51 protein-coding genes, 4 tRNA genes and 1 pseudogene (2 of these 56 only partly in view) are annotated in these 57,272 nt (G+C 60.6%); 28 read left to right on the top strand and 28 right to left on the bottom strand.

Going from position 1 to position 57,272, the window contains the following annotated elements:
- The 7 genes from nudC to AC56DI_RS03905 all read right to left on the bottom strand — a co-directional run.
- On the bottom strand, positions 1–719 hold the 5' portion of the coding sequence (gene nudC, locus AC56DI_RS03935; RefSeq protein WP_496345023.1) for an NAD(+) diphosphatase. Its footprint begins 112 nt before the window's first position; 719 of the gene's 831 nt are visible here — the first part of the coding sequence; it begins with the start codon at positions 717–719; its stop codon lies off the left edge, out of view.
- Positions 716–2,413 (bottom strand): FimL-related protein, encoded by a 1,698-nt coding sequence (locus tag AC56DI_RS03930; protein WP_496345022.1) that lies wholly within the window; start codon positions 2,411–2,413, stop codon positions 716–718. The genes nudC and AC56DI_RS03930 overlap by 4 nt, the downstream gene beginning before the upstream one ends.
- A gap of 370 nt (positions 2,414–2,783) precedes the next feature.
- The gene (locus tag AC56DI_RS03925) at positions 2,784–4,148 is read right to left on the bottom strand and encodes an amino acid permease (RefSeq protein ID WP_496345021.1); all 1,365 of its coding nucleotides are present in this window, start codon (positions 4,146–4,148) and stop codon (positions 2,784–2,786) included.
- A gap of 18 nt (positions 4,149–4,166) precedes the next feature.
- Positions 4,167–6,422 carry an Orn/Lys/Arg family decarboxylase gene (locus AC56DI_RS03920; protein ID WP_496345020.1) on the bottom strand — a complete coding sequence of 752 codons (2,256 nt, stop codon included), beginning with the start codon at positions 6,420–6,422 and terminating at the stop codon, positions 4,167–4,169.
- A 127-nt stretch (positions 6,423–6,549) separates the two neighbouring features.
- Entirely contained in the window at positions 6,550–7,296 is a 747-nt protein-coding gene (gene dnaQ / locus AC56DI_RS03915; protein WP_496345019.1) for a DNA polymerase III subunit epsilon, read from the bottom strand.
- 8 nt (positions 7,297–7,304) lie between these two features.
- On the bottom strand, positions 7,305–7,748 hold the full coding sequence (rnhA, locus tag AC56DI_RS03910) for a ribonuclease HI (protein WP_324520082.1): 444 nt from the start codon (positions 7,746–7,748) through the stop codon (positions 7,305–7,307).
- A gap of 12 nt (positions 7,749–7,760) precedes the next feature.
- Entirely contained in the window at positions 7,761–8,516 is a 756-nt protein-coding gene (locus AC56DI_RS03905) for a class I SAM-dependent methyltransferase (protein WP_496345018.1), read from the bottom strand.
- 65 nt (positions 8,517–8,581) lie between these two features.
- Between AC56DI_RS03905 and gloB the strand changes: the two genes are divergently transcribed.
- Both gloB and AC56DI_RS03895 read left to right on the top strand, forming a co-directional pair.
- Positions 8,582–9,358, top strand: coding sequence for a hydroxyacylglutathione hydrolase (gene gloB / locus AC56DI_RS03900; protein ID WP_496345017.1), 777 nt, complete (start codon positions 8,582–8,584; stop codon positions 9,356–9,358).
- 98 nt (positions 9,359–9,456) lie between these two features.
- Positions 9,457–11,064 (top strand): LysM peptidoglycan-binding domain-containing protein, encoded by a 1,608-nt coding sequence (locus AC56DI_RS03895; RefSeq protein ID WP_496345016.1) that lies wholly within the window; start codon positions 9,457–9,459, stop codon positions 11,062–11,064.
- Here AC56DI_RS03895 and AC56DI_RS03890 read toward each other — a convergent pair whose 3' ends face one another.
- A complete protein-coding gene (locus AC56DI_RS03890) occupies positions 11,065–12,510 on the bottom strand; it encodes an HDOD domain-containing protein (RefSeq protein WP_496345015.1) in 1,446 nt (481 codons plus the stop codon).
- Between the two features lie 145 nt (positions 12,511–12,655).
- On the opposite strand from AC56DI_RS03890, the gene AC56DI_RS03885 reads away from it, so the two are divergent.
- From AC56DI_RS03885 to fabI, 6 genes are read left to right on the top strand one after another with little or no spacing between them, the layout of a single operon-like run.
- The gene (locus tag AC56DI_RS03885) at positions 12,656–14,482 is read left to right on the top strand and encodes an extracellular solute-binding protein (RefSeq protein ID WP_496345256.1); all 1,827 of its coding nucleotides are present in this window, start codon (positions 12,656–12,658) and stop codon (positions 14,480–14,482) included.
- The gene (locus AC56DI_RS03880) at positions 14,479–16,320 is read left to right on the top strand and encodes an extracellular solute-binding protein (RefSeq protein ID WP_496345014.1); all 1,842 of its coding nucleotides are present in this window, start codon (positions 14,479–14,481) and stop codon (positions 16,318–16,320) included. The genes AC56DI_RS03885 and AC56DI_RS03880 overlap by 4 nt, the downstream gene beginning before the upstream one ends.
- 1 nt (position 16,321) lies before the next feature.
- On the top strand, positions 16,322–17,395 hold the full coding sequence (locus AC56DI_RS03875) for a microcin C ABC transporter permease YejB (RefSeq protein WP_496345013.1): 1,074 nt from the start codon (positions 16,322–16,324) through the stop codon (positions 17,393–17,395).
- A 13-nt stretch (positions 17,396–17,408) separates the two neighbouring features.
- Entirely contained in the window at positions 17,409–18,428 is a 1,020-nt protein-coding gene (locus AC56DI_RS03870) for an ABC transporter permease (RefSeq protein ID WP_496345255.1), read from the top strand.
- Position 18,429: 1 nt separating this feature from the next.
- A complete protein-coding gene (locus AC56DI_RS03865) occupies positions 18,430–20,052 on the top strand; it encodes an ABC transporter ATP-binding protein (RefSeq protein WP_496345012.1) in 1,623 nt (540 codons plus the stop codon).
- A gap of 18 nt (positions 20,053–20,070) precedes the next feature.
- Entirely contained in the window at positions 20,071–20,865 is a 795-nt protein-coding gene (fabI, locus tag AC56DI_RS03860) for an enoyl-ACP reductase FabI (protein ID WP_324520073.1), read from the top strand.
- Positions 20,866–20,930: 65 nt separating this feature from the next.
- Here fabI and AC56DI_RS03855 read toward each other — a convergent pair whose 3' ends face one another.
- The 10 genes from AC56DI_RS03855 to AC56DI_RS03810 form a co-directional block, all read right to left on the bottom strand.
- The gene (locus tag AC56DI_RS03855; protein WP_496345011.1) at positions 20,931–22,805 is read right to left on the bottom strand and encodes a SurA N-terminal domain-containing protein; all 1,875 of its coding nucleotides are present in this window, start codon (positions 22,803–22,805) and stop codon (positions 20,931–20,933) included.
- 98 nt (positions 22,806–22,903) lie between these two features.
- A tRNA-Asp gene (locus tag AC56DI_RS03850) sits at positions 22,904–22,980 on the bottom strand.
- A gap of 53 nt (positions 22,981–23,033) precedes the next feature.
- Positions 23,034–23,306: a nucleoid-associated protein HU-beta gene (hupB, locus tag AC56DI_RS03845; protein WP_010490206.1), complete on the bottom strand. Its 273-nt coding sequence runs from the start codon at positions 23,304–23,306 to the stop codon at positions 23,034–23,036.
- A gap of 134 nt (positions 23,307–23,440) precedes the next feature.
- Positions 23,441–25,837, bottom strand: coding sequence for an endopeptidase La (gene lon / locus AC56DI_RS03840; RefSeq protein ID WP_496345010.1), 2,397 nt, complete (start codon positions 25,835–25,837; stop codon positions 23,441–23,443).
- Between the two features lie 150 nt (positions 25,838–25,987).
- Positions 25,988–27,268, bottom strand: coding sequence for an ATP-dependent Clp protease ATP-binding subunit ClpX (gene clpX / locus AC56DI_RS03835; protein WP_324520067.1), 1,281 nt, complete (start codon positions 27,266–27,268; stop codon positions 25,988–25,990).
- A gap of 109 nt (positions 27,269–27,377) precedes the next feature.
- Entirely contained in the window at positions 27,378–28,016 is a 639-nt protein-coding gene (gene clpP / locus AC56DI_RS03830; RefSeq protein WP_496345009.1) for an ATP-dependent Clp endopeptidase proteolytic subunit ClpP, read from the bottom strand.
- 90 nt (positions 28,017–28,106) lie between these two features.
- The gene (tig, locus tag AC56DI_RS03825; protein ID WP_496345008.1) at positions 28,107–29,417 is read right to left on the bottom strand and encodes a trigger factor; all 1,311 of its coding nucleotides are present in this window, start codon (positions 29,415–29,417) and stop codon (positions 28,107–28,109) included.
- Between the two features lie 132 nt (positions 29,418–29,549).
- Positions 29,550–29,634 (bottom strand) — tRNA-Leu (locus tag AC56DI_RS03820).
- Between the two features lie 53 nt (positions 29,635–29,687).
- A tRNA-His gene (locus AC56DI_RS03815) sits at positions 29,688–29,763 on the bottom strand.
- A 31-nt stretch (positions 29,764–29,794) separates the two neighbouring features.
- Positions 29,795–29,871 (bottom strand) — tRNA-Arg (locus tag AC56DI_RS03810).
- Positions 29,872–30,149: 278 nt separating this feature from the next.
- Here AC56DI_RS03810 and folD point away from each other — a divergent pair.
- Positions 30,150–31,013 (top strand): bifunctional methylenetetrahydrofolate dehydrogenase/methenyltetrahydrofolate cyclohydrolase FolD, encoded by an 864-nt coding sequence (folD, locus tag AC56DI_RS03805; protein ID WP_496345007.1) that lies wholly within the window; start codon positions 30,150–30,152, stop codon positions 31,011–31,013.
- Positions 31,014–31,098: 85 nt separating this feature from the next.
- Here the strand turns inward: folD and AC56DI_RS03800 are convergent, their stop codons facing one another.
- The 3 genes from AC56DI_RS03800 to AC56DI_RS03790 all read right to left on the bottom strand — a co-directional run bounded on the left by AC56DI_RS03800 (position 31,099) and on the right by AC56DI_RS03790 (position 33,064).
- Positions 31,099–31,704 (bottom strand): START domain-containing protein, encoded by a 606-nt coding sequence (locus AC56DI_RS03800; protein ID WP_496345006.1) that lies wholly within the window; start codon positions 31,702–31,704, stop codon positions 31,099–31,101.
- A 46-nt stretch (positions 31,705–31,750) separates the two neighbouring features.
- Complete coding sequence (locus tag AC56DI_RS03795; RefSeq protein ID WP_496345005.1) at positions 31,751–32,017, bottom strand: YkgJ family cysteine cluster protein; 267 nt, start codon at positions 32,015–32,017, stop codon at positions 31,751–31,753.
- Between the two features lie 147 nt (positions 32,018–32,164).
- Positions 32,165–33,064, bottom strand: a complete 900-nt coding sequence (locus tag AC56DI_RS03790) for an NAD(P)-dependent oxidoreductase (protein WP_496345254.1) — start codon at positions 33,062–33,064, stop codon at positions 32,165–32,167.
- A gap of 67 nt (positions 33,065–33,131) precedes the next feature.
- Here AC56DI_RS03790 and AC56DI_RS03785 point away from each other — a divergent pair, with 67 nt between their 5' ends.
- Both AC56DI_RS03785 and ppnP read left to right on the top strand, forming a co-directional pair.
- The gene (locus AC56DI_RS03785) at positions 33,132–33,674 is read left to right on the top strand and encodes a 3'-5' exonuclease (protein WP_496345004.1); all 543 of its coding nucleotides are present in this window, start codon (positions 33,132–33,134) and stop codon (positions 33,672–33,674) included.
- A gap of 79 nt (positions 33,675–33,753) precedes the next feature.
- On the top strand, positions 33,754–34,035 hold the full coding sequence (ppnP, locus tag AC56DI_RS03780) for a pyrimidine/purine nucleoside phosphorylase (protein ID WP_496345003.1): 282 nt from the start codon (positions 33,754–33,756) through the stop codon (positions 34,033–34,035).
- 56 nt (positions 34,036–34,091) lie between these two features.
- Here the strand turns inward: ppnP and AC56DI_RS03775 are convergent, their stop codons facing one another.
- Both AC56DI_RS03775 and AC56DI_RS03770 read right to left on the bottom strand, forming a co-directional pair.
- Complete coding sequence (locus tag AC56DI_RS03775) at positions 34,092–35,867, bottom strand: ABC transporter transmembrane domain-containing protein (protein ID WP_496345002.1); 1,776 nt, start codon at positions 35,865–35,867, stop codon at positions 34,092–34,094.
- Positions 35,868–35,952: 85 nt separating this feature from the next.
- Positions 35,953–37,125, bottom strand: coding sequence for an ATP-NAD kinase family protein (locus tag AC56DI_RS03770; protein WP_496345001.1), 1,173 nt, complete (start codon positions 37,123–37,125; stop codon positions 35,953–35,955).
- A gap of 174 nt (positions 37,126–37,299) precedes the next feature.
- Between AC56DI_RS03770 and AC56DI_RS03765 the strand changes: the two genes are divergently transcribed.
- The gene (locus AC56DI_RS03765) at positions 37,300–37,476 is read left to right on the top strand and encodes a PA1571 family protein (RefSeq protein WP_496345000.1); all 177 of its coding nucleotides are present in this window, start codon (positions 37,300–37,302) and stop codon (positions 37,474–37,476) included.
- A 45-nt stretch (positions 37,477–37,521) separates the two neighbouring features.
- Here AC56DI_RS03765 and pdxB read toward each other — a convergent pair whose 3' ends face one another.
- Positions 37,522–38,676 carry a 4-phosphoerythronate dehydrogenase PdxB gene (gene pdxB / locus AC56DI_RS03760; protein WP_496344999.1) on the bottom strand — a complete coding sequence of 385 codons (1,155 nt, stop codon included), beginning with the start codon at positions 38,674–38,676 and terminating at the stop codon, positions 37,522–37,524.
- 182 nt (positions 38,677–38,858) lie between these two features.
- Here pdxB and AC56DI_RS03755 point away from each other — a divergent pair, with 182 nt between their 5' ends.
- A complete protein-coding gene (locus AC56DI_RS03755) occupies positions 38,859–40,256 on the top strand; it encodes an MATE family efflux transporter (RefSeq protein ID WP_496344998.1) in 1,398 nt (465 codons plus the stop codon).
- A gap of 26 nt (positions 40,257–40,282) precedes the next feature.
- On the opposite strand, the gene tusA is transcribed toward AC56DI_RS03755, so the two are convergent.
- The 3 genes from tusA to rlmM all read right to left on the bottom strand — a co-directional run bounded on the left by tusA (position 40,283) and on the right by rlmM (position 42,576).
- Entirely contained in the window at positions 40,283–40,522 is a 240-nt protein-coding gene (gene tusA / locus AC56DI_RS03750) for a sulfurtransferase TusA (RefSeq protein ID WP_324520977.1), read from the bottom strand.
- Between the two features lie 75 nt (positions 40,523–40,597).
- A complete protein-coding gene (locus AC56DI_RS03745; protein WP_496344997.1) occupies positions 40,598–41,467 on the bottom strand; it encodes a MaoC family dehydratase in 870 nt (289 codons plus the stop codon).
- Positions 41,468–41,520: 53 nt separating this feature from the next.
- Positions 41,521–42,576, bottom strand: a complete 1,056-nt coding sequence (gene rlmM, locus AC56DI_RS03740) for a 23S rRNA (cytidine(2498)-2'-O)-methyltransferase RlmM (RefSeq protein WP_496344996.1) — start codon at positions 42,574–42,576, stop codon at positions 41,521–41,523.
- A 218-nt stretch (positions 42,577–42,794) separates the two neighbouring features.
- Here rlmM and AC56DI_RS03735 point away from each other — a divergent pair.
- A pseudogene (locus AC56DI_RS03735) lies at positions 42,795–43,076 on the top strand (PAS domain-containing protein); the annotation flags it as partial.
- A gap of 210 nt (positions 43,077–43,286) precedes the next feature.
- The gene (locus AC56DI_RS03730) at positions 43,287–44,360 is read left to right on the top strand and encodes a methyl-accepting chemotaxis protein (RefSeq protein WP_496345253.1); all 1,074 of its coding nucleotides are present in this window, start codon (positions 43,287–43,289) and stop codon (positions 44,358–44,360) included.
- Position 44,361: 1 nt separating this feature from the next.
- Here AC56DI_RS03730 and AC56DI_RS03725 read toward each other — a convergent pair whose 3' ends face one another.
- On the bottom strand, positions 44,362–45,081 hold the full coding sequence (locus AC56DI_RS03725) for an alpha/beta family hydrolase (RefSeq protein ID WP_496344995.1): 720 nt from the start codon (positions 45,079–45,081) through the stop codon (positions 44,362–44,364).
- A 54-nt stretch (positions 45,082–45,135) separates the two neighbouring features.
- Here AC56DI_RS03725 and ccoN (AC56DI_RS03720) point away from each other — a divergent pair, with 54 nt between their 5' ends.
- The 13 genes from ccoN (AC56DI_RS03720) to AC56DI_RS03660 all read left to right on the top strand — a co-directional run.
- Positions 45,136–46,560: a cytochrome-c oxidase, cbb3-type subunit I gene (ccoN, locus tag AC56DI_RS03720; protein WP_422586692.1), complete on the top strand. Its 1,425-nt coding sequence runs from the start codon at positions 45,136–45,138 to the stop codon at positions 46,558–46,560.
- Positions 46,561–46,571: 11 nt separating this feature from the next.
- Positions 46,572–47,180, top strand: a complete 609-nt coding sequence (ccoO, locus tag AC56DI_RS03715; RefSeq protein WP_324520966.1) for a cytochrome-c oxidase, cbb3-type subunit II — start codon at positions 46,572–46,574, stop codon at positions 47,178–47,180.
- A gap of 5 nt (positions 47,181–47,185) precedes the next feature.
- On the top strand, positions 47,186–47,371 hold the full coding sequence (locus tag AC56DI_RS03710; protein ID WP_324520964.1) for a cbb3-type cytochrome oxidase subunit 3: 186 nt from the start codon (positions 47,186–47,188) through the stop codon (positions 47,369–47,371).
- Complete coding sequence (ccoP, locus tag AC56DI_RS03705; RefSeq protein WP_496344994.1) at positions 47,368–48,306, top strand: cytochrome-c oxidase, cbb3-type subunit III; 939 nt, start codon at positions 47,368–47,370, stop codon at positions 48,304–48,306. Before AC56DI_RS03710 ends, ccoP (AC56DI_RS03705) begins: the two co-directional genes overlap by 4 nt.
- A gap of 401 nt (positions 48,307–48,707) precedes the next feature.
- Positions 48,708–50,135, top strand: a complete 1,428-nt coding sequence (ccoN, locus tag AC56DI_RS03700; protein WP_496344993.1) for a cytochrome-c oxidase, cbb3-type subunit I — start codon at positions 48,708–48,710, stop codon at positions 50,133–50,135.
- A gap of 11 nt (positions 50,136–50,146) precedes the next feature.
- The gene (ccoO, locus tag AC56DI_RS03695; RefSeq protein ID WP_496344992.1) at positions 50,147–50,755 is read left to right on the top strand and encodes a cytochrome-c oxidase, cbb3-type subunit II; all 609 of its coding nucleotides are present in this window, start codon (positions 50,147–50,149) and stop codon (positions 50,753–50,755) included.
- Positions 50,756–50,760: 5 nt separating this feature from the next.
- A complete protein-coding gene (locus AC56DI_RS03690) occupies positions 50,761–50,946 on the top strand; it encodes a cbb3-type cytochrome oxidase subunit 3 (RefSeq protein WP_496344991.1) in 186 nt (61 codons plus the stop codon).
- The gene (gene ccoP, locus AC56DI_RS03685; protein ID WP_496344990.1) at positions 50,943–51,872 is read left to right on the top strand and encodes a cytochrome-c oxidase, cbb3-type subunit III; all 930 of its coding nucleotides are present in this window, start codon (positions 50,943–50,945) and stop codon (positions 51,870–51,872) included. The genes AC56DI_RS03690 and ccoP (AC56DI_RS03685) overlap by 4 nt, the downstream gene beginning before the upstream one ends.
- Before the next feature lie 211 nt (positions 51,873–52,083).
- Entirely contained in the window at positions 52,084–53,496 is a 1,413-nt protein-coding gene (gene ccoG / locus AC56DI_RS03680) for a cytochrome c oxidase accessory protein CcoG (protein ID WP_496344989.1), read from the top strand.
- Positions 53,497–53,510: 14 nt separating this feature from the next.
- The gene (locus tag AC56DI_RS03675; protein WP_496344988.1) at positions 53,511–54,011 is read left to right on the top strand and encodes a FixH family protein; all 501 of its coding nucleotides are present in this window, start codon (positions 53,511–53,513) and stop codon (positions 54,009–54,011) included.
- Positions 54,012–54,022: 11 nt separating this feature from the next.
- Positions 54,023–56,461, top strand: coding sequence for a heavy metal translocating P-type ATPase (locus tag AC56DI_RS03670; protein ID WP_496344987.1), 2,439 nt, complete (start codon positions 54,023–54,025; stop codon positions 56,459–56,461).
- 22 nt (positions 56,462–56,483) lie between these two features.
- Complete coding sequence (gene ccoS, locus AC56DI_RS03665; protein ID WP_496344986.1) at positions 56,484–56,693, top strand: cbb3-type cytochrome oxidase assembly protein CcoS; 210 nt, start codon at positions 56,484–56,486, stop codon at positions 56,691–56,693.
- On the top strand, positions 56,686–57,272 hold the 5' portion of the coding sequence (locus AC56DI_RS03660) for a sulfite exporter TauE/SafE family protein (protein WP_496344985.1). Its footprint extends 97 nt past the window's final position; only the first 587 of its 684 coding nucleotides appear in the window; it begins with the start codon at positions 56,686–56,688; its stop codon lies off the right edge, out of view. The genes ccoS and AC56DI_RS03660 overlap by 8 nt, the downstream gene beginning before the upstream one ends.

The raw sequence follows: 57,272 nt of genomic DNA, 5'->3' as shown, positions 1-57,272 counted from the left end.
AACCAGCGGGCGTCTTCGATTTCCTCTTCTTGCAGGACAATATCGCCACCGGCGTATTCGGCATGGAAACCGAGCATCAGCGAGTGCGGGAACGGCCAGCCCTGGCTGGTCAGATATTGCAGGTTGCACACCTGCACGCCCACTTCTTCGTGCACCTCACGGCGCACGCAGTCCTCGACCGACTCACCTGCTTCGACAAAGCCGGCCAGGGTGCTGTAGACGCCACTGGCAAAGCGCGTCGAACGAGCCAGCAGGACTTCATCACCACGGGTCACCAACACAATCATGCTCGGCGACAGGCGCGGATAATGTTGCAGCGCGCAGGCCGGGCAATGCATCGCGCGCTCGCCGGCAATGTGCTGCATGGGCGCACCGCAACTTCCGCAAAAGCGGTGCTGCCGCGCCCAGGTGCCGATCTGGCTGGCATAGCCGAGCATCTTGAAGGTGTCGCTGTCGCCGTGCAGCATGAACTGTCGCAGGCCCTGCCATGCACAGCCGTCGAGGGCGACGGGCTGGTGCAGTTCCAGCAGGTAGACCGCATCGGCACCGAAATGGCCAAGGCCATGTTCAGCCAGAATCGGCAGGTCTTGGCGCTTCAGCCACTCACGGGGAAACAGCACGCCGTTGGTGTCACCAAGAAACTGCTGCTGGCAGTGCACCAACGCCCACCCACCGGGTTGGCGCGCATCCAGCCAGGCCGGCTGCCAGCGACTGCTCATGCCGGATTGAGCGCCACAGGTGGCAGCACAACACCCAGCGCTCGCACGCTCTCGGCCGCCAGATCGAGCACGCTCGGCTGGGTTTCCGGACGCAGCACGGCGCCGCCTTCCAGGTAGTATTCAAGACTGGTCAGGGCATCAGCCAGGGTTTCCAGCATCTGCTCAGAGGGCATCTGCTGGCTTTCCAGCATTTGTTTGTCGATGTAGTCCGCGCAGGCACCTACCAACTGCGCCGCCCGTGGCTGATCGAGGAACCACAAACCACCCCGAACGGCCTGCAAAGTAAACGGCACATTGGCCAGGTGCAGCTTGTCGCCGCTGGATTCGAGGTAGGCCGTGATCGCCCGCTTGGCCATGGCCAAGCCACCCAGCGCCTCATCGATAACCACAATGCGTGCTTCATTAAGCTGGTGATTGGCAAACGACATGGCCTCGTCACCCGGCTGGGCCACCGGCGGACGGCTGTCGTAACGCGCGCCGCGGTCCAGGCTGGCGACCATGCTTTCCACATACAACACGGCGTCCGCCAGCTTGAGCAATTGCTCAGGCTGCACCGGCGCCTGGTCAATCCAGCCAGTTACCACGGGCAACTGCGCCTGCAGCGCATTGCCGGCCGAGGTCAGGCCAACCATGCTGAGAGTTTTTGCCAACTTGCCCAACAGGGCATGCAAATTGGCCAAGCCATCCGCACTGACGGTGCCACGCTCAATCAGGTCCAGTTGGTCCTTGAGGCTACTGAGCTCCTCACGGATCGCCGAGGACAGCGAGCGCATAACCGCCTGGCCTGGGCCGGCCAAACGCTGATAGGACTCTTCCAGCAAGTGATCGGTAAACGGCAGCGGCGTAAGACTGAACAGCTCGCGCACCTGGGACGCACGCGGACCGCGCGTATCAGCCAGGGCCACCAGATACAGCAACTCCTTGAGCAAGTGGCGTGGTGCTTCATAGTTAGCATTCAGCAACAGTTGCTTGAGTTCCCGATCCAGGCGCCCAAATAGCGCCTTGCGGGCCTTGCGCGGCAACAGCTGACCGTCGGCCTGGGCCTCCAGCGCAGCGGCAGCCACCCAGCACAGGCGCGCACGCGGGTCGTTGCCCAACAGGCCGTCAAGACGGCTGATGGCGCGCGACATCAGCTTCAGGCTGGCGGCAATATTCTGTTCGCGGATAAAACCAAGCAAACCGACCTGGTACATCTGCCGCAGGCGCTTGACCTCGGCGTTCCAGGCTTCGCCGCTGAGGCTCGACGCCGCAGTGGCAGGACGTGCCTGATCAATGCGCACGCTGAAGAAGAAGCTTTCCGGGAGAACCGGCTGGGAGCCCGCCTGGCGCAGGTCATTGATGGCCGGCAGCAGCAATTCCGGCACTTCCTGACGGTGAGCGTCGACAATTTCCAGGTAGCGGCGCAGCACATGCAAGGCATTGCTGACGGCCGACAACTGGCCATCGCGCTCACTGCCAGCGCCGGTGGGGATATCGGTGGCCTGTTGCAGCACCTCTTGAGCCAGCAACTCGGCACCTGCCAGCTCGATCAGCTTGAGGGTTCCGCGCACTTGCTGAAGGTTTTCGACTGCCTGCTGCAGCAAGCTGCCGTTCTCGCGCTCGGCAATAAAATGCTCAAGGCTCAGCTCGGCTTCATCCATGGTGGCGAACAACTCATCGCGCACCAAACTGAGGGATGTGGCTCCAGTAACCATTGGCCTAGTACGCCTCCCGCGCGGGGTCGTGCAGCAGTTGGCAGAGGTCAATTGCGAGCGCCTTAAGGCCGCGGGCAAACAGCTGAGCACGGCTCACACATACGCCAAGAGGGCGAAACAGTGAAGCCCATGGGGAGCAATCCCGGAAGACGTTGGTGGCGGACACAGCAGGCTTCCTCAGCAGAACTCTCTGCAGAAAATAGCGCCAAAGCGCATAGATCTTGTTATCTACAAAACCGCTCAACTATAACAAGCGTGAGGTAAATGTCGATGCTGGCCACTGTGATGCAGGGCACGGGTTCACGCTTCGAGCAGTTATTTCAATACTAGCTTTAACTGCTTGATCTGCTTGAAGTCGCCGCGGCTTGCTTTACTCACCCAACGCCCCTGCCTGCAAGGCTCTCGCCTCCCCCTGCACACGGTTGCGCCACTGCCGCCAGGTGTAGAGGGGGATGCCTGCCATCAGCACCAGAAAGCCCCAGAAAATCGCCTGCTCGCCTGTGCCATACAACGCCCACATTGAGTAGATAAAGCCCAGCAACGCAATCGCCACCAAGGGTTTGCGCTCGCGCGGTTTGAAAGCATTCGGCTTGACCGCCAGCAGCTGCAGCAAGGCAGCCGTACAGAAGGCATAGGGCACCACCCCGGCCATGGTGCCGAGCAAAATGATCACCTGAAACACATCAACCAGCTCACCGCGGCCATCGATCAGCACCAGCAACGACACCAGCACCGCCGAGACCCACAAGCCATTAGCGGGCACATTGTGCTTGTTACAGGTAGCCAGTGCCTCCGGCAGCAAACCGTCACGGGCCGCCGCCATGGGAATCTGCCCTTGCAGCAGCACCCAGCCGTTCAAGGCACCCAGGCAGGCGACCACCGCGCCACCGGCCACCAAGTAGTAGCCCCAATCGCCCAGCAGCACCTGGGCCGCATCGGCAAAAGGGGCTGACGAACGCATCAGCACCTCAGGTGGCAAAACGCCCTGCACCGCCGTGATCGACAGGATGTACACCGCTGCCGCCACCAAGGTGCCAAAAATCGTGGCGCGCGGAATGGTGCGCTTGGGGTCGCGCACATGCTCGGCCGGCACCGTGGCAGATTCCAGGCCGATAAAGGCCCAGAGGGTCAGTGCCGCCGTGGTGGCAATCGCCTGGGCGTAGCCGCCGCCGGGCAAATCCTGGGGTTCAGGAATGCGCAGGTATTCGGGATGAAACGACCACCAGCCGAGGACGCCGATCAGCACCAACGGGATCAACTTGAGCAGGGTCAGCAGATTTTGCACCACACCAAAGGCGCCAATGCCGCGCAGATTGATCAGGGTGCACAGCCAGATCGCGCCGATGGCCGTGGCCACCATCAGCAGTGGGTCCTTGAGGGCCGGAATAAACACCTGCAAGTAGCCCACCAGCGTCACGGCAATGGCCGCATTGCCGATCCAGGCGGCCTTCCAGTAGGTCCAGGCACACAGGTAGCCGGCAAAGCTGCCAAAACCGTCACGGGTGTAAGCGTAGGGTCCACCAGCAGCGGGATTGAGGCGCGCCAGGCGGGCAAAAGTCAGGGCCAGCAGCACCGCACCGACACTGGAAATCAGCCAGCCCACCAGACTCAGGCCGCCGAAAGCCGCCAGGCTGGCCGGCAACAGAAATACCCCGGAGCCGACCATATTGCCGACCACCAGGGCCGAGCAGGTCCAGAAACCCATACTTCCTTTCTGCCCTGCTGCCTGGGTCATGCGCTCACTCCGACTGAATTACTCCTTGATACAGTCGACTGTATAGCAGCGTCCATCCGGGCTGTCTTGATGCTGTAGCCCGTGAACGTCGGAATCGAAGCCAGGGAAGCTGCGATCAAAGGTGCGAGCGAACTCCAGGTAATCGATGATTGAGCGCGTTGCCGGGGTAAAACGTTCGCCCGGCATGATCAACGGAATGCCCGGTGGATAAGGCACCAGCATTACCGCGGCAATACGCCCTTGCAGCTCGGCCACCGGCACCGCCTCAATTTCACGACGCACCAGCTTGTCGTAAGCATCGGCCGGCTTCATGGCGATTTCCGGCAGCACCGTGTACATGCGCATCATCGCCTTGGCCGTGGCGTTGTCGCGGTAGCAGCTGTGCAGCTGGTCGCACAAATCACGCAGGCCCATGCCGGCGTAGCGACTACCGCCCGCAGCAGCAATCGACGGCAAGGATTGGCTCAGGGCCACGTTGCCATCGTAGGAACGTTTGAACTCCAGCAACTCGGTCAGCAGAGTGCTCCACTTGCCTTTGGTAATGCCCATGGAGAACAGCACCAGGAAGGAATACAGGCCGGTTTTCTCCACCACCAGGCCGCGCTCCCAGAGGAACTTGCTGACCACCGCAGCGGGAATCCCGGTCGCGCCGAGCACGCCATCGGCGGTCAAACCCGGCGTCGCCAGGGTGACCTTGATCGGGTCGAGCAACACATAGTCATCGGCCACATCGCCGAAACCATGCCAGTCGGCATTCGGCTGCAACTGCCAGTCACTGCTGGCCACCTGCTCAACGCCTTCGGCACCCGGCGGCTGCCAGATGCTAAACCACCAATCGCTGGCCGGCAGGTTCTGACGCAGGTTAGCCAGGGCCCGGCGGAAGCTCAGGGCTTCGTCGAAGGTTTCCTGAATCAGCGAACGCCCGGCCGGGCCTTCCATCATCGCAGAGGCCACATCCAGCGAAGCGATGATGCCGTACTGGGGTGAAGTGGAGATGTGCATCATGAACGCATCGTTGAAGCGGTCGCGATCCAGCTGGCGCTCGCCGCCGTCCTGCACATGGATCATCGACGCCTGGCTGAATGCCGCCAGCATCTTGTGCGTCGAGTGCGTGCTGAACACCAGCGGCGCACCCTCCTCGCGGGTGGTGCCCATGCCAAAACGGCCGGTATAGAACTCGTGAAACGCCGCATAGGCGAACCAGGCCTCATCGAAGTGCATGACCTCGACGCTGCCCGCCAGGGTTTGCTTGATCAGCTCGGCGTTGTAGCACAGGCCGTCGTAGGTAGAGTTGGTCACCACGGCCAGCTTGACCTTGGGCTCACGGCCACGGGCCAGGGGGCTGGCGTCGATCTTGGCCTGGATCGACTCGCGGCTGAATTCCGACAGCGGAATCGGCCCGATGATGCCCAGCTCGTTACGTGTCGGGCACAGGTACAGCGGAATCGCGCCGGTCATGATGATCGAATGCAGAATCGACTTGTGGCAGTTGCGGTCCACCAGCACCAGGTCGTCACGGGCCACCATTGAGTGCCAGACGATCTTGTTCGCGGTCGAGGTGCCGTTGATCACGAAGAAGGTGTGGTCGGCGCCAAAGTTGCGCGCGGCACGCTCTTCGGCTGCGGCCAAGGGCCCGGTGTGATCGAGCAGTGAACCCAGCTCCGGCACCGACACCGACAGGTCGGAGCGCAGGGTGTTCTCGCCGAAAAACTGGTGAAACGCCTGACCTACCGGGCTCTTGCGATAGGCCACGCCACCGCCATGACCAGGCGTGTGCCAGGAATAGTTGGATTCGGCAGTGTGCTGTACCAGCGCCTTGAAAAACGGTGGCAGCAAGCCATCCAGGTAATTGCGCGCGGCGCGCGCCACCTGCCGGGCGAGAAAGGCCACGGTGTCTTCGTACAAATAAAGAATGCCGCGCAGGTGGTTGAGGTCATGCATGGCCTCCACCGGCGCATTCTCGATGGTCACCTGCTCACCCAAGGCGAAGATCGGCAGATCGGGAGCGCGAACCCGCGCCACCCGGATCAGTTCGACCATGTCTTGCATCAGGTGGCGGTTTTCTCCCGCCCCTTCGGCGGCAACCAGAATGCAGGAGAGGCCGTGGTGGGTGGAGGCGACGATGCGCCCCTCGGCGGAGCTGGCACTGGACAGAATGGTGAAGCCATCCAGTTCCAGTTCGCGGGCAATGGCCCGCACGCGATCACCGGCGACCGTGTCGGCCTTGATGTCACGGTGCACGATAAGGACGGGGAATTTTAGGTCTTTATACATTGTGGCGTCCTGAGGCGGGCAGCTAGGCGCTGCTTGTCGCCTCAGGTTAGAGACTCACCGGAAGCGGCGAAACCCCTCAAGCGTCAGACTGTACGAAAAGGTCGCGCACGAATAAATCGTCAGACGCTCACTCCTGCGGCGCAGACTGCTCCAACTGAGTCCACAGCGCCGCACCACCGGCGGCCTTGCCAATCACGCCGAGGCGCACAGCGTGCTCGGCCAACTCACTTTCGCTGGCGCGTACCACCCGAGTTGGCGCCCGCTCAGCGGGCAAACGGCGAATCTCACTGGCCTGGCTGCCACCCGTGGCGCCCTCACCGTCTGAAGCATTACCGGCCAGCGACAGACTGGTCTGGCCGCCGGTCATGTTCAGGTAAACGTCGGCGAGAATCTCGGCATCGAGCAAGGCGCCGTGCAGCTCACGGCCGGAGTTGTCGACGCCATAACGCTTGCACAGGGCATCCAGGTTGTTGCGCTGCCCAGGGTGACGCTCACGCGCCATCATCAGGGTGTCGAGTACCGAACAGTGCTCGGTGAGATCGGCGCGATCCTGCTGACCGAGCAAGGCGAACTCGTTGTTGAGAAAGCCGATATCAAACGCCGCGTTATGGATGATCAGTTGGGCGTCTTTGACGAACTCAAAGAACTCATCGGCGATCTCGCGAAAACGCGGCTTGCCTTCCAGGGCCTCATTGGTGATGCCGTGAACAGCGATGGCGCCTTCATCGATATCGCGATCCGGCTGCAGATAGACGTGAAAATGCCGGCCAGTGAGGCGCCGGCCCATCAGCTCGACGCAACCGATCTCAATGATGCGGTGGCCGTCGGTGACCGGCATGCCGGTGGTTTCGGTATCGAGTACTACGCTGCGCATAAAAAGTCCTACCGCGTTTTCAATTCATCAACGCCACGATTGGCCAACTGGTCGGCGCGCTCGTTGCCTGGGTGACCGGTATGGCCGCGCACCCACTGCCAGGTGATCTGATGCCGATTAACCTGCTCATCCAGCTGCTGCCAAAGGTCGACATTCTTTACCGGCTGCTTGGCGGCGGTTTTCCAGCCGCGCTTTTTCCAGTTGGGCATCCATTCCTGAATGCCCTGCATCACGTACTGGGAGTCGGTCACCAGGCGCACCTGGCATTCGCGCTTGAGTTCGGCCAGGGCACGGATCGCCGCGGTCAACTCCATACGGTTATTGGTGGTCTCGCGCTCGCCACCCCAGAGTTCTTTCTCTACGCCCTTGAAAATCATCAAGGCGCCCCAGCCCCCGGGGCCAGGATTACCTTTACAGGCGCCGTCGGTGTAAATCTCAACCTGTTCGCTCATGACTGCTCTTAATTAGGGTTCCGCGTCGCGTCGACTGACTTTGGCCACCGGCATGGGCAGCAATTTGCCCATGCTGGCGCGCGGCGCCTGACGCAAGGGCCGCAAACCCACCACGAGTTTGCGCGCCACTAATAAATAGAAGCCGCCGCCAGGCATTTGCCAAGCATTGCCCAGGGGTTCCAGGCCGGCCAAACGGGATTGCCAGCGGTTCGCGGCAAGCGGCGGACGATAGCACCCGAAGCGGCGTTTCTCCAGCGCGAAGCCCAGCAGGTGCAGCCAGTCGCTGACCCGCGCCGGGGCAATGCAGCGGGCCTGACGCAAGGCATCGCGGGCCAGCAGGTGACGCAATCCCCAGGCGCTCCAGGGGTTGATGCCCACAATCAGCAAATGGCCGCCCGGACGCACGCTGCGTGCGGCTTCACGCAGCAAGCCGTGGGGCGACAGGCTGAAGTCGAGGCCGTGCTGCAGCACCACCACGTCGGCGGCATGCTCACCCAAAGGCCAGGCCTGCTCTTCGCAGGCAATTTCCACCCCGCTAAAGGGGGCGCCCACGCGCACGGTGCGCTGGATCTGCGCCGCCACCGGTACATCAACACCCGGCCCGTAATGGACCAGATAACCGCCAAAAAAACGCGCCAGCTCGGCCTCCAGCAGCGGTCGCTGCTGCGCCAAGAGCAGCTCGCCCAATGGGCCGCCCAGCCACTGGCGGGCCTGGCCCTGCAAATCCAGCCAATCGGGGTCAGCCTGGGCAAACGCCTGTTCAATCATTGCCGTCTCCTGAGCGGGAACTACCGCTAAGATGCACCACAACTTTCAGCTTAGCGAACCCCGTGATGATACTGATCGAAGCCCTGCCAGCCTTCACCGACAATTATCTCTGGTTGTTACAAGACCCCGCCAGCCAGCGCTGCGCGGTGGTCGATCCAGGCGATGCTGCGCCGGTACTGGCCTGGCTCAGTGCCCATCCAGGTTGGCAACTGAGCGATATCCTGATCACCCACCACCACCCCGACCACGTCGGAGGTGTGTTGCAGTTAAAAGCCCAGAGTGGCGCGCGGGTTGTGGGCCCGGCGCGAGAAACCATCCCTGGCCGCGATGTGGCACTCAAGGATGGCGATACTGTTCAAGTGCTCGGCCTGGACTTGCAGGTTATCGACGTGCCTGGCCACACCCTCGGTCATATCGCTTATTACCAGGCAGCAACCGAGCCCCGACTGTTCTGTGGCGACACCCTGTTTGCCGGCGGCTGCGGGCGTATTTTCGAGGGCACCCCGGCGCAGATGCACGAATCGCTGCAACGCCTCGCCGCCCTGCCGGACAACACCCTGATCTACTGCACCCACGAATACACCCTGAGCAACCTGCGCTTTGCCCAGGCGGTCGAACCGCATAACCCGGCGGTTGCCGAACGCCTGGCCGGCGTTGTTGCCCTGCGCGCCGCCGGCCACATCAGCCTGCCTTCGACTCTGGCACTTGAACACGCGACCAATCCTTTCCTGCGCGTCAGCGAACCTGCGGTGAGGCAACAAGCCGAAGCCCATGACCAATGCAAGCACGCCGATGCGCTGGCCGTGTTCACCAGCCTGCGCAGCTGGAAAAACACCTTCTGAACCACGCCTGCAATCGGCCCAAACCGCTGAAAACTTGACCCCCCGGGGGTGGGTTCCTAGAATCGCGCAACCTTTTCGCCAGGATGCCTCCCCCACTAATGTCCTCATCGACTCGCAAGACCTCCGAGCTAGAGACATTGGTGCGCAACTGGCGACCGCTGCTCCTGGTGGCTGCCATGACACTCAGCGGCTGCCAGGTGCACGACACCCGTGATACCGACAGCGCCGCCGAAGACGCCCGTAACGCCGCCCGCAACCGTCCGGTTGAATGGATAGCCCCCGCCCTGCCGCAGCGCCCTGATGATGTCTGGGAGCGCATCCGCGAGGGCTTTCAGTTACAGGGTGAAATTGGCGTCAACCCGCGCATTGAACGCCAGCGCCTGTGGTACGCCAGCCGTCCGGCGGTGATCGAAAGCGCGGGCAAGCGCAGCAGCCCTTACCTGCACTTTGTGGTCGAGCGCCTGGACGAGCGCGACATGCCGATGGAGCTGGCACTGCTGCCGATCATCGAAAGCTCCTACAACCCGCTGGCCTATTCGCGCAGCCACGCGGCGGGGTTGTGGCAGTTCATCCCATCCACCGGTCGCAACTTTAATCTGCGCCAGACCAACTGGTACGACGGCCGCCGCGACATCATGGCCTCGACCAATGCGGCAATGAACTACCTCACCCGCCTGCACGACATGTTCAATGGCGACTGGCTGCTGGCCCTCGCCGCCTACAACGCCGGCGAAGGTACCGTCAGCCGCGCCATTGAGCGCAACCAAAAATTGGGCCTACCCACCGACTACTGGAACCTGCCGCTGCCCAAGGAAACTCAGGAGTACGTGCCCAAGCTACTGGCCGTGGCGCAGATCGTCACCAGCCCGCAGGCCTATGGCGTCGACCTCAATCCGATTGCCAACGAACCCTACTTTGAAGTGGTCGCGTTCAAACCGCGCATGGACCTGTCCAGCATCGCCGAAATGGCCGAGGTCGATGAAGACGAGCTGTTCCAGCTCAACCCCGCGTTCAAAAAAGGCGTGACCATTGACGGCCCCCAACACCTGTTGGTGCCCAGCGAAAAAGCCGAACGCCTGGCCGCCAACCTGTTGTTGATGAAGCCGCAAAAACAGGTGCAGTGGCAGCAATACACGGTGCGCAAAGGCGATAACCTGGCCAGCATTGCCAAGCGCCATAACCTGTCAGTTAAAGACATCACCGACCTCAACCAACTGCGCCACCACAAATTGCGCACCGGCCAGGTACTGAGTCTCAGCACGCAGGTCCAGAGCGCCAGTAGCAATCCACGCTACAAGGAGCAAAGCCCAGTCGTCAGCGCGCCGGCCAAACGCTACAAAGTGAAAAGTGGCGACAACCTGTGGTCGATTGCCAAGCAACAGAAGGTCGCGGTCAAGGATCTGCAGCGCTGGAACCAGCTGCGCGGCAACAACCTGAAGCTTGGCCAGGAGCTGCTGTTGCAAGCACCGAAAAATCAGGCCGCCGTGCTGGCCAGCAAGAGCCTGAGCAACAAGAACAGCAAAATCATCACCAGTAAGGCCACAGGCCGCGAAGCGGTGACCTACTACAAAGTGCAGAAAGGCGACTCGCTCTACCTGATTGCCAAGCGCTTCAAGGTAGATCTAGCACAGTTGAAGCGCTGGAACCCGAAGGCCACAAGCGCCCTGAAACTCGGCCAGACCCTGACGGTAAAAAAAGCACCCTGATCATTTGCGCTGGCTGATGGCATCCAGGCAACGCCCCGTCAGCTCGGCAAAGCGTTTGAAGGCCACAAACTGCTCATGCTTGAGGGCTCGCCCAGAAAGCCTGGCATCGGCATACAGCACGCCGATCTCGCGTTTGCCGGCCAGCAGGGGCGCAACAAAGAACATCCCCAGCCCCAGGCTTTGACGCATCGCCGCCGTTACCAAATCATTGAGGTTGTAACTGGCCGGCACGCCCATCCACAACGCCTCTTTATGCCGCAGCACATAACTGAACACCGTCTGTTCGTTGTGCTCACCCACCGGCAATTCAAAGTCACTGACCCAGGCCTGCGTACCCTCACCCACTGCCCGCTTGACCCGAAACTTGCTCTGCCCGTCGGCCAGCACCGCGAGCATCACCCGCTCCAGCCCGACGCCTTGATGCAGCCCTTTTAGCAGCGTGTCGAGGATCAAGCCCACATCGGCGCGGCTCGACAGCATCAGCCCAAGGTCCTGCAGCGCTTGCTGCATGATCGGTAGATTGGGCTGCAACAATCGCGCGCGGCGCTGTTCACGCTGAAAGGCAATTTGCTCGGGATCGGTGTTGGGAATCAACTGACAAAGCTTGCTGGCACCAAAGGTGGCAGCCACTTTGACCGTCTCGTCGGCACTGGCCAACACCTGCTGCAAGGCTTCCTCCGCCGTAATGCCGGTGAACTTGGCCAACTGCAGGACCAGATCGTCCATTTCTGGCGAATCCCAGCCATCCAGCGCCACTTCGCTGATGCGCATACCCAATTGCACCGCATAAGCCGCCGGGCTTTTGGGGCTGGCGGGCACATGGGCCAGACTGGCCACGGGCCCGAGATTCCAGTGTTTCACCAGCCCTTGGGTCAACTGTTCAAAACTGGTGCCCAGCACCTTGCGCACAGCGGCAGCGGGATCAACACCCGGCTCTGCCAAAGCATCATCCAGCTCATCGGCCTGGGCGCCACCACAGCCCCAAAACGCCAGCTCACCGATGTGATGCAACAAGGCCGCGATAAACACTTCTTCCTGATGCTTGCTCAGCACGTAACCGGCAATGTTGCGCGCCTGCACGGCGGCATGAAACGAGCGCGCCAACAACTCAGGCAACTGATAGCGCGGCCCGCGGCTCAACAGACCATCGATGAGGCTGACCGACAGACTGATCAGGCGAATGCTTTCAAAACCGATCAGCACGATGGCGCGGGAAATGGTGCGAATATCCTCACACGCCGGGTTGTAGTAACTGCTGTTGGCGACCCGCAGCACCTTGGAGGTCAGAGACGCATCGCGCAGCAGCACTGACGCCAGCTCTTGCACCGAACTGTTCTCGCTTTCAGCCAGTTGCTGCATATCGGTGACGACCGCGGCCAACGCCGGCAGCTCCGAATCATTCAGCCGGTCAATCCAAGCCTGTGCACCGTAGCAATGCTCTTCCAAGTGACACCCCGTGAGCGATTTCTTCCATTGTAGTCAAAATGATGGCACGGCCACTCTAAAAGCCAGTCTTTTTCCTGTCGATACAAGCTGTTACTGTAAGGTTCAAGAAGCCGAAAAGCCTGCCATGGATCGGATTTTGCGCCTGATGCGTGCCCTCCTGTTGCTCACCTGCCTGACCATGAGCGTGTGCTCCTTCGCCAACCTGCGCGAAAGTCATGGCTATGCCCAATTCGGTGAACTCAAGTACCCCGCCAGCTTTACCCACTTTGCCTGGGTCAACCCTGACGCCCCCAAGGGCGGCAGCGTACGGGTCATGGCCTTTGGCACCTTCGACACCCTCAACCCCTACACCTTCAAGGGCAGCAGCCCGTCGTCGACGCCCAATTTCGCTCAGTACGGCATCAGTGAACTGAACGAACCGCTGATGGCCGGCAGTGGCCAATACGACCCGTCCGGTGACGAGCCGTCCTCCAGCTACGGCCTGATTGCCCGCTCCGTCGAGTACAGCGAAGACCGCAGTTGGGTGGTGTTCAATCTGCGCCCCGAAGCCACCTTTCACGACGGCATGCCGATCACCGCTTATGACGTGGCCTTCTCCTACCGGTTACTGGTCAAACAAGGCCATCCGCAGTACCGCACCAACCTGCAGGACGTTAAGCGGGTCGACATCCTTGGCCGCCATCGCATCCGCTTTGTGCTCAAGCAGGCCAATAACCCGCTGTTGATCCTGCACCTGGGCGAACTGCCAGTGCTGCCGCAGCATTACTGGAAGCACCGCGACTTCAAAGCCACCACCTACACCCCGCCGCTGGGCAGCGGGCCGTACCGCATCACCCAGGTGGTACCTGGCCGGCGCCTGGTGTTTGAGCGGGTGAAGAACTGGTGGGGCGAAAAGCTGCCCGTCAACCGCGGCAAGTACAACTTCAACCGGGTCGACGTCGAGTTCTACCGCGACAGCAACGTCGCCTTCGAAGCATTTAAAGCCGGGGAGTTCGACTTCTATATCGAGCATCAGGCGAAAAACTGGGCCAACGGCTACAAGTTCCCGGACGTCAAACGGGGCGAAGTGATCCGCGCCGAAATCCCCCACCAGATTCCGGCGCAAACCCAGGCGCTGATGATGAACGCCCGCCGCCCGCTGTTTGCCCAGCGCAAGGTGCGCGAGGCCATGGGCCTATTGTTCGACTTCGAGTGGACCAACCGCACGCTGTTCAACAATGCCTATATCCGCGCCAGCAGCTATTACCCCAACAGCGAGTTCTCCGCCACCGGCAAGCCGGAAGGGAACGAGTGGCTGCTGCTCTCGCCTTACAGGCGGCAACTGCCAGCCAAGCTGTTCACGCAGGTATTTAGCGTGCCGCAAACAGCCGGCGCCGGTATCCCGCGGGAGACACTGCGTCGGGCCCTGCAGTTGCTCGAGCAGGCCGGCTGGACGCTGTCTGGTCAACGCCTGGTGAATGCCCGTGGCGAGCCACTGCAATTTGAAATTTTGCTGGTCAACCCGAACCTAGAGCGCATCTTCCAGCCCTACGCGGAAAACCTCGCGCGCATTGGCATCAGCGTCAGTCTGCGCACCGTCGACCGTGCCCAGTACAAGCAACGCCTGGATCAATACGACTACGACATGATCCTCGCCACCCTGCCGCAAACCCTGAGCCCCGGCCTGGAGCAGCGCCTGTACTTCCACTCCAGCCAGGTGAAAATCAAGGGTGGCAAGAACTACGCGGGCATCGCCCACCCGGTGGTCGATGCCCTGCTGGATAAACTACTGGCCGCCCACAGCCGTGACGAACAGGTGGCCGTAACCCGCGCCCTCGACCGCACCTTGTTGTGGCAGCACTACAGCATTCCGAACTGGTACCTGAACAACCACCGGATCGCCTACCGCAACCGGTTCAGCTTCGTCAGCACCCCGCCCTACACTCTCGGCCTGCGGGCCTGGTGGCTCACTCCTGCGGAGAACAAACCATGACCCCGATCCTGCGCACGCTGCTGGCCAGCGCCGGCAGCGCCCTGTTGCTGAGCCTCAGCAGCCTGAGCCTGGCTGCTGGGCAACACGCCTTGACCCTGTATGGCGAGCCGGCCAAGTACCCGGTCAATTTCAAGCACTTTGACTTTGTGAACCCGGATGCCCCCAAAGGCGGCGAACTGCGCCAGTCTGGCTTTGGCGGGTTTGACAGCCTCAACCCGTTTATCAACAAAGGCGTGGCCGCCGATGACATCGGCCTGATCTACGACACCCTGACCCGCCACAGCCTCGATGAGCCCTTCACCGAATACGGTTTGCTGGCTGAGAAAATCGAAGTGGCGCCGGACCACAGCTGGGTGCGCTTTTACCTGCGCCCGCAGGCACGTTTCCACGATGGCCAGGCCGTCACCGCCGCCGACGTGGTCTTCACCTTCGACGCGCTGATGAAAGACGGCGCCCCGCAGTACAAGGCCTACTACGCCGACGTAGCCAAAGCCACCGCCGAAGATACACAGCGCGTGCGCTTCGACTTCAAGCGCAGCAACAACCGTGAACTGCCGCTGATTCTTGGCCAACTCCCGGTACTGCCGAAACACTGGTGGAGTAACCGCGAATTCAACAAGGGCAACCTGGAAATGCCCCTGGGTAGCGGCCCCTACAAGGTGGCGGATGTGGCCGCCGGGCGTAGCATTCGCTACGAGCGGGTCAAGGACTACTGGGGCAACGACCTGGCGGTCAACCGCGGCTTCTATAACTTCGACAGCATCCTGATCGACTACTACCGCGACACCACCGTGGCCCTTGAAGCACTTAAAGCCGGGCAGTTTGACTATTGGCTGGAAATCAGCGCGAAGAACTGGGCCAGCGCCTATGACGTACCGGCGGTCAAAGACGGACGCCTGCGTAAAGAAGAGATCGCCAACCACAACCCCACCGGCATGCAAGGCTTTGTCTTTAACATCCGCCGGCCCTTGTTTCAGGACCCACGCGTGCGCGAAGCCCTGGGGCTGCTGTTCGATTTTGAGTGGACCAACAAGCAGCTGTTCAACGGCGCCTACACCCGTACCCGCAGCTACTTTGAAAACTCCGAACTGGCCGCCAGCGGCCTGCCGAGCAGCGAGGAACTGAAAATTCTTGAACCGCTGCGCGCCAAACTCGACCCCAAGGTCTTCAACAGCGCCTTTGAAGTACCGCGCAGCGACGCCAGCGGCATCATCCGCGAGCAGCAGCGCCGCGCTTATCAACTGCTACAGGAAGCCGGCTGGAAGATCGTCGACGACAAGATGGTCGACGCCGACGGCAAGCCCGTCAGCCTCGAGTTTTTGCTCGCCCAGACCGATTTCGAACGGGTCCTGCTGCCGTATAAACGCAACCTCGCCGACCTCGGTATCGAGCTGGTGATTCGCCGGGTCGATGTGTCCCAGTACATCAACCGCCTGCGCTCACGCGACTTCGACATGATCGTCGGCGGCTTCGGCCAATCCAGCTCGCCCGGCAATGAGCAGCGCGAGTACTGGCACTCCTCCAGCGCCGACAACCCCGGCAGCCGCAACTTTATCGGCCTCAAGGACCCGGCCGTCGACAGCCTGGTCGAGGGCCTGATCAATGCCGACTCACGGCAGAGCCTGGTCGCCCACACCCGCGCCCTCGACCGTGTGCTGCTGGCCGGCCATTACGTGATCCCCAACTGGCACATCAAGACCTGGCGCGTGGCCTACTGGGACCGCCTGCAGCACCCCGAGGCAACCCCGCTCTACGACGTCGGCCTGATGACCTGGTGGGCCAAGCCAGAACTTGCCCAACCAAGCCCGACGACCGCGGCTAGCGGCACGGAGCAATAAGATGCTGGCGTATATCTTTCGACGGCTGCTGCTGATCATTCCCACCCTGTTTGGCATCTTGCTGATCAACTTCCTGATCATCCAGGCCGCCCCCGGCGGCCCGGTGGAACAGATGATCGCCAAGCTGGAAGGCTTCGACGGTGCCACCAGCCGCATCGCCGGCGGCGGTGCCGAGGTCTCGGTGGCGGGCTCCAACTACCGCGGTGCCCAGGGCCTGGACCCGGAACTGGTAGGCGAAATCGAGCGCATGTACGGCTTCGACAAGCCGGCCCACGAACGCTTCTGGATCATGCTGGTCAACTACCTGCACCTGGACTTTGGTGAAAGCTTCTTCCGTGACGCCAAGGTCACCGACCTGATCATCGAGAAGATGCCGGTGTCCATCTCCCTTGGGCTGTGGAGCACCCTGATCATGTACCTGGTGTCGATCCCTCTGGGGATCGCCAAGGCCACGCGACACGGCAGCAGCTTCGATATCTGGACCAGCTCGGCGATCATCGTCGGCTACGCCATTCCGGCGTTCCTGTTTGCCATTCTGCTGATCGTGGTGTTTGCCGGCGGCAGCTATTTCGACTGGTTCCCCTTACGTGGCCTGACCTCGAACAACTTCGACGAGCTCAGCCTGTTCGAGCAGATCAAAGACTACTTCTGGCACCTGGCCCTGCCCGTCACCGCTCTGGTGATCGGCAACTTCGCCACCCTGACCTTCCTGACCAAGAACAGCTTTCTCGACGAGATCAACAAGCAGTACGTGGTCACCGCCCGCGCCAAGGGTCTGGGCGAAACCCGCGTGCTCTACGGGCACATCTTCCGCAACGCCATGCTGCTGGTAATCGCCGGCTTTCCCTCGGCGCTGATCGGCATTTTCTTTACCGGCTCGCTGTTGATCGAGGTGATCTTCTCCCTCGACGGCCTGGGCTTGCTGAGTTTCGAAGCCGCGATTAACCGCGACTACCCCGTGGTGTTCGGCACCCTGTTTATCTTCACCTTACTGGGCCTGGTGGTGAAATTGATCGGCGACATCACCTACACCTTGGTCGATCCTCGTATCGACTTTGAAAGCCGGGAGGGTTGATATGCGCTTTTCCATAAATATGTCCCCCATCAATCGCCGGCGTGTCGAGCGCTTCAAGGCCAACAAACGAGGCTGGTGGTCACTGTGGCTGTTCCTCGGTTTGTTCATCCTCAGCCTGGGCGCCGAGCTGATCGCCAACGACAAACCGCTGCTGGTCGAATACCAGGGCGACTGGTACTTCCCGGTGCTCAAGCGCTACCCGGAAACCGTGTTTGGCGGCGAGTTCCCCCTAGAGGCCAACTACAAGAGCCCCTACATCCGCGAGCTGATCGAGGCCAAGCAGGGCTGGATGCTTTGGCCGCCTATTCCGTTCAGCTACAGCAGCATCAACTACGACCTGAAAACGCCTGCTCCAGCACCGCCCTCAAGCGCCAACTGGTTCGGCACCGACGACCAGGGTCGCGACGTGCTGGCGCGACTGATTTACGGCTTTCGCATCTCGGTGCTGTTTGCCCTGACCCTGACCCTGCTCAGCTCGATCATCGGTGTGTTGGCCGGCGCCCTACAGGGCTTCTACGGCGGCTGGGTCGACCTGATCGGCCAGCGCTTTCTGGAAGTCTGGTCCGGCCTGCCGGTGCTCTACCTGCTAATCATCTTGGCCAGTTTCGTGCAGCCGAACTTCTGGTGGTTGCTGGGCATCATGCTGCTGTTTTCCTGGATGAGCCTGGTGGATGTGGTGCGTGCTGAGTTCCTCCGTGGCCGCAACCTCGAATACGTGCGCGCCGCCCGCGCTCTGGGCATGCAAAACAGCGCGATCATGTACCGGCACATCCTGCCCAACGCCATGATTTCGACCATGACCTTTATGCCGTTCATCCTCACCGGCGCCATCGGCACCCTCACCGCCCTGGACTTCCTCGGCTTCGGCCTGCCCCCCGGCGCGCCGTCCCTGGGCGAGCTGGTGGCCCAGGCCAAGTCCAACCTGCAAGCGCCGTGGCTGGGTATCAGCGCCTTCGCTGTGCTGGCCCTGATGTTGAGTCTGCTGGTGTTTATTGGCGAAGCCGCACGCGATGCCTTCGACCCGAGGAAGTGAGATGACCCAGTGTGTAAACCCCGACAACCTGATTGAAGTGCGCGACCTGGCCGTTGAGTTTGTCAGCGGCGATCAGCGCCAACGGGTGGTCGAAGACGTCAGCTTCGATATCCGCAAGGGCGAGACCCTGGCCCTGGTGGGCGAGAGCGGCTCGGGCAAATCGGTCACCGCCCACTCGATCCTGCGCCTGCTGCCCTACCCGATCGCCAGCCATCCGGCCGGCAGCATCAGCTATGCCGGTCAGGACCTGCTGCACATGAGCGAGGCCAAGCTGCGTGGTATTCGCGGCAATCGCATCGCCATGGTCTTTCAGGAGCCGATGACCTCGCTCAACCCGCTGCACAGCATCGAGAAGCAGATCAACGAAGTGCTGCGCCTGCACAAAGGCCTGAGCGGCAAAGCGGCTACCGCACGCACCCTGGAGCTACTCGACCTGGTCGGCATTCCCGAGCCGCGCAAACGCCTCAAGGCTTACCCCCACGAACTCTCGGGCGGCCAGCGCCAGCGCGTGATGATTGCCATGGCGCTGGCCAACGAGCCGCAACTGCTGATTGCAGACGAGCCGACCACCGCACTGGACGTCACCGTGCAGCTGAAAATCCTCGAATTGCTCAAGGACTTGCAGGCGCGCCTGGGCATGGCCCTGCTGCTGATCAGCCACGATCTCAACCTGGTGCGCAGAATTGCCCATCGGGTATGTGTCATGCAGCGCGGAAAGATCGTCGAACAGGCAAGTTGCGAAGAACTGTTCCGTGCACCGCAACATCCCTACACCCAGGAACTGCTCGGGGCCGAGCCCCGCGGCGAGCCAGCGGCCAACCCGCCCGGCGCCACGATGCTGAGCGTAGAGGACTTACGCGTGTGGTTCCCAATCAAGAAAGGGCTGCTGCGGCGCACGGTTGATTATGTAAAGGCGGTGGACGGCATCAACTTCAGCCTGCCCCAGGGCCAGACCCTGGGCATCGTTGGCGAGAGTGGTTCCGGCAAGTCGACACTGGGGCTGGCGATTTTGCGTCTGATCGGCAGCCAGGGCGCGATCAACTTTCGCGGTGAGGCATTGCAGGGCTTATCCCAGCACGCCATCCGGCCGTTTCGCCGGCAGATGCAGGTGGTCTTCCAGGACCCCTACGGCAGCCTGAGCCCACGCATGTCGGTGAGTCAGATTGTCGGTGAAGGTTTGCAGATCCATGGCATGGGTACGGAGGCAGAACAGGAACAAGCGATCATCGATGCACTGCTGGAGGTGGGGCTCGACCCCGCAGCACGGCACCGTTACCCCCACGAGTTTTCCGGTGGGCAACGCCAGCGCATCGCCATCGCCAGAGCATTGGTACTGAAGCCGCAGCTGATCCTGCTCGACGAGCCGACCTCGGCCCTCGACCGCACGGTGCAGCGCCAAGTGGTAGAACTGCTGCGTTCGCTACAGAGCAAGTACAACCTGACTTACCTGTTCATCAGCCATGACCTGGCGGTGGTCAGGGCGCTGAGCCACCAACTGATGGTGGTCAAGCAAGGACAGGTGATTGAGCAAGGCCCGGCCGAACAGATTTTTGCCGCGCCGCAACAGACTTATACCAGGCAGTTGCTGGAAGCCGCATTCATGGCCCCCGCCTCTGCCGATTAACCAGAAGAGGAATAGCACATGGGTTTTCTCGCCGGTAAGCGCGTCCTGATCGTCGGCGTCGCCAGCAAACTGTCTATCGCATCCGGCATTGCCGCCGCCATGCACCGCGAAGGCGCCGAACTGGCGTTCACCTACCAGAACGACAAGCTCAAAGGCCGGGTCGAAGAATTCGCCGCCGGCTGGGGCTCCAGTGCTGAACTGTGCTTCCCTTGCGACGTGGCCAGCGACGCCGAGATTGCCGCAGTGTTCGACGCCCTCAGCCAGAAGTGGGACGGCCTGGACATCATCGTTCACTCGGTTGGCTTCGCGCCTGGCGACCAGTTGAACGGTGACTTCACTGAAGTCACCACCCGCGACGGTTTCCGCATCGCCCACGACATCAGCGCCTACAGCCTGGTGGCCCTGGCCAAGGCCGGTCGCAGCATGATGCAAGGCCGTAACGGCAGCATCCTGACCCTGTCGTACCTGGGTGCCGAACGCACCATGCCCAACTACAACGTGATGGGTATGGCCAAGGCCAGCCTGGAAGCTGGCGTGCGCTACCTGGCTGGCAGCCTCGGCCCGGAAGGCACCCGCGTTAACGCCGTTTCCGCAGGCCCAATCCGCACCCTGGCGGCCTCCGGGATCAAGAGTTTCCGCAAGATGCTCGCCGCCAACGAGAAGCAGACTCCGCTGCGTCGCAACGTCACCATCGACGAAGTCGGCAATGCCGGCGCCTTCCTTTGCTCCGACCTGGCGTCGGGCATCAGCGGTGAAATCCTCTACGTCGACGGCGGTTTCAACACCACCGCCATGGGCGAAATCGAAGAGTGAGTTAACCGCGCAACGAAAAAGGCCGCTCAATTGAGCGGCCTTTTTCGTTGCGGCGCAATCAAGCGTTAGAAACGCTCGATCTCGGCATTGGCTTCCAGCTGGCGGCTGTAGGCACTGAAGTCCTGCTGGCCGCTACGCGACGTCATGAAGCGCCGGTACATGGCCTTCTCTTCTTCGCTCAGCGCCTCTTGCGGGACGTTGACGCCATTCAGGCGAACCACCACATAGCTGCCATCGGCCAGGCTGATGCCCGCGAAGTTAGGCTTGTCAGCCGCGCTTGGCTTGGGCATGCGGAAGACCTGTTGCAACACCAGCGGATCAACCGCCTCCTGGTTACGCGTAGCGGCTTCCACCACCTGCCAGGTTTGACCATTCTGCGCCTGCGCAATCGAGGTCTTACCCTCACGCAGACTGCCGAGCAACGCCTCGCCCTTGGCCTTCACAGCCTCGCTGGCACGCTGCAGGGTCAACTGCTGACGAATGCCGGCAGCAACCTGGTCGAACGGCAGCAACGCCGGCTTAAGGTGCTCCTTGACGCGCAGAACAACCACGGTGTCCGGGTCCAGTTCAATCGCGCCGCTGTTGGCTCCGTCTTCCAGCACTTCTTGGCTGAAAGCGGCCTGAATCACCTGGCGGTTGGCAGTCAGACCCGCACCACCTTCGCGACCAAAGGCTGCGCTGGTTTTCACCTGCAGACCTTGCTCTTGAGCTGGCTGGGCCAGGTCGGAGGCTTCAAAGGCGGAGTCTTCCAGCTCCTTGCTGACCTCGACAAAACGCTGCTCAACCTGCTGCGCTTTAAGGTCGGCCACCAGCTTGTCTTTCAGGCTGGCCAGGCTTGGCACTTCTGGCGCCTGCACGCCCAGCAGCTTGATCAGGTGCCAGCCGAACTGGGTGCGGACCGGAGCCGAGACTTCGCCTTGCTTCAGAGCGTACAGCGCCTCTTCAAAGGCCGGGTCGTATACGCCTGGGGCGGCGTAACCAAGATCACCACCTTTGTCCGCCGACCCTGGATCATTGGAGAGCTCTTTGGCCAAAACGGCAAAGTCCTCGCCCTTGACCAGGCGCTGGGCAATGGCGTCAATCTGCGCTTTTGCCTCGGTGTCACTCAGCTTGTCCGTCACTTCCAACAGGATGTGTGCGGCTTGACGCTGCTCCGCCAGATTGGCGATTTCCTTCTGATAGGCCGCCTGCAGGTCTTCATCTTTGACCTCGACCTGATCGAAGAAATCGGCCTTGTTCAGCTCGATATACTCCAGAACCACTTGTTCCGGGCTCATGAACTGGCTGCTGTGTTCCTTGTAGTAGGCCTGCAGCTCGTCATCGCTCAGCGTGACGGCCTTGGGATCAGCCTTCAGGGTCAGCGTCGCGAAGTCGCGGGTTTGCTTCTCCAGTCGGGCAAACGCCTGGATTTCCTCATCGGTGACAAAACCACTGCCCGCAACACCGGCCTGCAACTGACTGGCGAGAATGTCTTTCTCGAGCTGCTGACGGAACTGCAGACGGGTATAGCCTTCCTGACGAATACGCTGGTCGAACAGATCGGCATTGAACTTGCCCTCAACCTGAAAGGCCGGGACCTGCACAATCACCTTGTCCAGCTCTGCCTGCGACAAAGCAAAACCTGCTTGCTCTGCAGCTTGCAGCAACAGCTTGCGGTCAATCAGACCCTTGAGCGCAGCTTCACGGAGCATTTTGTCATCGAGCAAAGAAGCATCAAAATCCTTGCCCAGGCGCTGCATCAGCTGGCGGCGCTGCATTTCAGCAGCCTGCGCCAATTCATTCTGACTGATGGCCTGGCCATTTACTTCAGCTGCGTCCTGACGATTGCTGGTGACCTGAAAAATGGCATCAACGCCCGTCAGCGCCAACAGCGCGACGATCACGCCGATGATGGTCTTGGCAATCCAGCCTTGTGAATTGTCCCTGATATTTTGCAGCATGCGTCCCCCAGAATCGGCTGTAACAAACGACCAGCCGTGCAGCACGGGTGTAATCCATATAGAAGAAAGGCGCATCCGAGGATGCGCCTTCGCGTGACTGGCGGAGCGGACGGGACTCGAACCCGCGACCCCCGGCGTGACAGGCCGGTATTCTAACCGACTGAACTACCGCTCCGCTGCCTGCTCAGACTCGCGCCTGAGCAGGAAGGGCAAAGCCCAAAAAGACGCTTAGTTAACGGCGTCTTTCAGTGCCTTGCCGGCTTTGAAACCAGGAATCTTGGCAGCGGCGATGCTGATCGGGTTACCGGTCTGCGGGTTGCGGCCAGTACGAGCAGCGCGCTCTTTAACAGCGAAAGTACCGAAACCAACCAGTACTACAGAATCACCAGCCTTCAGGGCACCAGTGACGGATTCGATCACAGCGTCCAGCGCACGGCCAGCAACAGCTTTCGGGATATCAGCAGATGCAGCGATGGCATCGATCAGTTCCGACTTGTTCACTCTAAGTCCCCTTATTTATTGAGTATGTAGCTTTAATTTTTGGTGTAGGCAAAACGAGTGCTGAGTGGCCTGTTAACACACGAAGAGCCGCTTTATAACAAGGGCTCTAAAATGGTGTCAAGGAAGCCCCTCGGCTAATGCGTGCTAATTCGCTCCTTGGAATCAGTCTCGCGCTTGTCATCCTGTGCAACCAACTCGGGAGCCGCATCAGGCAAGGGCTCCGGCGCGTATTGCAGCGCAATTTGCAGGACCTCGTCAATCCATTTAACCGGCTTAATCGCCAAGTCCTGCTTAATATTCTCAGGAATCTCTTTCAGATCACGCACATTTTCCTCTGGAATGATCACCGTCTTGATCCCACCACGGTGCGCAGCCAGCAATTTTTCCTTCAGGCCACCGATGGCCAGCACCTGCCCACGCAGGGTAATTTCACCGGTCATGGCAACATCGGCCCGCACGGGTATCTGCGTCAAAGCCGACACCAGCGCCGTACACATCCCAACACCGGCACTAGGGCCGTCTTTGGGTGTGGCGCCCTCGGGCATGTGGATGTGAATGTCGCGCTTCTCATGGAAGTCCAGAGGCACACCCAGGCTCTTAGCCCGGCTACGCACCACTGTGAGCGCCGCTGTGATCGATTCCAGCATCACATCACCAAGAGAGCCGGTCTTGATCAACTGCCCCTTGCCGGGCACCACAGCCGCCTCAATGGTCAACAGCTCACCACCAACCTGAGTCCAGGCCAAGCCTGTCACCTGACCGATTTGGTCTTGCTGCTCGGCCAGGCCATAGCGATGCTTGTGCACGCCGAGGAAATGCTCAAGGGTATCGGCGGTTACCAAGACCTTGAAACGTTTCTCGCTCGCGTGCTCTTTGACGGCTTTACGGCACACCTTGGCAATCTGCCGCTCAAGACTCCGCACACCGGCTTCACGGGTGTAATAGCGAATGATGTCGCGAATGGCCTCACGCTCAAATTCCAGCTCGCCTTTCTTCAGGCCGTTAGCCTCGGCTTGTTTGGGCGTCAGGTACTTCACCACAATATTGATTTTTTCGTCTTCGGTGTAGCCCGGCAGACGAATCACCTCCATCCGATCCAGCAGCGGTGCCGGGATATTCATCGAGTTGGCGGTGCAAATGAACATCACATTGGAGAGGTCGTAATCGATCTCCAGGTAATGATCGTTGAAATTGTGATTCTGCTCAGGGTCCAGAACCTCAAGCAAAGCAGAGGCAGGATCACCGCGCATGTCCTGGCCCATCTTGTCGATTTCATCCAGCAAGAACAGCGGATTGCGGACCCCAACCTTGGTCATTTTCTGGATCAGGCGGCCCGGCATAGAGCCGATATAAGTACGCCGATGGCCACGAATTTCCGCTTCATCACGCACGCCACCCAAGGCCATGCGGACAAATTTACGATTGGTAGCGCGAGCGATGGATTCCGCCAGCGAGGTCTTGCCGACACCGGGCGGACCCACCAAGCAGAGCACTGAGCCCTTGACCTTTTTCACCCGCTTTTGCACGGCGAGGTATTCAAGAATCCGCTCTTTGACTTCATCCAGGCCGTAGTGATCCGCATCCAGAATGGCTTCGGCCTTGGCCAGATCCAGACGCACCTTGCTTTCAGCAGTCCAGGGTACCGTGACCAGCCAGTCGATATAAGAACGCACCACCGTGGCTTCAGCAGACATCGGCGACATCTGCTTGAGCTTATTCAGCTCAGCCAAGGCCTTGGTGTGCGCCTCTTTGCTCAGTCCAGCAGTGTCGATACGCTTCTTCAGCTCATCGAGCTCATTGTGGCCGTCTTCGCCGTCGCCCAGTTCTTTCTGAATGGCCTTCATCTGCTCATTCAGGTAGTACTCGCGCTGACTGCGCTCCATCTGCTTTTTGACCCGGCCACGGATGCGCTTCTCGACCTGCAACAGATCGATTTCCGCATCCAACAGCGCCAGCACATGCTCGACGCGGGCAGCCAGATCGGTGATTTCAAGAATTTCCTGCTTTTGCTCGATCTTTAACACCATGTGCGCAGCCATGGTGTCCACCAGGCGCCCAGGCTCATCAATGCCATTGAGCGATGACAGCACCTCAGCCGGAACCTTCTTACCCAGCTGCACATACTGTTCGAACTGACTCAGCAGGCTGCGGGTGAACACTTCGGCTTCGCGCTCAGGCGCTTCGCTTTCACTGACCAGCAGCACTTCAGCCCGCGTATGGCCCTCGACCTCAACAAAGCTTTCGATGGTGCCGCGCTGCTCACCCTCCACCAACACCTTAACGGTGCCATCTGGCAACTTGAGCAACTGCAACACGCTGGCGACTGTGCCGACGCGATATAGGCCTTCTTCGCTCGGATCATCGTCAGCAGGATTTTTCTGGGCGACCAAAAGGATTTGTTTGTCGCCGGTCATGGCCGACTCCAAAGCCTCAATGGACTTTTCCCGACCGACAAACAGCGGGATCACCATGTGTGGATAAACCACAACATCGCGCAACGGCAGGAGAGGCAATTCGATGGTTGTCTTCATGATCTTGGCTCAACAGCGGCCATGCGGCCGTAAACAGATAGGAACACCCTTGCGCTCAAGATGGGGGTACCCAGGGGAAAAAACAAGCGCATGACACACAAATACAAAGGGGCCCGCAGGCCCCTTTGTTTCAACATGCAACCAAGCGCATCAAGCGTCTGGCGCTGCCTTGGCAGGCACATCGATGTTTTCATAGATCAGCAGAGGCTTGGACGTCCCGGCGATGACACTTTCATCAATCACCACCTTGCTAACCTCGGATTGCGACGGAATCTCGTACATGGTGTCGAGCAGCACACCCTCGAGAATCGAACGCAAACCGCGCGCGCCTGTTTTACGTTCAAGGGCACGCTGAGCCACTGCTTTGAGCGCGTCTGGACGGAACTCCAGGTCCACACCTTCCATCTCGAACAGCTTGCCGTATTGCTTGGTCAAGGCATTCTTTGGTTCAGTGAGGATTTGCATCAAGGCAGCCTCATCCAGCTCGTCCAACGTCGCGATCACTGGCAAGCGACCAACGAACTCAGGAATCAAGCCAAACTTGACCAGATCATCCGGCTCTACGCCACGCAGTGACTCGCCAACTTTCTTGCCCAAGTCAGTGCTACGCACCTCAGCATTGAAACCGATACCACCACGAGCTGAGCGCCCCTGGATAACCTTTTCCAACCCTGAAAACGCACCGCCACAGATGAACAGGATGTTGCGTGTATCCACCTGCAGAAACTCCTGCTGGGGATGCTTGCGGCCGCCTTGCGGAGGCACAGACGCCACGGTACCTTCGATCAGCTTCAGCAGTGCCTGCTGCACACCCTCACCCGAAACATCGCGGGTAATTGATGGGTTGTCCGACTTACGCGAAATCTTGTCGATTTCATCGATGTAGACAATACCCATCTGGGCCTTCTCAACATCGTAATCGCACTTCTGCAGCAGCTTCTGAATGATGTTCTCGACATCCTCCCCCACATAACCAGCTTCGGTCAGGGTGGTGGCATCCGCGATGGTAAATGGCACATTGAGCAGGCGCGCCAGTGTCTCAGCCAGCAAGGTTTTACCCGAACCAGTTGGACCAATCAGCAGAATGTTGCTCTTGCCCAGCTCGACATCGTCTTTCTTGTCGCGCTGATTCAAGCGTTTGTAGTGGTTGTAGACGGCCACCGCCAAGACTTTCTTAGCCCGCTCCTGACCAATCACATACTGATCGAGGATGGTACTGATTTCCTTGGGCGCCGGGAGCTTGTGCGCACTGCTTTCGGCCTGGGCTTCCTGCACCTCCTCGCGGATGATGTCATTGCACAGGTCGACGCATTCGTCGCAGATAAAGACCGAGGGGCCGGCAATCAACTTGCGCACTTCATGCTGGCTCTTGCCGCAGAAGGAGCAATAAAGCAATTTGCCGTTGTCCTCGCCGTTGCGGGTATCAGTCATTCGATCAATCCAATCCGGTAGGCTTGCAACACAAGATGAGGGCAAATGCAGGCTTTTTCAAGCCTGCCACAGCGACCGAGCATGGCTCGATCGCAAATTACCGGGTGATTCAGCTCGCCAATTCGCGCTTGCTGATCACTTTATCGATAAGGCCGTAAGCAACACCTTCGTCGGCGCTCATGAAATTGTCACGATCAGTGTCGCGAGCAATTACATCCAGCGGCTGGCCAGTGTGAGCAGCCATGATCCGGTTCAGGCGATCACGAATGGTCAGAATTTCCTTGGCATGGATCTCGAAGTCCGAGGCCTGGCCCTGGAAACCGCCCAACGGCTGGTGAATCATCATGCGCGAATGCGGCAGGCAATAACGCTTACCGGCGGCGCCGCCGACCAGCAGCAAGGCACCCATGCTGCAAGCCTGACCAATACAGATGGTCGACACGTCAGGTTTGATGAACTGCATGGTATCGTAGATCGACATGCCCGCAGTCACCGAGCCGCCCGGCGAGTTGATATACAGATGGATGTCCTTGTCAGGGTTTTCCGCTTCAAGGAACAGCAACTGGGCGACCACCAGGTTAGCCATGTAGTCCTCTACCGGGCCAACCAGGAAGATCACGCGCTCTTTCAGCAGTCGCGAATAGATGTCGTAGGCGCGCTCACCGCGGGCAGACTGTTCAACCACCATCGGCACCAGGCCGCCAGCGGCCTGAATTTCAGAGGCTTGCATATAAGAATTACGGGACATGTGCTGCGCTCGCTCCCTAATAATCATGTCTCAAAGACACATAAGCCAGCACGATGGCTGGCTTATGGTTACTCGAACAAAGCGAAGAAATCAGGCGGCTTGTGCAGCTTCAGCCGGCTTGACCGCTTCCTCGTAAGAGACCGGCTTGTCAGTCACATTAGCCTTCTGCAGAACAGTATCTACAACTTGTTCTTCCAGCACAACCGAACGCACTTCGTTCAGTTGCTGGTCGTTTTTGTAGTACCAGGCCACGACCTGCTCAGGCTCTTGATAGGCAGAAGCCATCTCTTGAATCATCTCACGTACGCGAGCTTCATCAGGCTTGATATCGAACTGCTTGACCACTTCGGCCACGATCAGACCCAGCACAACGCGACGCTTGGCTTGCTCTTCGAACAACTCAGCCGGCAGCTGATCAGGCTTGATGTTGCCACCGAACTGCTGCACAGCCTGCACACGCAGACGGTTAACTTCGTTGCCCAGCAGCGACTTCGGCACTTCGATCGGGTTGGCCGACAACAAGCCATCCATCACTTGGTTTTTAACCTTGGATTTGATCGCCTGACGCAGTTCGCGCTGCATGTTCTTGCGCACTTCAGCACGAAAACCTTCGAGGCCACCTTCTTTGATGCCGAACAGAGCAAAGAACTCGTCATTCAGTTCAGGCAGCAGCGGCTCGGCAACGGCATTGACCGTCACAGTGAACTCAGCGGCTTTGCCGGCCAGGTCCAGGTTCTGATAGTCAGCAGGGAACGTCAGGTTGAGCACACGTTCTTCACCGGCATTGGCGCCGACCAGACCGTCTTCAAAGCCCGGGATCATGCGACCGGAGCCCAGCACCAGCTGAGTGCCTTTAGCCGAACCACCTGCGAAAGCCTCGCCATCAACCTTGCCAACGAAATCGATGTTCAGCTGATCGCCATTCTGTGCGCCGCGCGCAGCAGTTTCAAAACGGGTGTTCTGCTTACGCAGGATTTCCAGCATGTTTTCCAGATCGGCATCAGCGACTTCAGCCTGCAGACGCTCGATAGCGATGCTCTCAAAACCAGTAACCTGGAATTCTGGGAACACTTCAAAAGTAGCGACGTATTCAAGGTCTTTGCCCTTCTCGAATACCTTCGGCTCTACGGCCGGGGAGCCAGCCGGATTCAGCTTTTGCTCAACCACAGCTTCGTAGAAGGTTGCCTGAATCAGGTCACCCAGCGCTTCTTGACGAGCAGCATCTTCGTAACGCTGACGAATCACGCTCATTGGCACTTTGCCTGGACGGAAGCCTGGCACCTTAGCGCGACGAGCAGTCTGCTGCAGACGCTTGTTCACTTCGGTCTCGATACGCTCAGCCGGGACACCAATGGTCATGCGGCGCTCAAGAGCGGAGGTGCTTTCAACAGAAACTTGCATGGATTTTCCTCATTGCACAGACGTAGGCGGCCGTTCTGGCCCAAGAATCAAGGGCACACATTCTAGAGGGGGAAGTTGCAGAAGTCACCCTACAGAAGCAGGCGGCATAATAAAGAAGGGAAAAGCTAAAGATGGTGCGGACGGAGAGACTCGAACTCTCACGCCTTGCGGCGCTGGAACCTAAATCCAGTGTGTCTACCAATTCCACCACGTCCGCGGATAAAACTCTGAAACAAAAACCCCAGACAATGTGCCTGGGGTTTTGAAATATGGGGTGGACGATGGGGATCGAACCCACGACACCAGGAGTCACAATCCTGTGCTCTACCAACTGAGCTACGCCCACCATATTGCATTGCTTGTGCCAAGCTGCCAAATGGCGCACCCGGCAGGACTCGAACCTGCGACCATCCGCTTAGAAGGCGGATGCTCTATCCAACTGAGCTACGGGCACTTATTCATCTGCATCTTGCTTTAAGCGCAGACTAAAAGCTTCGGCTTTAGTCGCATCCTGTAACGATGCTATTAACCTTGTTACCCAGCAGCTAGCTGTGCTCGACAAGCGGGGCGAATGTTATATAGCGAGCCCTAAAGCGTCAACAGGAAAATTAAAAAAAATGAGCGAGATAAAGGAGTTAGCTTAAATTGACCGGGCAGCGCCTTTGCCCACGCAGCGGTCCATGCGAGAATGCGCATCCTTTTTTAATTCATTCCAATGGTTAACCAAGCGACATGACCGCACAACTGATCGACGGTAAAGCGATTGCCGCCAGCCTCCGCCAGCAAATTGCCCAACGTGTCGCCGAGCGCCGCCAGCGCGGCCTGCGCGCCCCCGGCCTGGCGGTCATCCTGGTGGGCAATGACCCGGCTTCCGAGGTTTATGTCTCGCACAAGCGTAAAGACTGTGAAGAAGTCGGCTTTATGTCCAAGGCTTACGACCTGCCCGCCAGCACCAGCCAGACTGAACTGCTGAGCCTGATCGACAGCCTCAATGACTCTGCGGAAATTGATGGCATCCTGGTGCAATTGCCCCTGCCTGCACATCTGGACGCCTCGCAACTGCTCGAGCGCATTCGTCCGGATAAAGATGTCGACGGCTTCCACCCCTACAACGTCGGCCGCCTGGCCCAGCGCATTCCACTGCTACGCCCTTGCACCCCCAAAGGCATCATGACCCTGCTGGAAAGTACGGGAGCCGACCTGCATGGCATGCACGCCGTGATTGTTGGCGCCTCCAACATTGTGGGGCGACCGATGGCCCTTGAACTGCTGCTGGCCGGCTGCACTGTGACCGTCACTCACCGCTTCACCAAGGATCTGCCCGGCCATCTGGCCAGTGCCGACCTGGTGGTCGTGGCGGCCGGTAAACCAGGCCTGGTCAAAGGCGAATGGATCAAGCAAGGCGCCATCGTTATCGACGTCGGCATTAACCGTCAGGCTGACGGCAAGCTGATTGGCGATGTGGTATTCGACACTGCCCTGCCGCGCGCTGGCTGGATCACCCCCGTACCCGGCGGTGTCGGCCCGATGACGCGCGCCTGCCTGCTGGAAAACACCCTGTACGCCGCGGAAAGCCTGCACAGCTCGGCGGAGTAAGCTCCGCCAGCACGCACCGAGCCGACTGCGCATACCTGGCAGTCGGCTCAGCCTAACGGCGCACAGCCCCGCACCAAAAGCGGCTTCACCGCCCTTCAGCCAACGCCCGGTAAGCCTGCAGCGTTTCGAACGGTGCATCCACGACAAAGCTGTTAGCCAGCCAGGATGGCACACTGCCTCCGGGCTCTGTGTGCGCCTCGTAAACCACCTCTACAACGCCTCCAGCACTGGGCGTGAGCGACCAGTAGCCGTCGACACGACTGACGCGCACCAGCCCATCTTTAACCGGCAAATAATCAGGTAACGCCTGAATTTGTCGCCTCAATGTGCCATCAGCGGCCACCGACGTCGTGATATGCAACACCGAATCGCGCGGCGCAACCGGCCACGGCGTGTTGAAGCGGCTGTACATCCAGCTTTGCGCGCCATCGGATTTGAGCATCTTTTGCTCCTGGCACTGAAATATCCACTGACAAGAAGCCTGCACATCCTCCTGCAAGCTGCGCAGTCGCTCGATTGATGCCTTGATAGTGGCCACGCCGCGATAAGCCTTGTAGGAAGAACCGGGCACCGCCGCCAGATAGACCTGAATCCCCTCCTCGTCCTTGACCAGTTGCCAGTCTTGGGCGCCAACCGCCGGCGTGGCGCAACTCAACGCCGCAGCAACCAGCATCCACCTGAATCGGCTCATCCATTACTCCGCGTCATACAATTGCTTCCATTAATGAGCCTCATTTTTAGGCGTCTGCACTCACGGTCGTGGCCTGCTCCAACCAGGTCAGCAACTGCAAGGCTTCGGTATCGGTTTTGCCACACACGTGCTCATCGGCATTGAAAGCGCTGCATACGGCGGGACGCTCCGGCAAGCCAAACAACAAACACTGATTTTGCGCATTTAACTGCACGCAACGCTGACCTGCCGGCTTGCCGTTGGGCATACCGGGTATGGCCGAACTGATTGAAGGCGCAATACAACAGGCGCCGCACCCCACACGACACTGCATAACCCATTTCCGCTCGCGTAAAGCCGCCAGTTTACTCACAAGCACCCCAGGCTGCAGCGCCAGCGCTTGGCAGGCGCTTCTTTACTTGATTAGCTGAGTGCAGATGTTTGCCTGCCGCGCACGCAGTGCTGCACAGTCACAGCCACGCTATTTAGCCGGCTTCAACCGCGCCAACAGGCTTGACGTGTCCCAGCGTCCACCGCCCATGGCCTGCACGTCGGCATAAAACTGATCGACCAGCGCCGTCACCGGCAACTGCGCACCGTTACGCCGCGCCTCTTCCAGCAGGATTGATAGGTCCTTGCGCATCCAGTCCACAGCAAAGCCATGTTCAAACTCACCCGCCAACATGCTGGCGTGGCGATGCTCCAATTGCCAGGACTGCGCCGCGCCCTTGCTGATCACCGCCATGGCGCCCTCGGCATCCAGGCCCGCGCATTGGGCAAAGTGCAGCGCCTCGGCCAGGCCCTGCACCAAGCCGCCGATGCAGATCTGGTTGACCATCTTGGTCAACTGGCCGCTGCCGGCATGCCCCATCAGGCGCACCATCTTGGCGTAGGCTTCGATGACCGGCAGTGCCCGCGCATAGATCGCCGCCTCGCCACCGACCATCACCGTCAACAGACCACTCTCGGCGCCCGCCTGACCACCTGACACCGGCGCATCGAGAAAGCCCAGTTCACGTTCCGCTGCCAGCACCGCCAGCTCCCGCGCGACGGTGGCCGACGCCGTGGTGTGATCGATCAAGACCGCGCCCGGCGCCATCCCGGCAAAGGCACCATCAGCGCCCAGCACCACGCTGCGCAAATCATCATCATTGCCCACACAGGTCATCACAAACTCGGCCCCTACAGCGGCCTCACGCGGGGTGGCGGCAAGCTCTCCGGCAAACCGGGCGACCCAGCTTTGCGCCTTGCCGGGGCTGCGGTTGTAGACACACACCTCATGGCCTTCGGCAGCCAGATGCCCGGCCATCGGATACCCCATTACGCCCAGCCCGATAAAGCTGACCTTTGCCATTTGCGTGCTCCCCGAGTGATTTTGCAGAGCCTAGCACGGCGTTTGCCGGGCCAGGCAAGGCCGGCCATACTGGCGCCATCGCTAAGGAGGGCATATGCAACATTGGCTCGTGATTGATCTGGAGGCCACCACCGAGGAAGGCGGCTGGCCGCTGGAACAGATGGAAATCATTGAAATCGGCGCCAGCGTGGTCAATCGCCTCGGCCATGAGGTCGATCATTTTCAGCGCTTCGTGCGCCCCCAGCGGCGACCGCTATTAACCGGTTTCTGCCGCCAGCTGACGCACATCAGCCAGGAGCAGATCGACAGCGCCGCACCGCTACCCATGGTCTGGGCGCAATTCGAGCGTTGGCTTGGCCATCACCAGCCACAGCTGGCGGGCTGGGGCAGTTGGGGCGACTACGACCGCAAGCAGCTTGAGCTGGAATGGCAGCGCCACAACCTCAACAGCCTGATCAGCCAAGTGCCGCACCTCAACCTCAAGCAACGCTTTGCCGAGGCCCGCCAACTGCAACGTGCGGTAGGGCTAAAAAGCGCCCTGCAACTGGCGGGCTTGCAGTTCAATGGCCAGCAGCACCGCGCCTTGGAAGATGCACGCAATACCGCCCGCCTGCTGCCATTGCTGCTGCCGGCATAAACCCATGCAAAGCGGATGACGCCCCGAAGCGGCTTGGGCATACTGGCCACCCTTTTTTAACCCCCTTCGAGGAATCCCCATGTTCAAGGTCAACGAGTACTTCGACGGCAGCGTCAAATCCATTGCCTTCGGCATGACTGCAGGCCCAGCGACCATCGGCGTGATGGCCGCGGGCGAATATGAATTCGGCACCAGCCAACTGGAAGTCATGCACGTGATTGCTGGCGCCCTAACCGTCAAACTGCCGGGCAGCGACAGCTGGGAAGACTTCACCAGCGGCAGCCAATTCACCGTACCGGCCAACAGCAAGTTCCAGCTGAAAGTCACCCAGGACACCGCCTACCTCTGCGAATATCGCTGAGTCAGTCGCGCTAATAAAAAACCGGCCTTGGCCGGTTTTTTATTGCCTGCAGAACCTTACTCCTGGGCCGCCTCGCTGCTGAACTGCAACTCGGCCAGGCGCGCATACAGCGGGTTGCTGGCCACCAGTTCGGCGTGGGTGCCGATGGCCAGCAATTTGCCGTGATCGATCACAGCGATGCGATCGGCGCTTTTTACCGTCGCCAGGCGATGGGCAATCACCAGGGTAGTGCGCCCTTGCATCAGGCGCGGCAACGCCTGCTGGATCAGGTGTTCACTCTCCGCATCCAGCGCGCTGGTGGCCTCGTCCAGCAGCAGGATCGGCGCATCCACCAGCAGCGCCCGAGCAATCGCTAGGCGCTGACGCTGGCCACCAGACAGCCCCAGCCCCCCCTCACCCAGATGCGTCTGATAGCCCTCGGGCATGTGCATGATGAACTCGTGGGCATGGGCAGCCTTGGCGGCGGCTTCGATCTCCGCCTGACTGGCGGCAGGATTACCGTAGCGCAGGTTGTCGGCCACGCTGCCGAAGAACAGCGCCGGGTTCTGCGCCACCAGGGCGAAACAGCGGCGAATATCCTCCGGCGCCAACTGCTGCAACGGCACGCCTTCGAGCAAAATGCGCCCACCTTGCGGGTCAAAAAAGCGCAGCAGCAGATCAAACAAGGTCGACTTACCGGCGCCGGAAGGCCCCACCAGCGCCAGGGTTTCTCCAGGCTCTATCTGCAAATCGATGCCATCAATGGCCCAACGCTCCGGCCGACTGGGATAGGCGAAGCGCAGCTGCTGCAACTCAATCCGCCCGCTAACCCGCGCCGGCAGCTGTTGCAGGCCCTGGGCCGGCGGCAAGATGGCGTTTTCCGCCTGCAATAACTCGGCGATTCGTTCCGCGGCACCGGCAGCGGCCTGTAGCTCGCCGATCACTTCACTGATCGCACCGAAGGCCATGCCGACGATCAGGCTGTAAAACACGAACGCCGCCAATTCGCCGCCACTGATGGTGCCTGCAATCACGTCCATGCCGCCGACCCAGAGCATCAAACCCACGGCGCCGAGCACCAGCACGATCACCACGGTAATCAGCCAGGCGCGCTGACGAATACGCTGACCAGCCGTAGTGAACGCCGCTTCCACAGCATTGCTGAAGTGTTGCTTGTCTTGCTCCTGGTGGTTGTAGGCCTGCACCGTCTTGATCTGACCGAGGGTTTCGCCCACGTAGCTGCCAACATCAGCCACCCGATCCTGAGTCTGCCGCGACAAGGCCCGCACCCGGCGACCGAAGATCAGAATCGGTGCCACCACCAGCGGCAGTGCCACGATCACAATGGCGGTCAGCTTTGGGTTGGTGACAAACAGCAAAATGATGCCGCCAATCAGCATCAACAGGTTGCGCAGTGCCATCGACAGCGACGAGCCGATAACCGTCTGCAACAAGGTGGTGTCGGCAGTCAGGCGCGACTGGATCTCTGAACTGCGGTTGCTCTCGTAAAAGCCCGGATGCAGGTTGATCAGGTGATTGAACACGCGCATGCGGATATCGGCGACAAAGCGCTCGCCGATCCACGAGACCAGATAGAAACGCGTAAAGGTGCCCACCGCCAGCGCCAGCACCAGGACAAAAAACAGCCCGATCGACTGATTCAGCGCAGCCTGGGATTGCGTGGCCAGACCCTGATCCACCAGCAGGCGGATGCCCTGCCCCATGGACAACGTAATAGCGGCGGTAAACATCAGCGCCAACAGCGCCCCCAGCACTTGCCAACGATAAGGGGCGACAAAGCGGCGAGCCATGCGCAAGGCACTGCGACGACGGGAAGACAAGGCAGCAGGCATAACGAGCATCCGGCAAATGGACTAAAGCGCCGATAATGCCCCGCTGGCAGCCCAGGAAGCCAGCAGCATATCTAAACCGGCCGGTTTATTTATTACCACAGGCTTCAGCGTCGCCATCAACCGCAGCCGCCAAGCACGCGGCCGACCAACCCAGCGGGTAAAGCATCTCTTCCTGGTAGCCGGTCCACACCCGTACGGCATCGGGAAATTCACCGTCCAATTGCGGGTCGCCGCTGTCCACCAGCAACGGCCGGCCAGCCAGGGTGGCCAACTTGCGCTTGGTGGCCACCACCCGCAGATGCTCAAGGCCGATCGCACGCAACACCCGTGGACTGATCTGCTGGTTGCCGCGCCCGATGATATGGCCCTGGCCACCGATGGCCGTGACCAACAGGCGGCTCGGATGCTCACGCACCAGCTCATACAGTTGCTGTTCGTTGACGTCACGGGCGAGCACCTGACCATTCTCGATCACATCCACCCCGAGCAAGGTGGTGGTCAAACCGAGATTACTGGCCAGGCCATGCAGCGTTGAGCCAGGACCGAACACATAGCGCACGTCCGCTTCCCAACTGTCCTGCAGCCAGTCGGCCAGCTCCACCAGGACAAGCTCCTCCGACTCCATGCCGGCCTGTTTGACCTGCTGCATAAAGTGGCCTTCCACCGGCACTGTCAGTTCGCCATACCAGCGCGCCGCCACCCGACCGTCACGCAGGGCCGCTTCATCGAGGTCACGCACTTCGCCGCTGGCCAAGCGCACCAGACCGCCTTCCACCAGGCGCCGGGCCAGATCACCGGCCGCCCGCGGGCTGATGGCATACACCCCGGAATGGATCTTCACCCCAGCGGGAATACCCAGCACCGGCTGGGTGGCCGCCGCCACCGCACACACATCCCGCGCCGTGCCATCACCGCCGGCAAACAGCAGCAGCGCCACGCCTTCGGCCTGTAGGGCCAGCACCGCCGCCTGGGTGTCCGCCGCACTGCTGAGGGGTAGCTGCTCAGGCCCCAGAATGCGATAGGCAAAGCCCATGGCCGCCAACAAGTCGGCGCCCATGGCACCGGCAAAGGTGACGAACTGCACGCGCTCGGCAATCGGCAGCAACGACTCCAGGGCGATCCGCGTGCGCGCCGCCGCCCGTGGTTCGGCACCCAACGCCAGGGCTTGAGCAGCGACCCCATCGCTACCCTTGAGGGCCACACTGCCACCCAGACCGGCCAGCGGGTTGATGATCAAACCAAGGTGGAAACGCGACATACAACTCTCTCAGCAAGCGGCATCCGGTGAAGGGAAGCAGCGCAATTAAATGAACCGTGAACGCAGCGAGCCGCGAATTCAAGCGACGAAGCCAACCCATTCGCCCACGCTTTGTCACCGCACCGTCACCTTAATTGACTACTGTGCAGCAACCCGCCGACAAGGAGACCGACCATGGGCATGCAAAAAACCGCTTCCGCACCGCGCAACAGCACACTCACTCGCCAGGCCCTGCTGGGCGGCGCGTTCATTGATGCTCAGGGTCGCGAAATCCCGATTACCGAGAGCATGATCCAACGCGCCTGTCGCGACCTTGAGCACCATTGCCAGCCGCTGCGCAAACGCCCCTAAGCGCTGCGAGCAAGCGTATCCAGCCCGGCGTTTACGCCGGGCTTTTTATTGCTCCAACATCTGCAGGTTGGCACCCAAGGCACTGATCAGCTGCTGCAACGCCTGCGTTGGCGCGTTCAGCGCCACACGCAGACCATCGGTTTCACGGCGATAGGGGTAGTGCTTGCGCAACGCATCGAAGGCACTGCGCCGGGTAGTAGCATCACCGCTCAGGCTACGGCGGAAATCCGCATCGTCGCGGCGCGGGTCATACACGGCACGGCACAGGGTGGTCAGCGCCCAAGCGGGGTCGCAGCGGCCGTCCAGTTGCAGCGTCGGCAGCCAGGGCGCAGGCAGCAACTGGGCCAATTCGATACTGGCAGGCAGCTGCTGCCAGGCGCAAAAGGCCTGATAGATCTGCGCCGTACCGCGCAATTTGCCATCCAGGCTGTAACCGGCAATGTGCGGCGTGGCGATGCGGCACAGGCCTGCCAAAGGCACATCCACCAACGGCTCGCCCTCCCACACATCCAGCACCACCTGCAAATCGCGGCGTTGCTGCAGCACCTGGTAGAGCGCGGCGTTGTCCACCACCGCACCGCGACTGGCATTGATCAGCCAAGCGCCCGGCCGTAGCGCCTGCAGTTGTTCGGTGCTGAGTAAATGTCGCGTCGCCAGCGGGCCATCCGCCGTCAGCGGCGTGTGCAGACTGAGCACATCGCACTGGCTGAGCAGCGTCTCCAGGCTGACGTAATCGCCGCCCTCGGCCGCCTGTCGCGGCGGATCGCAAACCAGCACGCGCCAGCCCAACGCACGCATGACCTTGACCAGCCGGCCACCAACCTGGCCGGCACCGACCACACCGTAAGTCCGCTGCGCAAGCTCGACGCCTTCACGCTCAGCCAGGGCCAGCAAACTGCCAAGTACGTAATCGACCACGCCACGGGCATTGCAGCCCGGTGCACTGGCCCAGGCGATGTCGGCCGCGGCAAAGTAATCCAGCGCCAGGTGGTCGGTGCCGATGGTGCAGGTGCCGACAAAACGCACCGGGCTGCCCTGCAGCAAGGCCTGATCGACACGGGTGACCGAGCGCACCAAGAGCACATCGGCATCCGCCACATCGGCGGCTGAGATGGCCCGGCCCGGCAGGCGGCGAATGGCACCGTGCCCGGCAAAAAACTCATCCAGCAGGGGTATATTTTCGTCGGCGACAATGCGCATGGGGGGCCTCCGCTAAACCGGCCGCCATTCTAGAAGGTGTTGCCGGTACATTGCGAGCCGCGTTATCCCTGTGCAAATGCGTCATCCAGGGCGCACTGGGGCGACACCTCAGGGGTTGTTGCTTGGCCAGGTCGCGACGCAGCGCGTAGACTGGCTGGCTTGCTGACCAGATGGATAGTTTCATGCCCACCCTCACCCGCCTTGGCCGCCTGCGCATCGAGCTGCGCAGCCTGCTGGGACTCGCCGCCCCGATCATGATTGCCCAGCTAGCCAATACCGCCATGGGCTTTGTCGATACGGTCATGGCCGGCCGCGTAAGCCCGCGTGACCTGGCCGCCGTAGCCCTCGGCAACTCGATCTGGGTGCCGGTGTTTCTGCTGATGACCGGCATCCTGCTGGCCACCACGCCCAAGGTCGCCCAGCGCTTTGGTGGCGGCCTGCATGGTGAAATCGGCCCATTGGTGCGCCAGGCCCTGTGGCTGGCGCTGCTGGTGGGCTGTGGCGCCGGCCTGTTGCTGTGGAACGCGGAAAGCGTGCTGCACTGGATGAACGTCGACCCGCAATTGATCGAGCCGTCGATGGGCTACCTGCGGCCAGTCGCCTGTGGCTTCCCGGCCGTGGCGCTGTACCACGTGCTGCGCTGCTACAGCGACGGTCTGGGCCACACCCGGCCAAGCATGATGCTGGGCTTGGTGGGCCTGCTGCTGAATATCCCGCTCAATTACATCTTTATCTACGGCAAGCTGGGCCTGCCGGCCATGGGCGGGGTCGGCTGCGGCTGGGCGACGGGTTTGGTGATGTGGGCAATGTTGCTGGGCATGCTCTGGTGGGTGACCTGGGCACCGTACTACAAAGCTAACCAACTATTTCAGCGCTTTGACTGGCCTAACTGGGCAATGCTCAAACGCCTGCTCTCCGTCGGCGTACCGATTGGTGTGGCAGTGTTTGCCGAGGCCAGCATCTTCTCGGTCATCGCCCTGTTGATCGGCGGCCTGGGGGCCAGCGTGGTGGCCGGCCACCAGATCGCCCTCAACTTCAGCTCCATGGTGTTCATGATCCCTTATGCCCTGGGCATGGCGGTCACCGTTCGGGTCGGCCAGGCCCTGGGCCGCGGCGAGCCGCGCGAAGCACGCTTTGCCGCTGGCGTCGGCATGGGCGTTGCGCTGGCCTACGCATGCGTCTCTGCGAGCGCCATGCTCCTGACCCGCGAACACATCGCTCGCCTCTACACCCCGGACAGTGCCGTGATCGCCATTGCCACCGGGCTGATTATTTACTCGGCGCTATTCCAGTTTTCCGATGCGATTCAGGTGACTGCCGCCGGCGCCTTGCGGGGTTACCAGGACACGCGGGTAACCATGCTGCTGACCCTGTTTGCCTACTGGGGTATTGGCCTGCCCGTGGGCTACTGCTTCGGTTTGACCGACCTTTGGGGCCCAGCCTCGGGGCCGCGCGGTTTGTGGCAGGGACTGATTGTCGGCTTGACCTGCGCAGCACTGATGCTCGGCATTCGGCTGATGCGCAGCGCCAAGCGGCGTATTCGCATGCAACCGATGGCGGCTGCCAGTGCGCCGCACTGAGCGGCACCTAGCAGACCTCAAGACAATCAGTCGGTCTTCTTTTTGATCCAATACAGGTAGCTGCCCGCCTCGACCTGCTGCTCGAGCAGTTCATGGCCGAGAAACAGGCAAAACTTGGGAATATCGCGACGGGTCGAAGGGTCGGTGGCAATCACTTTGAGCAGGCCGCCGGCGGGCAGGTCACGCACCTTGTTGTGCAACATCATCACCGGCTCGGGGCAGTTGAGGCCGCTGGCATCAAGAATCGCATCGGGTTGCAAAAGCATATAGGGCTCCAAAATCAGGCAGGCATTGTCACCGAAAGCGCCCGCCCGGTCACCCAGGCAACGGCCGGCCACGGATCAGCTGGTCAGGTTTAACGCTTGCACCGGCCCATGCTGCAGTTGGGCCACCAGCAGAGGCCGCTGAGTATCCGCCGCCAGCAAGCGCCACTGCCGGCAAGCGCCGGCCTGACTGTGCTCCTGCAACACGTGGCTGCCGAGCAGCAGCGGCGCCTTGAACTGCACATCCAGACGCACCGTTACGGGCAATGCCTGCCCTGCCAGGCTGCGGGCCAGGCTCCACATGCCGTGGGCAAAGGCTCGCGGAAAACCACAGGCTCTGGCCGCCGGCGCCCACAGATGGATCGGATTGAAATCCGCACTGACGCGGGCAAAGCGCCAACCAATATTGACCGGCACAGACCAGGTTGCCGCTGGACAGGTTGCCGGTAATAGCGCCCAGTTGGCGCGCCCCGGCAAGGCCGCCGGCGCCTGCCCGTTTAGATAATCACCACGAGCCAGATAGGTACTGATGGCCTGCCAGCACAGGGCGCCGGCATGCCAGATCTCACTGCCAATATCGAACTCCAGCCCCTGCGTCGTGCGCCGCTCGCCGAGGATGCGACAGCGCAGGTCGACCTTTTGCCCCACCGGCATGGCGTGATAGCGCTGCACATGGTTGCGCACATGCACCAGCCCCATGGGCTGCACCGGCATCCGCCCATCGCTGACCAGGCGCATGTGCAACGGCATCAGCAACACCTGGGGATACAGCAGCGGTACGCTCTCGGTCTTATCCAGCCCGCACACACGGCGGTAGGCTGCAATCTTGCGCGGTTCAAAGCTCAGGCTGCGGCACTCGATATGCAACCGCGGCAGATGCTCGCCCGCGCGCAGCCCGTGCCGCCGAATCAGCAGCAAACGGGCGTAAGTGCCCAGCAACGACGGCATTTTATCTTTCACCTGAACGTATCTCCCTGTTCCGGTCGTGCTGCAGCGGGCGACTAACGCTTGTCCAGGCGCCGCAGATAGCAGGTCACTTCTTCCCGATCGTGATAAAGCTGCTTGCAAGCAATCGACACACGAATGCCGCGCGCCGTGAAGCCATCGGCGATGCGCTCCAGCAGACGCTTTACCTCTGCATAGCGCTGCTTCATCGGCAATTTAAGGTTGACCACTGCTTCGCGGCACAAGCCCTCGCCCAGCCAGGTTTCCAGCAGAGCCGCGCTGCGTGCCGGCTTTTCGACGATGTCGCAGACCATCCAGTCCACTGGCTTACGCGGCTTGAAGGTGAAGCCATCGGCCTGCAAATGCTCGACCAGGCCAGTGTCCATCAGGCTTTCGGCCATAGGTCCGTTGTCGATGGCGATCACCTGCATGTGCCGATTAACCAGCTGCCAGGTCCAGCCACCGGGCGCGGCACCCAGATCGACGGCGGTCATGCCCGCTGCCAGGCGCTCATCCCACTGGTCGCGAGGAATAAATTGATGCCAGGCCTCCTCCAGCTTGAGGGTGGAGCGGCTGGGTGCTTCACGGGGGAACTTCAGTCGCGGGATGCCCATGGGCCAGTGTGCCGAGTTACTCGGCTCGGCCAGGCCGAGAAACACCTCTCGGCCACTTTTGAATGTCAGCAGCAGGCGCGGCAGGCTGGGGTCGTCCACCAGCCGTCCGGCCTTGCTCAGGGCCTTGCGCAGCGGCGCCTCGAACTTCTTGCAGAAGTTCGACAGCTCTTTGCCATCGTTAGTATCCAGAACTTCCAGCCACAGGCTGCCACACACCGGGTAGTCGCCCAGTTGGGCCAGCAGCACGCTGATGCGATCAGTTTCCGGCAATTGCACAAACTCGCCGCGCGCCCACTGGCGCGGAAAGATCAAGCTGCTGAAAGGCACGCGCATCAGCTTCTGCGCGCCACCCGCCTCACTGCAGACGAACTCGGCACAGGCACTGCTGGCCTTGCCCTTGGCATAGCCGGCAACACCCAGACGGGCCGCGTGTTCCGACAGTTCGGCACACACCTCCCCCTCAAAACCGGGGCGGCAATGCAGCAACAAAGTATTCATGGTGATCTCCTCAGGGTCGGCATGATAGCGGAGTTCACCCAAACGACGCGCACAAAGCCTCTCGAGCCCAAGCTGCAACTCACGCAGACCTTCCAGACGAGTGACAAACAAGCGACTGGCCACGTCAGCAAAGCCACTTACACTGTATTAACTCGTGAATTGCTCAACTTTTGGGTCAAACGGTCGATGCACGGAGATAACTAAAATGGAACCTTGCCATGCGTAATAACCAGCCCGTGACTCAACGCGAGCATCAGGTCAGTGAAAATCAGCACCTGATCTCCACCACCAACCTCAAGGGCATGATCACTTACTGCAATGAGGTGTTCATCACTATCAGCGGCTTCAGTCGCGAAGAGCTGATGAACGCACCGCACAACCTGGTGCGCCATCCCGATGTACCGTCAGCCGTATTTGCCCATATGTGGGAAACCCTCAAGCAGGGCAAACCATGGATGGGCATCGTCAAGAACCGCTGCAAGAACGGCGATTTTTACTGGGTCAACGCCTATGTGACGCCGATCTACGAGAATAACCAAGTGGTTGGCTTCGAGTCCGTGCGGGTCAAGCCCACACCCAAGCAAATCAGCCGGGCCGAAGCCCTGTACCAACGGATCAACAGCGGCAAGGCGGCGATTCCGGCAACCAACCGCTTGATACCCTTGCTGCGGTTCTGGCTGCCGTTCCTATGCGCGGTGCTGCTCGGTAACGTGCTCGGTCACCTGATACCGGGGGGCTGGAGCTACCTAACCAGCATCCTCGTGATCATACCGCTGGGGTTAGCCGGCGTGCGCTGGCAAAGCCAAGGCTTGCACCGCCTGGCAAAAGTTGCCGAACGGGCCAACGCTGATCCGCTGATTGCGCTCATGTACACCGACAGTCAGGGCCTGGAAGCCCAGGTGGAAATGTCCATGCGCAGCCAACAGGCCCACCTGCGCACCTGCCTAACCCGCCTGCAGGACACTGCCGAGCACCTGACCCGCCAGGCCAGCGACACTGGCGCCCTGGCCCGCAGCAGCGCCGCAAGCCTGGACAGCCAACGCCAAGAAACCGAGCAAGTGGCCACGGCAGTCAATCAAATGGCTGCCACCACCCAGGAAGTCGCGAGCAACGTTCAACGCACCGCCGATGCCACCCAGAAAGCCAACCAATTAACCCAGCAAGGCCGCAAGATTACCGATGAGGCACGCGAGGCGATCCGTAACCTGGCCCAGGCCGTGGCCGACACCGGCGAAACCGTCACACGCCTGGCCAAGGACAGCAGCGAGATTGGTGGCGTGGTCGATGTGATCAAGGGAATTGCCGATCAAACCAACCTGCTGGCCCTGAACGCCGCCATCGAAGCCGCACGCGCCGGCGAAATGGGCCGTGGCTTTGCCGTGGTGGCTGACGAGGTGCGCTCACTGGCGCAACGCACGGGTGAGTCCACCGGGCAAATTCACCAGTTGATTGCCAAGCTGCAACGCACCGCTCAGGAAGCCGTTTTGACCATGGAGAATGGCCAGCGCCAGGCAGATGAGGGGGTCGAGCAAGTACAGAAAGCGGACGACGCCCTGGTCGGCATCAGTGACGCCGTGGGCCATATCACCGACATGGCCAACCAGATTGCGGCTGCATCTGAAGAGCAAAGCGCCGTGGCCGAGGACGTCAACCGCAAAGTGATCACCATCGCCCAACTGACCGAACAGACCGCCGAGCAGGCTGAGCAGACCTCCGAACTCAGTAATCGCTTGCTAGATACAGCCCGAGGCCAGTTCTCCCTGGTGGAGCGTTTTAATCGCTAAATCACAGTCTGGATGCTGCAGCGGTCTGCCGCTGCAGCATAAATGCTGCAATGGCATCCGCGGCCTGATGCAAATATTGCTGCTGAGTGAACCCTGAGGCCTTTAGAGGCTTGAGGTCATGGTCGGCCACCGCCAGCCAGAGCAATTCGACGGCACTCGACAGCGTATAACTCGCCACCGCCGCCCGATTACCCAACGCATCGCGCTCCCCCTGAATGATCAGGGTCGGGGTCTTTAGCTCGGCAAGATGAGCCACCCGTGGCTTTTCCGGCTTGCCGGCCGCGTAAAAGGGATAGCCCAGGCAAACCAGGCCATCGGCACGCAGCTCGTCAGCCAGCAGGCTGGCCATGCGCCCACCCATGGACTTACCGCCGATCACCAGCGGCCCCGCGACTGTCTGTCGCACCTGCTGGTACACCAGCCGCCATTGCTGCAGCAATTGGGCCTGCGGATTGGGTGGACGACGTCCCCCGCCAGCCCGCCGCAACGCCATGTAAGCGAACTCAAAGCGCAGCACCGCAACCCCACGCGCAGCAAGGCTTTCAGCCATTTGTTGCATAAACAGGCTGTCCATCGGTGCACCCGCCCCGTGCGCCAGGATCAGGCAGCCTAGGGCCGAGCCCATCGGCCTGTTCCACAGCCACTGCCCATGCTCTTCATGACCGCACTGACCATGCGGACATTGACCCTTGTCAATATCGCCCATTACGCCTTTGACCATGCTTACCCTGCTTTTTAGAAGAATCTGCCTATAACCGTGGATGGAAGCCCATACATGAACACAGCAACCAGTACCGCCTACAACTACAGGGTGGTCCGCCAATTCGCCATTATGACGGTGATTTGGGGAATCGTCGGGATGGGACTCGGCGTATTCATTGCCGCGCAACTCGCGTGGCCGGATCTTAACTTTGGCCTACCGTGGACCAGCTTCGGCCGCTTGCGCCCGTTGCACACCAACGCAGTGATCTTCGCCTTTGGCGGTTGCGCACTGTTCGCCTGCTCGTACTACTCGGTACAGCGCACCTGCCAGACCCGGCTGTTCGCCGGCAAATTGGCAGGTTTCACCTTCTGGGGCTGGCAACTGGTGATCCTGCTCGCAGCCATCACCTTGCCGCTGGGCCTGACCAGCTCCAAGGAATATGCCGAGCTGGAATGGCCGATCGATATCCTGATCACCATCGTTTGGGTCAGCTACGCGATCGTGTTCTTCGGTACCGTGATGAAGCGGACTACCAAGCACATCTATGTCGGTAACTGGTTCTTTGGCGCGTTCATCATCACCGTGGCCCTGCTGCACCTGGTGAACAACCTGGAACTGCCAGTCACCCTGACCAAATCCTACTCACTGTACTCGGGCGCAACTGATGCCATGGTGCAGTGGTGGTACGGTCACAACGCCGTAGGGTTCTTCCTGACAGCGGGCTTCCTGGGGATGATGTACTACTTCGTACCCAAGCAGGCTGGCCGTCCGGTTTACTCCTATCGCCTGTCGATCGTGCACTTCTGGGCACTGATCGCCGTGTACATCTGGGCCGGTCCTCACCACCTGCACTACACCGCACTGCCAGATTGGGCGCAGTCGCTGGGCATGGTGATGTCGCTGGTACTGCTGGCGCCAAGCTGGGGCGGCATGATCAACGGCATGATGACCCTCTCGGGCGCCTGGCATAAGCTGCGCAGCGACCCGATCCTGCGCTTCCTGGTGGTGTCCCTGGCGTTCTACGGCATGTCGACCTTTGAAGGTCCGATGATGGCGATCAAGACCGTCAACGCCCTGTCGCACTACACCGACTGGACCATCGGCCACGTACACGCCGGTGCTTTGGGCTGGGTTGCCATGGTGTCGATCGGTGCGCTGTATCACCTGATTCCGCAAATCTTCGGGCGTCAGCAGATGCACAGCGTCGGCCTGATCAACGCTCACTTCTGGCTCGCCACCATCGGCACCGTGCTGTACATCGCCTCGATGTGGGTCAACGGTATCGCTCAGGGCCTGATGTGGCGTGCAGTCAACGAAGACGGCACCCTCACCTACTCCTTCGTCGAAGCACTGGAAGCCAGCCACCCAGGCATGGTCGTCCGGGTAATCGGCGGCGCGATCTTCTTCACCGGCATGCTGCTGATGGCCTACAACACCTGGCGCACCGTGCAGGCGGCCAAACCGGCTGAAATGCAAGCCGCGGCGCAGATGGCCTGAGGAGAACCAAGATGAATCACGAAGTCGTTGAAAAAAATATCGGCCTGATGGCCCTGCTGATGGTCCTTGCCGTCAGCATCGGTGGTCTGGTGCAGATCGTGCCGCTGTTCTTCCAGGATGTTGCCAATAATCCGGTAGAAGGCATGCAGCCGCGTACCGCCCTGCAACATGAAGGCCGCGACATCTTCATCCGTGAAGGTTGCGTTGGCTGCCACTCGCAGATGATCCGTCCGTTCCGTGCTGAGACCGAGCGTTATGGTCACTACTCGGTGGCCGGTGAAAGCGTCTGGGATCACCCATTCCTGTGGGGCTCCAAGCGTACCGGTCCGGACCTGGCTCGCGTTGGCGGTCGTTACTCCGATGACTGGCACCGTGCCCACCTCTACAACCCGCGCAACGTTGTGCCTGAGTCAATCATGCCGGCGTACCCATGGCTGGTAGAGAACAAGCTGGACGGCAAGGACACCGCCGCCAAGCTGAAAGCCATGCGCACCTTGGGCGTGCCTTACACCGATGCCGACATTGCCGGCGCCCAGGCAGCCGTAGCGGGTAAAACCGAGATGGACGCGATGGTGGCCTACCTGCAATCGCTGGGCACCGCGCTCAAGAACAAAAGGTAAGCGTCATGGACATAGGAACCCTACGCGGCTTGGGCACATTACTGGTACTCGTCGCATTTATCTGCGTCGTGTTCTGGGCCTACAGCGGCAAACGCAAAGCAGCCTTCGATGAAGCTGCATTGTTGCCATTCGCCGACCAGTCCCTTGTCAAGGCGCCTGCCCAGAAGGCATCTAGGAGTAATAACGTATGAGTACATTCTGGAGTTGGTACGTCACCGCACTGACTATCGGCACCCTGCTAGCCCTGCTCTGGCTGGTGTTCGCCACCCGCAAGGGCGAGAAAAAAGGCACCACCGACCAGACCATGGGCCACGCCTTCGATGGCATCGAGGAGTATGACAATCCACTGCCAAAGTGGTGGTTCATGCTGTTCATCGGCACCATCATCTTTGCCGTTGCTTACCTGGCGCTGTACCCAGGCCTGGGCAACTGGAAGGGTGTACTGCCGGGCTACGAAGGTGGCTGGACCCAGGTCAAGCAATGGCAGAAGGAAGTGGACAAGGCTGATGCGCAGTACGGCCCGATCTACGCCAAGTATGCTGCCATGCCCATTGCCGACGTCGCCAAGGATGAGCAAGCACTGAAAATGGGCGGTCGTCTGTTTTCAACCTACTGCTCGATCTGCCACGGCTCGGACGCCAAAGGTGCTGTCGGCTTCCCCAACCTGAGTGACAGCAACTGGCGCTGGGGCGGCGAGCCCGACACCATCAAAACCACAATTCTGCACGGCCGTATGGCGATCATGCCGGCCTGGGGCAGCATTATTGGCGATGATGGCGTGAAGAACGTGTCGGCCTACGTGCGCAGTTCGCTGGCGGGCTTGCCGCTGCCGGAAGGCAACAATGCCGACCTGCAAGCCGGGCAAACCATCTTCAACAGTAACTGCATGGCCTGCCACGGCCCACAAGGCAAAGGCATGCCGATGATGGGTGCTCCGGACCTGACCCACCCAGCAGGTTGGATCTATGGTTCGAGCATGGCGCAACTGCAACAGACCATCCGCTATGGCCGTAACGGCCAGATGCCAGCACAGGACGCCTACCTGGGGAACGATAAAGTTCACCTGTTGGCAGCTTATGTCTTCAGCCTGTCGCAACAAGCCAGTCAGGCACCGGCCGCAGAGTAACGCCGGCGCCCACTGCGCCCTCGGTTAGCCGCACAACTCAGGGCGCAGTTGCAGTAAAGGGAAACAGGGCACAGGGAGGTGCCTTCCCTACATTCCTCCCCGCAATAGCCGCGACAGAGTGTCGCACCCTCTCCGTTCGCCTCGAACAAACCTTCCGCATTGGTCTACGCTGCCCACAGTCGCCATTCATCAGGACTGCGCGCCAATTCCCTGTCATTGATGGGGCTACTGGGACCTTTAAAAGCATCACCGCAAACCTCCATTGAGGTTCAACTCCCCACGCGGTGGGCCTGCAAACCCCGGTCCCGCGGGCCTTGCTGATTGCATTGGCTACCTGCTTTGCCCATACTTGCCGCCGATTTTTGTCCCCAGAAAACTCCATTAACCGTGGAAGCAAAAGCATGACCTCAGCAACCAGTCCGACTGCTTATAACTATAAGGTGGTCCGCCAATTCGCCATTATGACGGTGATTTGGGGGATCGTAGGCATGGGTGTGGGTGTTCTGATCGCCTCACAACTTGTGTGGCCAGAACTCAACCTCGGCCTTCCGTGGACCAGCTTCGGCCGTCTACGTCCTCTGCATACCAACGCGGTGATTTTCGCCTTCGGTGGTTGCGCCTTGTTCGCTACTTCTTATTACGTGGTGCAACGCACCTCGCAAGCCCGCCTGATCTCCGATGGTCTGGCTGCCTTCACCTTCTGGGGTTGGCAAGCCGTGATTGTCTTGGCGGCGATCACCCTGCCACTCGGCTACACCTCCTCCAAGGAATACGCCGAACTGGAGTGGCCGATCGACATCCTGATCACGCTGGTCTGGGTCAGCTACGCGATCGTGTTCTTCGGCACTGTGGTTAAACGCAAGGTCAAGCACGTCTATGTCGGCAACTGGTTCTTCGGTGGTTTCATCCTCACCGTGGCCTTGCTGCACCTGGTCAACAACATGGAACTGCCGGTTGGCATGTTCAAGTCCTACTCGATCTACGCCGGTGCTACCGACGCCATGATCCAGTGGTGGTATGGCCACAACGCCGTAGGGTTCTTCCTGACAGCGGGCTTCCTGGGGATGATGTACTACTTCGTACCCAAGCAGGCTGGCCGTCCGATCTACTCGTACCGTCTGTCGATCGTGCACTTCTGGGCACTGATCACCGTGTACATCTGGGCCGGCCCTCACCACCTGCACTACACCGCGCTGCCAGATTGGGCGCAGTCGTTGGGTATGGCGATGTCCCTGATTCTGTTGGCGCCAAGCTGGGGCGGCATGATCAACGGCATGATGACCCTCTCGGGCGCCTGGCATAAGCTGCGCAGCGACCCAATCCTGCGTTTCTTGGTGGTGTCCCTGGCGTTCTACGGCATGTCGACCTTTGAAGGTCCGATGATGGCGATCAAGACCGTCAACGCCCTGTCGCACTACACCGACTGGACCATCGGCCACGTACACGCTGGTGCTTTGGGCTGGGTTGCCATGGTTTCGATCGGCTCCCTGTACCACCTGATCCCGAAAGTCTTTGCTCGCGATCAGATGCACAGCGTCGCGCTGATCAACGCGCACTTCTGGCTCGCCACCATCGGCACCGTGCTGTACATCGCCTCGATGTGGGTCAACGGTATCGCTCAGGGTCTGATGTGGCGTGCAGTCAACGAAGACGGCACCCTCACCTACTCCTTCGTCGAAGCACTGGAAGCCAGCCACCCAGGTTTCCTGGTCCGCGCAATCGGCGGCAGCTTCTTCCTCTTCGGCATGCTGCTGATGGCCTACAACACCTGGCGCACCGTACGTGCGGCCGACCCGGTTGCCATGCAATCCGCGGCTCAGATGGCCTAAGGAGAACCTAGATGAATCACGAAGTCGTAGAAAAGAACATCGGCCTGATGGCCCTGTTCATGGTCCTGGCCGTCAGCATCGGCGGCCTGGTACAGATCGTTCCGCTGTTTTTCCAGGGCGTGACTAACACCCCCGTGGAAGGCATGAAGCCACGTACCGCCCTGCAACATGAAGGCCGCGACATCTTCATCCGTGAAGGTTGCGTAGGCTGCCACTCGCAAATGATCCGTCCGTTCCGTGCTGAGACCGAGCGTTATGGTCACTACTCGGTGGCCGGTGAAAGCGTCTGGGATCACCCATTCCTGTGGGGCTCCAAGCGTACCGGTCCGGACCTGGCTCGCGTTGGCGGTCGTTACTCCGATGACTGGCACCGTGCCCACCTCTACAACCCACGCAACGTCGTGCCTGAGTCGATCATGCCGGCGTACCCATGGCTGGTAGAGAACAAGCTGGACGGCGAAAACACCGCCACCAAGCTGGCGGCCATGCGCACCCTGGGTGTGCCGTACACCGACGCCGATATTGCTGGCGCCAAAGATGCGGTCAAAGGCAAGACTGAAATGGACGCCCTGGTGGCGTACCTGCAGTCCCTTGGCACCGCCATCACGAACAAACGGTAACGCTGATGGATATCGGGACTCTCCGTGGCCTTGGCACTCTGCTGGTACTGGTTGCATTTATCAGCGTGGTGATCTGGGCCTACAACAGCAAGCGCAAGAGCAGCTTCGATGAAGCTGCCAACCTGCCCTTTGCCGACGATATCGCTGCAAAAAAGCGTGAAGAACAAGCTTCCGGGAGCAAGAACGAATGACCACTTTTTGGAGTTGGTACGTCACACTACTGACCAGCGGCACCATCTTGGGGCTGATCTGGCTGGTGCTTTCCACCCGTAAAGGGCAGCGCCCAGACACCACCGAAGAAACCGTTGGCCATGCCTTCGACGGCATTGAAGAATTCGACAACCCGCTGCCCAAGTGGTGGTTCATGTTGTTCATTCTGACCATCGTGTTCGCCATCGGTTACCTCGTGCTCTACCCGGGCATGGGTAACTGGAAAGGTCTGCTGCCAGGCTACGAAGGCGGCTGGACCGGTGTTGCGCAGTGGGAAAAGGAAATGGCCAAGGCCGACGCTCAGTACGGTCCGATCTACGCCAAATACGCCGCGATGCCGATTACCGAAGTCGCAGCCGATGACAAAGCACTGAAAATGGGCGGTCGCCTGTTTGCTTCCAACTGCTCCGTTTGCCACGGTTCGGATGCCAAGGGCGCCTATGGCTTCCCGAATCTGACCGACAACGAATGGCGCTGGGGCGGCGAACCAGAAACCATCAAGACCACTCTGCTCGCAGGTCGTCACGCAGTGATGCCGGCGTGGGCAGAAGTGATTGGTGAGAGCGGCGTGAAAAACGTCTCGGGCTATGTACTGACCGAACTGGCTGGCCGTAAGTTGCCAGAAGGCGCCAAGGCTGACATCGAAGCCGGCAAGAAGATCTTCGCCACCAACTGTGTTGCCTGCCACGGCCCACAGGGTAAAGGTGTAGCCGCCATGGGCGCGCCAAACCTGACCAATCCGTCGGCGTTTATCTACGGCACCAGCTTCACCCAGCTGCAACAGACCATTCGCTATGGTCGTCAGGGCGTAATGCCGAGCCAGGAAGCATTCCTTGGCAACGACAAAGTGCACTTGCTGGCAGCGTACGTGTACAGCCTCTCGCAGGTAGAAAAAGACGCCCAATAAGCGTTTTCTGACGAGATGTATTGAGCGGCGTCAGGGCTTCCCTGGCGCCGTTTTGCTTTAATCAGTCTGTAAGCGCACAAGATGCGGGCGACCATAGGTCGCACCCACGTCTGCATGCAGGGGGGAGTATCATAACCCTGCACGCAAGTGCTCCTGACCGCGACCCGCATGAATGGGCCGAGGCATTCCTCCACTGCCGTGGTATGCACCGATGAGCGAACAGATTCCTGTCAAAAATGTCACCCCCGCCACAGCCAAGGACAACACCGTTGACCTTTACGCCAGTCGCGGCACCATTTACACCCGCGCCTTTACCGGCCTGTTTCGCAACGTGCGAATGGCTGGCGGGGCTTGGTTATTTATTTTGTATTTCGGCACCGTCTGGCTGAACTGGGGCGACCGCCAGGCTGTCTGGTGGGATCTTCCCGGGCGCAAGTTCTACATCTTCGGCGCCACCTTCTGGCCACAGGATTTCGTCCTGCTGTCCTGGCTGCTGATCATCTGCGCCTTCGGCCTGTTTTTTATTACCGTATTTGCCGGTCGCGTGTGGTGCGGTTACACCTGCCCACAGAGCGTCTGGACGTGGATTTTCATGTGGTGCGAAAAAGTCACCGAGGGTGACCGCAACCAACGAATGAAACTCGACAAAGCGCCCATGAGCAAAGAGAAGTTCTTGCGCAAGGCCGCTAAACACAGCCTTTGGCTGCTGATTGGCCTGGCAACCGGCCTCACTTTCGTCGGCTACTTCTCCCCCATTCGTGAACTGCTGGGCCAATTGATGGATGGCACGGCTGATGGCTGGGCCTACTTCTGGATCGGCCTGTTCACCCTTGGCACCTACGGCAATGCCGGCTGGCTGCGTGAGCAGGTGTGCATCTATATGTGCCCCTATGCGCGCTTCCAGAGCGTGATGTTCGACAAAGACACCCTGATTGTTTCTTACGACCCGCGTCGCGGCGAACACCGTGGCCCACGCAAAAAGACCGCCGACTACAAGGCTCAAGGTCTGGGTGACTGCATCGACTGCACCATGTGCGTTCAGGTTTGCCCAACCGGTATCGATATCCGCGACGGCCTGCAGATTGAATGTATCGGCTGCGCCGCTTGCATCGACGCCTGCGACAGCATCATGGAGAAGATGGACTACCCCAAAGGTCTGATCAGCTACACCACCGAGCACAACCTGTCGGGACAAAAAACCCACCTGTTGCGCCCTCGCCTGATCGGCTATGCCATTGCCCTGACCGTGATGATGATCTGCTTTGGTTACGCCGTAACTGTGCGCCCGCTGGTGCAGCTGGACGTGATCAAGGACCGTGTGCTGTACCGTGAAAACGAACAGGGCCGAATCGAGAACGTCTACACCCTCAAGGTGATGAACAAGGATCAGGTCGAGCACCGCTATGCGATCGAAGTCCGTGGTATCGACGGCTTGGTCTTTGAAGGTAAACACGAGGTAACAGCTGCGGCCGGTGAAATTCTCTCCCTGCCGGTAGAATTATCCATCGAACCGGAGAAGCTGCCTTCCAGCGCCAACGAGGTCTTCTTCAGCGTTCGGGCCATCGACAACCCCGACATCACCAAAGAAGCTGACAGCCGCTTTATCGGCCCCAGCGTTCGCTGAACATTAGGATGCCCATGCACACAGATACCCCTATCGAGCCTTGGTACAAGCAGTTCTGGCCGTGGTTCATCATTGGCATCCTGGCGTTTGCCGTGGTGCTCGGCCTGTCGCTGCTGACCATCGCTATTAAAAAGGGCGACAGCTTGGTGGTCGACAATTACTACGACGCCGGCAAGGGCATTAACACCGCGCTGGACCGGGAAAAACTGGCCAAACAGCTGCAGATGAGCGGCACCCTGACCCTCAATGATGAAACCGGGGTGGCGCAGCTGGAGCTCAATGGCTTCAGCCGCCCACAGCAGTTGACCCTCAACCTGATCTCGCCAACCCAACCGGAAAAGGACCGCCGTATCGTCCTGCAACCGGCGGAAGGCAAGCTGTACCGCGGCATGATGCTCGACAGCGTGCAGGGTCGGCGCTTTGTCGAAATCATTGGCCAGGAAGGCGGCAAGGACTGGCGCCTGTTCGAGGAACAAACCCTGGTGACCGGCACACCGGTGCAATTGGGCCAGTGACCGCGCTCTGAATGGCCAGCCCGACTCCCTGCTACCACTGTGGCCTACCGGTTCCTGCCGGTGGGCGCTTTCAGGCCCGCGTGCTCGGTGAGACGCGGGCCATGTGTTGTCCAGGCTGCCAGGCAGTGGCCGAGGCCATTGTCGCGGGCGGGCTGGAAAGCTATTACCAGCACCGCAGCGAAACCTCCGCCAACCCCGAAGCCCTGCCCAAAGCCCTCAGCGATGAGTTGGCGCTTTATGACCGCAGCGATGTCCAGCAAGCCTTCGTGCAGCACAGCGGCGCGCTGGCCAGCACCTGCCTGCTGATCGAAGGCATAAGTTGCGCCGCCTGTGGCTGGTTGATTGAAAAACACCTGCGCGAACTCAGCAGCATCAGTGCGGCCAACCTCAACCTGTCCAACCACCGTTTGTACCTGAGCTGGGACGACAGCCAGTTAGCGCTTAGCCAGATACTCCAGGCCCTGCGCAGCATTGGCTACGCCGCTCACCCCTATCAGGCCGACCAGGCGGTGGAACAACTGGCCCAGGAAAATCGCCGCGCCCTGCGCCAGTTGGGTGTCGCCGGCATGCTGTGGATGCAGGTGATGATGGCCAGTATGGCCACCTGGCCGGAGTTCAACCTCGACCTGTCCAGCGATCTGGACCGCATCCTGCGCTGGGTCAGCCTGTTTCTAACCACACCGATTGTTTTCTACTGCTGTGGCGACTTTTTCAAAGGTGCCCTGCGCGACCTGCGCACTCGCCATCTGACCATGGACGTGTCGGTGTCCCTGGCCATCGGCGGTGCCTATGTGGCCGGCATCTGGTCCACGGTCAATCAACATGGCGAACTGTATTTCGACGCCGTGGGCATGTTTGCCCTGTTCCTGCTGGCCGGTCGCTACCTGGAGCGCCGCGCCCGCGAGCGCACAGCCGCCGCCACCGCCCAATTGGTCAGTCTGTTGCCGGCCTCCTGCCTGCGCCTGGACGAACAGGGTCAAAGCCAGCGCATTCTGCTCAGCGAGCTGCAACTGGGCGAACATATTCTGGTGCCGCCAGGCGCCCTATTGCCTGCGGACGGACGCATCCTCAGCGGCCAGTCGAGCATCGACGAGTCGCTGCTGACCGGCGAATACCTGCCACTGCCGCGCCAGGTTGGCGATCTGGTAACCGCCGGCACCCTCAACGTCGAAGGCCCGTTGACCGTGGTCGTCGAAGCCCTGGGCAACGACACGCGCCTGTCAGCCATCGTCCGCCTGCTGGAACGCGCCCAGGCGGAAAAACCGCGCCTGGCCCAGTTGGCCGATCAGGTTGCCCAATGGTTCCTGCTGATCGTACTGGCTACTGCCGCCGGGGTGGGCCTGGTCTGGTGGCAGCTGGACCCCGACCGCGCCTTCTGGATCGTCCTCGCCCTGCTGGTGGCCACCTGCCCCTGCGCCCTGTCGCTGGCTACGCCGACCGCACTCACCGCCGCCACCGGCAGCTTGCACAAACTCGGCCTGCTGCTGACCCGCGGCCATGTACTCGACGGCCTCAACCAGATCGATACAGTGATTTTCGACAAGACCGGCACTCTCACCGAAGGCCGCCTGACCCTGCGTGAGATCCAACCCCTGGGCGGAGATTCGCCTGACCACTGCCTGGGCCTGGCCGCTGCCCTGGAAAATCGCTCCGAGCACCCCATCGCCCGCGCCTTTGGCCGCGCGCCCTGGGCTGCCGAACAGGTCGACAGCCACCCCGGACTGGGGCTTGAAGGCGTGGTCAATGGCCAGCGCCTGCGCATCGGCCAACCGGCCTTCGTCGCCGCCCTGAGCAACACACCTACGCCAATAATTCCCGGCGACCAGGGGCAATGGTTATTACTCGGTGACGAGCACGCCCCGCTCGCCTGGCTGGTGCTCGATGACCGTCTGCGCAGCGATGCCCCAGCCCTGATCGATGCCTGCCGTGAGCGTGGCTGGCAGATCCTGCTGCTGTCCGGCGACAGCTCGCCGATGGTGGCGCAAGTGGCCGCCGAGCTTGGCATCACTGACGCCCGCAGCGGTCTGACCCCAGCCGACAAGCTCGCCGCCTTGCAGCAACTGCACAGCCAGGGTCGCCGGGTATTGATGCTCGGTGACGGGGTTAACGACGTGCCGGTACTGGCAGCCGCCGACATCAGCGTGGCCATGGGCTCGGCCACCGACCTGGCGAAAACTAGCGCCGATGCGGTCCTGCTGTCCAATCGCCTAGACAGTCTGGTGCAAGCCTTTGCCCTGGCCCGCCGCACGCGCGGCATCATCGTCGAGAATCTGGCCTGGGCCTGCCTGTACAATGGCCTGATTCTGCCGTTTGCCGCACTCGGCTGGGTGACGCCGATCTGGGCCGCCCTGGGTATGTCGCTCAGCTCCCTGCTGGTGGTGCTCAACGCCCTGCGCCTGACTCGCACCCCGGCAGCGCCGGTCGCTCATTCCCTGGCGCAGACAGCCTAAGCCCGCGCCGCACGAGGTTTCCATGCCCGCTCTCTACGTCATGATCCCCATCGCCATCGTCATCGTCGCCCTGGCCATCTGGCTGTTCTTCTGGGCCGTGGACAGCGGCCAGTACGACGACATGGACGGCCCCGCCCACAGCATTCTGTTCGACGACGAAGACCCCCAGCACCAGGCGGGCGTTGAGGAAGCGGCCGGTAAGCACCACGACCAGGATGCCCCGCGTGGCTGACCTGGCCCCACTGCTAATCTCCGCCCTGATCCTCGGCCTGCTCGGTGGCGGTCATTGCCTGGGCATGTGTGGCGGACTGATGGGCGCCCTGACCCTGGCCATTCCACCCGAGCAACGCGGGCGTCGCCTGCAGTTGCTGCTGGCTTACAACCTTGGGCGCATTCTCAGTTATGCCACCGCCGGCCTGCTCTTTGGCCTGGCCGGCTGGGCCCTGGCCAGCAGCCCGGCGGCCATGCTGTTGCGCATCGTCGCGGGCCTGCTGCTGATCAGCATGGGCCTGTACCTGGGCGGCTGGTGGAGCGGCCTGACCCGCATCGAAGCCCTCGGCCGTGGCCTGTGGCGGCATATCCAGCCCGTGGCCAGCCGCTTGCTGCCTGTCTCCAGCCTGCCGCGCGCCCTGCTGCTGGGCGCCCTGTGGGGCTGGTTGCCCTGCGGCCTGGTCTACAGCACCCTGCTGTGGGCCGCCAGCCAGGGCGATGCGCTCGACAGCGGTTTACTGATGCTGGCCTTCGGCCTTGGCACCTGGCCGGTTTTGTTGGCCACCGGCATGGCCGCAGAACGCCTGACCGCCCTGCTGCG

Source organism: Pseudomonas sp. BGA-UO-ETr-WB11 (assembly GCF_059567785.1).
Note: the sequence above shows the minus strand (reverse complement) of the source record. Positions and strands in the feature narration are given on the sequence as shown.

Bases quoted from the DNA above. Each gene is read 5' to 3' on its own strand.
- AC56DI_RS03895 (WP_496345016.1), top strand. From the start codon at position 9,457: ATGTCCTCATCGACTCGCAAGACCTCCGAGCTAGAGACATTGGTGCGC.
- AC56DI_RS03920 (WP_496345020.1), bottom strand. From the start codon at position 6,422: ATGTATAAAGACCTAAAATTCCCCGTCCTTATCGTGCACCGTGACATC.
- rlmM (WP_496344996.1), bottom strand. From the start codon at position 42,576: ATGAATACTTTGTTGCTGCATTGCCGCCCCGGTTTTGAGGGGGAGGTG.
- rnhA (WP_324520082.1), bottom strand. From the start codon at position 7,748: ATGAGCGAACAGGTTGAGATTTACACCGACGGCGCCTGTAAAGGTAAT.
- tusA (WP_324520977.1), bottom strand. From the start codon at position 40,522: ATGCTTTTGCAACCCGATGCGATTCTTGATGCCAGCGGCCTCAACTGC.
- AC56DI_RS03690 (WP_496344991.1), top strand. From the start codon at position 50,761: ATGGATATCGGGACTCTCCGTGGCCTTGGCACTCTGCTGGTACTGGTT.
- AC56DI_RS03880 (WP_496345014.1), top strand. From the start codon at position 14,479: ATGACCCCGATCCTGCGCACGCTGCTGGCCAGCGCCGGCAGCGCCCTG.
- AC56DI_RS03865 (WP_496345012.1), top strand. From the start codon at position 18,430: ATGACCCAGTGTGTAAACCCCGACAACCTGATTGAAGTGCGCGACCTG.
- ccoG (WP_496344989.1), top strand. From the start codon at position 52,084: ATGAGCGAACAGATTCCTGTCAAAAATGTCACCCCCGCCACAGCCAAG.
- AC56DI_RS03755 (WP_496344998.1), top strand. From the start codon at position 38,859: ATGCCCACCCTCACCCGCCTTGGCCGCCTGCGCATCGAGCTGCGCAGC.
- ppnP (WP_496345003.1), top strand. From the start codon at position 33,754: ATGTTCAAGGTCAACGAGTACTTCGACGGCAGCGTCAAATCCATTGCC.
- ccoP (WP_496344990.1), top strand. From the start codon at position 50,943: ATGACCACTTTTTGGAGTTGGTACGTCACACTACTGACCAGCGGCACC.
- tig (WP_496345008.1), bottom strand. From the start codon at position 29,417: ATGCAAGTTTCTGTTGAAAGCACCTCCGCTCTTGAGCGCCGCATGACC.
- AC56DI_RS03885 (WP_496345256.1), top strand. From the start codon at position 12,656: ATGCGTGCCCTCCTGTTGCTCACCTGCCTGACCATGAGCGTGTGCTCC.
- pdxB (WP_496344999.1), bottom strand. From the start codon at position 38,676: ATGCGCATTGTCGCCGACGAAAATATACCCCTGCTGGATGAGTTTTTT.
- AC56DI_RS03925 (WP_496345021.1), bottom strand. From the start codon at position 4,148: ATGACCCAGGCAGCAGGGCAGAAAGGAAGTATGGGTTTCTGGACCTGC.
- clpX (WP_324520067.1), bottom strand. From the start codon at position 27,268: ATGACTGATACCCGCAACGGCGAGGACAACGGCAAATTGCTTTATTGC.
- AC56DI_RS03875 (WP_496345013.1), top strand. From the start codon at position 16,322: ATGCTGGCGTATATCTTTCGACGGCTGCTGCTGATCATTCCCACCCTG.
- AC56DI_RS03770 (WP_496345001.1), bottom strand. From the start codon at position 37,125: ATGTCGCGTTTCCACCTTGGTTTGATCATCAACCCGCTGGCCGGTCTG.
- AC56DI_RS03785 (WP_496345004.1), top strand. From the start codon at position 33,132: ATGCAACATTGGCTCGTGATTGATCTGGAGGCCACCACCGAGGAAGGC.
- gloB (WP_496345017.1), top strand. From the start codon at position 8,582: ATGATACTGATCGAAGCCCTGCCAGCCTTCACCGACAATTATCTCTGG.
- ccoN (WP_496344993.1), top strand. From the start codon at position 48,708: ATGACCTCAGCAACCAGTCCGACTGCTTATAACTATAAGGTGGTCCGC.
- AC56DI_RS03725 (WP_496344995.1), bottom strand. From the start codon at position 45,081: ATGGTCAAAGGCGTAATGGGCGATATTGACAAGGGTCAATGTCCGCAT.
- AC56DI_RS03675 (WP_496344988.1), top strand. From the start codon at position 53,511: ATGCACACAGATACCCCTATCGAGCCTTGGTACAAGCAGTTCTGGCCG.
- AC56DI_RS03745 (WP_496344997.1), bottom strand. From the start codon at position 41,467: ATGCCGTCGTTGCTGGGCACTTACGCCCGTTTGCTGCTGATTCGGCGG.
- ccoO (WP_324520966.1), top strand. From the start codon at position 46,572: ATGAATCACGAAGTCGTTGAAAAAAATATCGGCCTGATGGCCCTGCTG.
- AC56DI_RS03905 (WP_496345018.1), bottom strand. From the start codon at position 8,516: ATGATTGAACAGGCGTTTGCCCAGGCTGACCCCGATTGGCTGGATTTG.
- dnaQ (WP_496345019.1), bottom strand. From the start codon at position 7,296: ATGCGCAGCGTAGTACTCGATACCGAAACCACCGGCATGCCGGTCACC.
- AC56DI_RS03800 (WP_496345006.1), bottom strand. From the start codon at position 31,704: ATGAGCCGATTCAGGTGGATGCTGGTTGCTGCGGCGTTGAGTTGCGCC.
- ccoN (WP_422586692.1), top strand. From the start codon at position 45,136: ATGAACACAGCAACCAGTACCGCCTACAACTACAGGGTGGTCCGCCAA.
- AC56DI_RS03710 (WP_324520964.1), top strand. From the start codon at position 47,186: ATGGACATAGGAACCCTACGCGGCTTGGGCACATTACTGGTACTCGTC.
- ccoO (WP_496344992.1), top strand. From the start codon at position 50,147: ATGAATCACGAAGTCGTAGAAAAGAACATCGGCCTGATGGCCCTGTTC.
- AC56DI_RS03765 (WP_496345000.1), top strand. From the start codon at position 37,300: ATGGGCATGCAAAAAACCGCTTCCGCACCGCGCAACAGCACACTCACT.
- folD (WP_496345007.1), top strand. From the start codon at position 30,150: ATGACCGCACAACTGATCGACGGTAAAGCGATTGCCGCCAGCCTCCGC.
- clpP (WP_496345009.1), bottom strand. From the start codon at position 28,016: ATGTCCCGTAATTCTTATATGCAAGCCTCTGAAATTCAGGCCGCTGGC.
- lon (WP_496345010.1), bottom strand. From the start codon at position 25,837: ATGAAGACAACCATCGAATTGCCTCTCCTGCCGTTGCGCGATGTTGTG.
- fabI (WP_324520073.1), top strand. From the start codon at position 20,071: ATGGGTTTTCTCGCCGGTAAGCGCGTCCTGATCGTCGGCGTCGCCAGC.
- ccoS (WP_496344986.1), top strand. From the start codon at position 56,484: ATGCCCGCTCTCTACGTCATGATCCCCATCGCCATCGTCATCGTCGCC.
- AC56DI_RS03930 (WP_496345022.1), bottom strand. From the start codon at position 2,413: ATGGTTACTGGAGCCACATCCCTCAGTTTGGTGCGCGATGAGTTGTTC.
- AC56DI_RS03855 (WP_496345011.1), bottom strand. From the start codon at position 22,805: ATGCTGCAAAATATCAGGGACAATTCACAAGGCTGGATTGCCAAGACC.
- AC56DI_RS03795 (WP_496345005.1), bottom strand. From the start codon at position 32,017: ATGCAGTGTCGTGTGGGGTGCGGCGCCTGTTGTATTGCGCCTTCAATC.
- ccoP (WP_496344994.1), top strand. From the start codon at position 47,368: ATGAGTACATTCTGGAGTTGGTACGTCACCGCACTGACTATCGGCACC.
- AC56DI_RS03775 (WP_496345002.1), bottom strand. From the start codon at position 35,867: ATGCCTGCTGCCTTGTCTTCCCGTCGTCGCAGTGCCTTGCGCATGGCT.
- AC56DI_RS03670 (WP_496344987.1), top strand. From the start codon at position 54,023: ATGGCCAGCCCGACTCCCTGCTACCACTGTGGCCTACCGGTTCCTGCC.